Genomic DNA, 57,671 nt, shown 5'->3' with positions numbered 1-57,671 from the left:
GTGAAGCCATGGCTGAAAACCTTGGGATGAAATGCCAAAATGAGCTGTATAATGCTTTGAAAAGTTATGAGCAATCATATAATATTGTGAGTAAGGCATTGATAATGACCGAGATGACAAAACGAAAATGGGATTATAAACTCATTGATGAAAATCAGGCATTTCAAGTGGCTAGTTACACGATGTGTAATTATATCGTCATGGGCAGGGTGAGTAAAAGTGGGACGAAGATTGATTATACGATCAGCCTAAGGGATGTCAAAACCAAAGAAGAGATTGCGACACGTTCCAACAGTGTAAATGATGATGTAAAATTTTCCGAATCACTGAGAAATGATTTAATTGGTTTGATTGAGACTTTAAAAAAGAAAGAATAATCTTTTCGTTTTGTCAATTCAACCAATCCGATTACCGCTTTTTTATCCAGCAAAATTCAGCATTGACGAAGCAGGAAAGTTGAATATAATCTTTAATTAAGTTTGCGCCCGTAGCTCAACTGGATAGAGCGGCGGACTACGAATCCGCAGGCTACGTGTTCAAGTCACGTCGGGCGCGTTTATTTAAGTAAGATGCAGGATAGTGATTCATACTTCATGACCGAGGCATTAAAAGAGGCAGCGAAGGCATTTGCCCTGGATGAAGTACCGGTTGGAGCAGTTGCCGTCTATAAAAATCAAATAATCGGGAGGGGTCATAATCGGACCGAAGCACTTCAGGATCCGACCGCTCATGCCGAGATACTTGCGCTCACTGCCGCTGCTAATGCTTTACATTCCTGGCGGCTTAAGGATGTGATCATTTACTCTACAATTGAACCTTGTATCATGTGTGCCGGTGCCCTGGTGCTGGCACGGGTCAAAAAGATTGTTTTTGGTGCCCGGGATGAGAAATTTGGAGGCTGTGGTTCGGTTTTTAATGTTGTCAATGAAAAGAAGTTGAATCACCAGATTGAGGTTGTAGAAGGAGTTTTAAAAGAAGAAGCGATAAGTTTGATGCAAAGATTTTTTGAGATGAAACGGAGGGATAAGAAAGGATAGGCGGTGATGATTTGACAATGGCTTGGAGAGATGGCCGAGTGGACTAAGGCGCCCCGCTCGAAACGGGGTATCCTGACAAAATCAGGATCGGGGGTTCGAATCCCTCTCTCTCCGTCTACATTTAAAAAACATCGAGGGGGTCCACATCGATTTCCAGCTTGGTGCGGTTTAGTTTGATCTGCTTTAAAAATCTAAGTCGGCGGTGGTCAAATTTCAGGGGAGCTTTGATAAGGATATAAACCCGGTAATCATTCCGGATTTTATAATAAAAAGAAGGATTGGGTCCAAAAATCTTGGGACCTTTTATCTTATTCAACAGATCGTAAATCTTTTTTGCATCTTCCCAGACCAGGGTCTCATTTTTTCCGGAAAGACGGAGTAGGATCAAGCGTGAGAAAGGCGGAAAATTGAGTTCACGGCGTAACTTCATTTCTTCCGCATAAAACTTGGGGTAATTTTGTAATTGGCTAAAGAGGATTGAATATTGTTCGGGATGATAGGTCTGGATTAGGACTGTCCCGGGTTTTTCACCCCGGCCTGCCCGACCCGCCACCTGGGTGAGGATTTGAAAGGTTTTTTCACTGCTCCGGAAATCCGGAAGATTTAAAAGGGTATCAGCATTGACAATCCCTACAAATGTCACATTAGGAAAATCAAAACCTTTGGTAACCAGCTGGGTCCCCAGCAAAATTTTTGCCTTCTCGGCTTCAAAACTTTGCAAAATTTTTTCCGCTTCCCCTCTTTTTTTCGCCACATCCCGGTCAAGTCTAAGAACATAATTGGCTACATCATTTGCTGCACATGTAATTTTTGTCGCCAAGATTTTTTTAATAATTTCCTCAATCCGCTGGGTCCCGGCGCCGCGATAGAGTAAAGTGGTTTGACCGCAATTCGGACAGATTTTGAAAAATTCAGTTTTGTAATCACAGGTATGGCAGATGAGTTTTGAAGAATTATCTGGAGCCAGTGTCCGGTGGTAGACCAGAGGCAATCGGCAAAAGGGGCATTTTATTACATAACCACAGCTCGGACACAGCATACTGGGAGCAAAGCCTCGACGATTCAAAAACAAAATCGCCTGTTCGTTGCGCTGTAAAACTTCTTCAAGCCCACGCTCAAGTTTTGGGGAGATGAATTTTTTTCGCTCTTTTTTCAAATCTACTATTTCTACCTTAGGCAGAGGGCGGGAATCAATTCGCTCTTTTAAAATTAACAGCTCATACTTACCGATTCCCGCATTGTGATAGGATTCAATCTGAGGAGTGGCACTGCCCAATACTACCACAATATTTTCAATCTTACCCCGCATGACCACCACATCCCGGGCATGATACTTTACAGCCTGCTGGTGTTCTTTATAAGAATGGTCATGTTCTTCATCAACAATAATTATCCTTAAATCCGGGATGGGTAGAAACACGGCGCTTCTGGGGCCGATGATGACTTTATAAAGACCCTTTTTTATACTGTACCAGGCGTGTCTACGTTCTTTTTCGGTAAGCCGGGAATGGATGGTAATGACTTCATTCCCAAAGCGTTCCATAAATCGCCTTGATATTAAAGGGGTCATTGAGATCTCCGGAACCAGGATTAAAGCCCGGCCGCCATTTTTTATAACCTCGGCAACGACTCGCAAATAGACTTCGGTCTTGCCGCTGCCGGTAACCCCGAAGAGCAGATATACCTTAAAGGTGTTCCTTTTTACCGAATAAAGTATCCGGTTTATGGCATTATACTGCTGATAGGTTGGGGTAGGCTCCTTAACCTGAATGGGTTCTGCTTCTTCTTTTTTGATATCCTCAAATTTTTTTAAAATCCTGGAAGGGAGTGCCTGCTTGAGAACCTCCCCTAAATAGGCGATGTAATAATTTCCAATCCATTTATAAAGTGTCAATAACCTTGGCGGAATAAAATTCGCCTCTACAAGTCTCTGGACCTCTTTTACCTGTGGCAGGTCTCGCTTTACATTGGTAGCGATGATGATGCCGTGTTTGACTTTTTTTCGCAGGGGAACCAGAACCAGATCTCCGGGATGTAAATTCAATTCAGTCTGGTAAGTGAAATAATCAAACTTGGTATTGGGTATTGCTACATCCACGAGCATGGTTAAAAAGATTCTCCTCTCAATATTTTAATAACTATTAATTTTTTGATTAGAGCATTAAAACTGCCCAGTCGTCTAAGCATATCGATAGATGGGCATATTTAAATATGAACGATTGTAAGACTTCGCACCCCGAAGGGCGCAATCGACAAGACATTTAAAGCGTTCAAGTTTTTAATCTCTTCAGGATATTTTAACCCGGTAGTGACTTCCATTAGGGTTTATTTTTATATCGGACTATTTCTAAGACTTGGGACCGTTTTATTCTTTTGACGATTTTCATCGAAACTCAGCAGGGCTACCTGTAGGAGTCTTCCCGCGATCGGATATTTCGCTAGACCGCCCAATGCCTTCGCAACCTGAAATTCTTCATAAAAAATTTCATTCACGGACCTTAAGGTAATGGCTGTATGCATATACCTCCTTTTGATTAGTACATTATATCTAAATTCCAAAAATTTTCAATGATGGCTGGTGATTCTGCCTGCACTTGTAAAGAGATATCTTTGGAGGGAAGTTATTTTTAGGATGTTTGTTATATTGAGTGTGCTTGGGGAAAAGCCCCTTCGGACCTTGACTTTTGCTTAAAAGTAAGTATTATTATTCAGTTTAAGTTTTTGGAATGGATTGGGAGGTAATATGAGAAATTTTGTTTGGCTATTGATGTTCTTGCCTTTAACCCTCTTTGGAATCGATTCTATCTATGTCTGGGATAATGATCAAGGATACCGGCGTGAGATATATCCATCGGTCGCGGCCAGGGATACCACCGCGTATATTGCTTGGGAAGATTTGAGGTGGGGTAGTGGTCGTAATAGCGTTTATCGTCAGCGGTTGCTATGGAATGGAACTTTACGTGGCTATAATGTGGAAGTTGATACTGATAATGTTTGGGGGGTGAACAATGGTAGTATTCAACTGGCAACGCCTCTTGCCGCTACCCGCCCGGTTATCCAGGTGTGGGAAAGAATCGTAAGTACCGGCACCAGGAAGGTTTACATCTATGCCCGAATTGGTGATGCTACTATTGTTGAAGTAGATTCAATGTATTCGGGCTACCCCAAAACCCCAGCGATGGATTGCCGAGATAACGGCGAATTTGTGGTTTCTTTTACCTACTATTACCCTCCACAAAATGTTTATGCAATATACCACAAAAGATACAATATCGGTGGTAACTTTATCCACGGAAGCTACATTGAACCCAATCTCCGGATGAGAGGCCGCTCGGTCTCTCGTTGTGCATTCTGTGATTCTGGTTATGTAGTAGTTTATGTTGATTCCGCAACCACTGGTGATTCTCTTCGATCCATTTACCTTCAATATCGGGGGATATCTAGTAATATTATTGACACCAAAATAAAAGTGAGTCGTCCGGGAACTGATGGACGAAATGAATTGGCGCCTGATGTTGCCGTTAATCAAAATGGATTTGTTGTGGTTACCTGGACTTATGAGTATAGTGCCACAGACCCTGATGTCTATGCACGGACGTTTCAGATGCGACCCGGTCTTGACACATTGATGCCGGTTAGTCCTTCGGATTTTGCTATCGCTAATTCTACTGCACCAGAGTTTGGTCCCAAAGTTACAGTTTTTCCTAATAATGACTATATGATTGTCTACACAAAAGAAACCAATTATAACAAAGGAGTCTATGCAAAAGTTTCAATTAGCGGCACTCTAAAACCAGAGTGTATCATTAATAACGACCAGAAGCCCCAGGCTTGGGATCAATATGCAGGAGATGTTGCTTGTCGTTGGAACGACACTTGCATTGTTGCTTGGATGAATCTTCCCGACACTAATATATCAAAGAGCTATCTGGCAAGAGAAGTTTTTTGTCGCACTTATTATCGAGCACCTTCTTCAACTTATGGAATTCTGGAAAAAAGCAGCGAAGTAATCGATCCTACACCACGTGGACCGGGATGGCTATGGTACTACGATGATGAAAACTACGACGATCCACTGACCGTTGACTGGAACGAAGATCCCATTGACGAAGAAGATTCTGTTTACCTACCCATTGATTCAGCAATTGTCGATCAATTTGATGAATTTAATCAGGTGCGAGTTAAATATCATCTAACCGTTCGGGACACCCTCCCAAGATCCCAGAAATCCGGGAGAGGACTTTCTTCTTACAAACAGGTGATTGTAAATCTTGGATTCAGACTAAATGATACACCTGCCGGAGTTATAAGCACTGAAGACCAGTATGAATTGATAAACTACATAAATAGTGGTAAACCGATTTTACTCACGGGTAATGACTTTGGCTTCATGTATAATGGGACCACACTTTTTGAAAAGTTTCATGCAAACTATGTGAGTGATGGCCAACCTTTTGACATCGGAAACATAGATACATTATACGGACAACCGGGAACTTTTGCCCAGAATGAAACATTGGCGTATCAATATAGAAAAGAAGCAGATAATTATGTAGATATAATCTCGCCAAGACCGGAGGCGAAACTCATATTGGCAGATTGGGAAACAGAGAAGGAATGGCTTGCGGGCCGATGTGTAGGTTGGGGTAATTATTGGAAAGATTTAAGGGATAATGGGAGCACCATCTATTGTAGTTTTTCGCCTAACGGTATAAAAGATCGCCATCACCCTCATACTGCCCAGGAATTTATCCGCCGCTGTTTAGGCTTTTTAGGAATGGTCTGTCCACCCGAACCAATTACCGCTATCTACTGCTCCACCAATACTGCAACTGAAGGTTCGGTTATTCTCAGATGGCGTGTAGTCTCCGATGATTCGCTTAAAGAATCAGCCGCTGGCCCATACAAACTGAAGTTTTCCCGAAAAAAGATAACTTCCGAAGTTGCTTTCAACGATTCCTGCGAGGAGTATTACCAAAAATGGAATACAAAAGATAGTGTTGTGGGAAGTTGGTATAGGGTTGTTCTTGAAGGACTGCCTCCAATGGATACCCTTATCTTTGCCCTGAAGGTGAGTGACGAAGATACCCTATGGGGTGCCTTAGGTGCAGAACCGAGAGCGATAGTTTCAGGCGATTCTGTCACACCACACTATCTTAAAGTTGGAAGCACAAGCAATCCCTACGGGTATGTAAAAGATTTTTCAGTTAAATATGAATTTTTAGACCGCCGAGCGAAAAATGATACCGGAACCGATTACGATTCTCTATTTGTAACCTGGGATTATCCCATGAATCCACCCTGGTTCTATGTGGGTTTTGCCCGCTGCAATTTGTATACTGAAGGTGATTTATTCATATACGTAGATACTAAACCTGGTGGTGCTGATAGTACCGTGCCTTATAACGGAACATCCGGTCGTTCCGCATTCCAGCCAGTTCCGCCTGATAGTTTTAAACCTGATTACTGTCTTATCGTCGATAATGGCTCAACCGTTGTTTATAAAAAATATGTCAGCACGAAAGATGGTCGTGGGTCCTGGATTGACACTACATTTTATGGACGCGTTTGTGAAGATAGTGTAATTAACAACTATCTCTACACCGAACTTTATATTCCTTATAATAACATGGGATACACCGCTGGAAATCCATTTAAACTTGTGGTGCTTATGACCCAAGAAAATACCAACTATATCATCAATGCCTTCCCCATCTTTAATCCTCTTGGGACTTACAAAACTATCGGACAGTATTACTCATGGGGTTCGGATGGTTTGACTTCCGGGAAAGTTCCTGCGCGCAAGAGTACCATTGGAATAGGAGAAACTACCTTCAATCCTAAAAAGCAAATTAAAAATCTTAAATTAGCCGTCCATCCTAATCCCTTCACCGATAAGATAGAAATCTTCCTTCCCACCATGGAAATACCCGGTTGCCAGGCATCTTTAGAGATTTATGATGTCAGCGGCAGAATCGTCAAAACTTTTAATCTCAAATCCTGTCGTGCATCATTACCCACTTCCGTTTCTTGGGATGGTACTGATGATAAAGGTGAAATTGTTTCTCAAGGGATATACTTCTGTAAGTTTACCGCGTTGGAAAAAAGTGAGGTAGTAAAGATTATATATCTGAAATAACCCTATTCTATAATATTTTCCTTTCGTTCAAATACTTTCCCTTACCCCTAAGAGCGGGCGGTGCTTTAAAAAGGCTCTCTGTAAATGCTTAGTTAGCGAATTGTATCGATATCAGATAATCTAACTTTTTACATAATGTGACCAAGAAATCTCTCCTTGTATTTTTGTCTTTCCACTTCGTTAAGATTACTAATGATCTCTTCGATTAATCTTTTGTATTCTTCGCGATATTCTTCAGCTTCCTTTTTCCTACCAATTTTTTCAAAAATTTTTTCTATCCACCTTAAAGCACAAACAAGCAACTCCTTGGTGCCACATTGTTTCGCCTGCTCCACAGCCTTTGATAAGATATTCAAACTATTTGTGTGATCTCCTTTTTGCATAGCGATCCGCGCTTGGATTATGAAAAGATTCGTTTCAAGAATCTTGTCCCCCATCTCCTTTGCTAGCTTCAAACCTTTCTCCAGATAACTTTCTGCATCGGCCAGGGACCCTGTTGCTAATTGAATTTCACTTAATTTTGCACAAACCCAAGCAAAGAGTCGCTTATTGCCTATCTGTTTTGCTAAATCCAGTAGTTGAGATAAAATTTTTAATGCGTTATGATAATCTTGCCTAGACATAAAAAGTTCGGATTCCGCATCCAGCGTGTAGGCAAGAATTTCTAAATCCTTCATCGCCTGAGCCTTTGTTTTTATATCCTTTAATAAACCTTCAACCTCTTCACCGTAGCCCAGTTTTATCTTTGTTATGGCCGAAGCAATAACTGAAATTGCACTATTTCTTAAATCTTTTATCCTCTGAAAGATATTGTCGCTCTTCTGAAATTCCGCAAGTGCATTTTTGTAATCGGCTAAATAATAGTAATCCCAACCAATGCTCCTTCTTATTACCGCTTCACTATAGGAGTCCTGAATATTTACCGCCTGATTTGCTGCTTTGGTATGCAATTCAATAGCCTGTGCAAGGTTGCCATAGTAAAGATAGATATCTCCGATGTTATTGGTCATATCTATTATTTGTTTTGGCTCTCCAATTATTTGGGCATTTGCTAAGGACTGCGAAAAGTACTCATAAGCCTTATCCAATTGCCACATTTGGGCATAAACAAGGCCGATATTTCCCAAGGCTCGGGTTTGGGTAAGTTTATCTCCAATTTCTGCAGCTAATTTATCCCCCTCGTGTAATTTTTCTAATGCCCTATCGATATTTCCCAAATACAAATGTGCCAATCCCATATTTACTAATACCCGGGCAAGGTTGTCTTTCTCACCTATCTCTTCAAAATATTTGTAGGCAGCACTGTAGTAATCAAGTGCTTTTTGAAAATCACCCTTCCTTTCAATTGTTAAACCGAGGTTAAGATTGGCAAAGCCCAATCCCCTTTTATCGTTTGTACCCTCGCTCAAAATTGCCACCGTTTGAAAGCATTTAAATGCTTTATCTAAATCCCCGATATGGAGATAATAATTTCCCAAGTTATTTTCTGCCAGCGCTTGAATATTCTTATCCCCAATTTTCTTTGCAATTCTCCTTGCCCTTAGCCAGTAATTCAATCCCTTTTTCGGTATCCCCATCTCTTGATAAATAATCCCAATGTTCAAGTTTGCCCCTGCTTCATCTTTTAGCGAAGATATTTTGCGCGCGAGTTTCAAAGACTTCTTTTGATTTTTAACTGCCTCTTCCAGTCTGCCGAGCAGCCGTAAAACCCAGCCCTGCCTTCTTAAAATTTCTAATTTATCCTGTATCTCTGCCGCAGATAACTCCCTTTTCTGTAACAATTGCAGTGCTAATTCAAAGAAGTTCAAAGTCTCCTTTAACGCATAAAGCCGGTAGGATTTATCGGCAGCAGATTTTAAATAAAAGATGCCCTTTCTTTCTTCATTAGAACGTGCATAGTGATAGGCAAGTTTCTCAAGATTTTCATAAATTTTTTCTCCCGGCATTTTTTCTAACTCCGCGCCAATTATAGTGTGCAACTCTTTACGCTTTGTTTTTAAAAGTGAACTGTAAACAACTTCATAAGTAGTAGGCGAGATAAATTCGTAGCCATTAGCTTCAGGAACAGAAATCAAAATCCCTTCAAAATGTTCCAATCGCTCCAGGTCTTCAATTAATCTTTCTTCGGGAACGTGCAAAATCTTACTTAGAAGGGCCGGTTCAAATGTTCTTCCTATTACTGAAGCATACTGGAGTATCCTTCTATCCATTTCCTTCAGCCGGTCAATTTGGTCTAAAATCACCGAGGAAATTGATTCAGCAACTTCTATCTTCTTGAATCGCTCGGTAGCAATATATCCTTCCTTAGTTCTTTTTATACCATTCTTTATCATTAACATTTTTAGGATTTCAATAATAAACAAAGGATTGCCCATTGATTTTTCGAATACCAAATTTTCTATCTCCTGGGCAACTTTTTCTGCACCAAGAATAGTTTTTATTAATTTTGAAGTATCCTCTCTTGCAAAATTCTTTAAAAAAATATGCTTGCAATTTTCAAAACCAAGCCAGGGGAATGCCCAGTCTGGCCGATATTCAAATAAAAAGAGAATGGCAGTTTGTTTTAATTCTTTTAGAAGATAATCGAGAATTTCAATACTGGTCGGATCGGCCCATTGCAGATCCTCAAATCGTATAAAAAGTGAATGCCTTTGGGCTTCGGTTTGTAATATCTCTTTTATTGTATTGAATATGCGTCGCTGTAATTCCTCGGGGGACAAAGTTTGTATCTCAGGAAATACTAATCTCAAGATAGCACCAATATAGGGAAGTGTATTATCAAGTGACAATCCCAGATTTTTCAATTTTAAACTTATTACCAATCTTTTTTCTTGTTCGGAAGCAGTGTTCTTCAACTGAAAGTAATTATTAAAAAACCCGATGAATAAATTATACGGAATATTCATTTCATACGGATTGCAGCGCACAGCAAATGTTAAAAATCCATTTTCTTGAGCAAGCAATTCACTTTCAATACCCAATCTTGTTTTCCCTGAGCCGGGTTCACCAGTTATGCCAATTATCGTCAAAAGATTATTCTTTGCCTGCATCAAACATTCTTTTATCGTATTTAGCTCTACTACCCGGCCAACAAATTTTATCTTTTTGATTTCGGGTAAACGGTAGTGTTCTTGAAATCCTCTAACGAGGTAATTCACCACGGGTTTTCTTTTACCTTTAACTTTGACTGCAGGCCTCTTTACTGCGTCTACAATCTCGGCAATTTTTTCATAGGTAAAATGGCTAATTACGATTTCCTTTGGGCCAGCGACACTCTCTAACCTTGCGGCGAGATTGACTGTATCTCCGATAACAGTGTACTCCATTCTTTCTTCTGAACCAACATTTAAAGCAACGGCCGGTCCGGTGTTAATTCCAATACTCATTGATAATGGAGTTGCCAATTTTTTTTCAGCATTAAATTTTTCCATTTCCTGCTGCATTTCTAAAGCCGCGCGTACTGCCCTTTCCGGATCATCATGGTGGGCGACCGGGGCACCGAATAAAACCATTAAGGCATCACCAAGGAATTTATCAACACTTCCACCATATTTGTGTACAATCCTTACCATCCTGGTGAAAAAGTCATTTATTATGTTTGCAATCTCTTCTGCATCCATTGTCTCAGATAGAGCAGTAAAACCCGATAAATCAGCAAATAAGACTGTTACAACCCTCCGTTCGCCCTCAATCCTGTTAACCTTAGGATTGAGTCTTATTTTTTCTATCACCCGTGCTGGCAGATAACGCTCATAAGCCTGAATTAAAGCCTTAATCCAATCAAGTTTCAGATTAAGAGCATCTATATATTTGTCGGCTTTTAAATAATCTCCCTGATTATCCATTGTCCAAAATTATATATTAGGAAGAGCAAAAGTCAAGCATGCACGACACTGAGTCCTCTCCATATTTTTTATAAAAAGACAAAACTCATAAGCAAGATTTGTAAGGGTAATCAATGATTTAGCGTGGGGATTTTTGTAGGGCAAGACTCTAGCCTTGTATAAATAAAAAATGCCAACCTGAGATGGTCGTCCGGTAATCGATAAAATGGTAGGCGCAGGCTTTAGCCTGCGGATAAATGTTTTTAAATCCCAGGGTATTTCGCACCCTGAAGGGTGCGGCTACCGCTAATAATTCAGCGCATAAAAATGATTTGACAGAAAGATATAATATAAAAGGTTTGTCAATTTAAGAAAAATGGATATGATTTTAACGAAAGGAGTGTTTATGAATTATTGTGGTATTGATTTGCATAAGAACTTTTTGCAAGTTCATCTCTATGACGAGCAGATGAGGGAAAGATCTACGCGACTTGAAAATGATGAGACAGCTATTCGTAGTTTCTTTGAGCCATTCCGAAATAATTGTAAAGTTGCAGTAGAAGCAACCGGCAATTGGTATTGGTTGGTAGATTTGTTAGAAGAACTCAATCTGGATGTATCATTGGTTAACCCACTCCCAACTAAGGCAATTGCTTATGCCCGTGTAAAGACCGATAAAGTAGATGCCTGGGTACTTACTCATCTATTGAGAACTAACTTTTTAGCCACCTGCTGGATACCTGACAAGGAATCGGACGTGAGGCTTTAGAAAGAGTGCCTTTATCTCCACCTTATAGTGAATTTCTCAAACAATTACTTGTCGACTTTGATTTTTTAACACCCCAGATTGATTATTGGGAAAGAAAAATCCGCGCACAGATTCCGTTTTCTGAGAATGCTCAGCGTCTGTTGGAGGTTCCGGGTATAGGTAATATTTGGGCTTTGACGATTCTTTACGAAACTGGACCGATTTGGAAGTGGCTACTGCAGCCTTGCGGGCGCGTGATATTGATCGGAAATTATTATTTTATTATCAGCGGATATTAAAAAGGAAAGGCAAGGGTATCGCAAAAGTAGCTTTGGCGCGAAAGATTGCTACCATTGTTTATTATATGTTGCGTGAGCAGATTGATTATGCTACTTGTCTGGCGAGGAATAGAATGGCTGGGTAAGCCTCTCTTTCCACTTAATCACTGAATGATTAATAGAAAGATTAGGCAGCCCAGCCACTCCGAATATATACCTTGGTCTTATATGACCGTATAGCAGTCTGGTTTAACCGTTAGGTATGATTCGGACCAAGAAATTATAATCTGAAGAAAGGAGGATGTAAAGTAAGAATTTAATTATTGACAAGCCTTTTATAGCAGTGGAGAGAACTCATGGATGGGAGGAGCTTTATTGTAGTTTCTCCAATTAAAACAATCATTCGTTGAAATTAGATATTGAAATTATGATTTGTAAACGAATTTAAAAATTTAGATTCATCCCACTTCATAAGTGCGTTTTTTTGAATTCTATAGTGTAGATATAGTAAATGTAAAATGTTAAAATTCGAACCCTCCCCCCTTCTTTTTACTTGCATAGGCAATGTCCGAAAATTTCTGTTGCAGACTTTAATAGCAAACTGAGTAAACATGGGTTCGGATTTCCAATGGTGATAGTAACAAAAAGGAAAAACATTTTATGTTGCCAATATGGATGATTTAACGGTCGAGGAAGTAAAGGGAATGAATAGTGACATAAATGATATTTTAAAACTGTCTTTTTGTATGTAAAAATTGTGCTTCTCCCCTTTTCCTTAGCTGATTGTTTCCTTCAACAATTCTTGGCACGTAATTCCGACATTAAACTTTGGAAAAAATGTCGTAATTTTTTAATAATTTTCTTAATATCCTTGGAATATATTATATACAATATATAACACCATGGTTGGTGAATATCGACTTGCAGGAAGTTATTTAGCAGTGTCTATGAATAGCTGATTGAAAAAGGAGGTAAAATGAAAAAAATTTTTATAATTGGAATATTCTGTGCCATACTAGCTTGCAAAAAGGAACAGGGTGTTTATGATTATCTTTTAAGTGTTTACGAGGATATCGTCATACCGCCTTCAGGTAATGAAAATGGCTGGATTACAATCATCGGCGGCAACCATACAGGCCAATACTATGTCTCCCCTGATGGAGATGACGATAACCCAGGAACCATAGACCAGCCGTTCAAAACAATCGCCCAAGCAGTTACCCACCTCAATCCCGGTGACACCCTTGTGGTATTTGCTAAAGACAGAAATAAAACGCCAATTATTGCGGGTGAAAATAATCTTGCCACTGCATTTGATATTTCCAATTGCAAGTACATCCGAATTGAAAACCTTGAAATAACAAGCAATAATGGTCGCAAATTCCGTGAGGCAATATCAGGAATCAACGGGCCGGTGGAACATATTATTCTTAAGGATTTGAACATTCATCATCTTGATGAATTCGGTATCGATATCGGTGATGTAAATGACTTGCAGGTAATAAGTTGTCGGATTACCTACTGCGGATTTGGATGCATCGGAGGTCCTACTGGAACACAGGGTGGTTGGCGTAATGTTTTGATAAGAGGGTGTGATCTTTCTTACAGTGGCCATTATTACCAGGGCGGTGACGGTTCAAACAGACCGTATGATCGGCCCGATGGGTTTGGGATAGAAGCTTCCGAGGGACCAATTGAGATCAGTAATACAACTGCCACCCATAATTATGGCGACGGGCTTGATTCCAAAGCCAAGCGGACTTATATCCATGAATGTATTGTTGCCAATAATTCCTGTGATGGGGTAAAATTATGGGGTGATTCCTCGCGAGTTGTGAATACTTTAATCTATGGGCGTGGGGATGGGGACAGAACAATAACTCCCTGGTCACCGATTGTGATCTGTACTGAAAATCATAATGCCTATTTCGAAATAATAAATTGCACGGTTGATGATTCTATTGGGGAAAACTACATAATGCATGTGCAGTATGATTCACCGACGATACCAGTTAATTTAAGGATAGTAAACACGATATTTTGCAGTCGCGGGAATAACGCACCTGTGATATGGCTTGCCGAAGCAGTTAATTATGATATTAAATATAATCTATTTTATGCACCAAAAGATGACAGACTCTTAATTCAGGGGAATACCACATATACTTCAGCAGAAGTAGGACAGATTGGAACGGGAAATATCTATGGCAATCCACAATTCAATTCGTTTGGTTGGGGCACTGAAGGAAATTATCATCTGAAATCAGGTAGCCCGGGTATTAATGCAGGAGATTCCTTATCTGCGCCGGCAATTGACCTTGAGGGTAAATCAAGACCACAGGGTAACGGTGTGGATATTGGCTGTTATGAGCAGTAATATAAAATACCTAAAGGTTCAAAATGCTTAAATACCTAAAAAATATGGTTGATAGGTTTGGGTTGGGATGCTGGATATATTGCACCTTTATTATTATGTCCTCTCCCTTGAGAAGAGAAGATAAAGGTGAGGGTGAAAAAACAATGCCCCCAAATATTTCACTCTCCTATGGTGGGAGAGGGTTAAAATATATGAGGAGGAAAAATGAATAACAAAAAAATCTGTACAATAATTTTTCTGTCGGGATTTTTTGTAACTGCCCGAGCAGAATCAAATGAACCAACAGAATATGACCAACCACATCCTGTTCCGCTTGAGGACCGATGGGGAAATGATGTGCGCATAGGTGATATAGACTCTCTCTGTTGCGTTTCCCTTGACATACATAGACCAACTTCACATATCATGGCTGCGTGTTACTACTACTTCAGTAATCAAACCTCAATCAACATGTATTTTTCAACAAATAGAGGTGCATCGTGGATTTATAAAGCTAACCCATTTGTTGCAAATGGAATTCTGCCGAATCCGAAACTCAGCCTCACTACTACAGGTAATCATTACTATCTTGCCGCGAATAGTTGGACGCCACATGTGGTACGGTTTTTTAGATTTCGTGTATCTGATGGTGCACAGGTTAACTTTAATAACGGTGCTCAATATATAGACTTGGTCGTCACAAATCCCGTTGATACTATTAAAGAAATAGCACTGGTCAGCGACCACGACTTCGATGATCAATACCAGAATCTATTTGCTATAACTAAAAATGGCTCCTTAAAATATTTCTACAGTGACACTGCGGGTGTGAACTGGTATGAAATCTCAACCGGCGTTACAAATGCCAGTCGGGGGCTTGATGCCTGCACCAATGAAGGATATTCCAATTATTATGCCTTCGCCTCTTATATCAAGAACAATGACTATCTGCAAATTGATGGGTTTGACTATTACGGCAACCGAACCGGCCTTTCCACAATTTTTGCGGGTCCGAATTCGCGATTTACTTCGATTGGCGCATATCATGATACAGCAATAACGGTTTACGAAAGGAGTGGCTATGCAGTAGCATATTACATCCAGTATGGAGCATCCTATAATGGTGGCAATACCTGGTTTTATTACAATCTGACTGACACCACTACCGCTGCCTGTTGTCCTGATGTTGCCGCACGAGACAATGGTGGCGAAGGTATCGCATACGCCTATGGAACAAGTGGTAGCCGCAGATTCCGATATACCTGGTGCGATTATTATGGTTCCTGGACAACACCGGTGCAGTTTGGTGACTACCAACCACCAAACAATATAAAGCCCGCGATTGAATATCTTGGCAATGATATCTATGGTTGTATTTATGTGAGTTACTCTCCAATCTATGGTGCGGCATACTTTGACCGTAATGACTGGGCAGGAATTGCAGAGAATGAAATCTATAGTGCAAAATCGGATAAAATCAAGATTTCACCCAATCCTTCAAATGGCATAACAAACATTTCTTTTTCAATTAAGAAAACGGGAAATGTTAAACTTTCACTTTATGATATATCCGGTAGATTAGTAAGAACTATTGTAAACGAAAGAAAACATGCTGGCGCCCACGCAATAACGCTAAATGGAAAAGAACTGGCGGATGGTATCTACCTTGTTAAAATGGAAACACCTGAAGGAACATTAACAAAAACGATTGCTATAATTCAAAAATGAACAATACAACAAATTTTAGGTTTGTTAAATAACCGAGGTGGAATATGATTATCACCAAAATTACAAACTTGAGTTATATTTTCTTGTTAGTTTTCTTCGCCCTGAAAGTGCTGTTTGCTAACGGAGAAAATTGTGTTGAACATATTTATAAAACTCTGGAGCGAATGAATGATGAAGAAAGGAATAATTCCGAGATTAAGTTTCTATTTGAATCTGATGAATCGTATGGAACAAAGCTACTCATAAAAACCATTGAAGAACTCTGGAATAGTGGAAATTATGAATCAGCAATTAACCAATTTTCTAAAATCGAACCATTCATCACTACTAAAGACCTCGGATTAGAAATTCACTGGAAAGAACCAATAAAAACAAAATCGGATAATCGCTGGGCACAGGATGTAAGAATCGGAAACCGCGATTCGGTATATGCGGTAGCATTCGATGTTCATCGTGCTACCGGAAATTTGTTTGTAATCGCACTCTGTCGGGATGGTTCTAATTCAGGCTGGTCTGTTAATTACTCAACCAATGGTGGTTATACCTGGTATGAACGCTACTATTATACATATTCATATCGTATAAAGACATTGAGTGCGGCAATCGTTGCAAATCATTGCTATGTATGTTTCTCAAGACCCGCTGCCCAGAATCAGGCATATCTATACCGTTTCCGGGCAACCGATGCCCAGAGGGATAGTTTTAGTAATGGCTCGTACTATGTAGAGGTTTTTTCCGTAACATCACCGGATTCAATTGATGAAATAGTATTGATCGGTGACCAGGACGACACAAATACCAGACTCTATTGTGGGGCGATCATAAACGACGGAGTTTTGCGCCTGCTCTGGGATGACCCTGAGGCAATATCCTGGAGTTCAATTGCCACCGGTATCGCTGATGCTGACCGTGGTATTGATATCTGCAAGAATGTTGGTTTCTCTCATTACTGGATGCTTATCTCATACATAGATTTTAACCACCGACTCAGAATTTACGGATTAGGCTATGGCTTATTTGAGTCCATCTCTAACAATGAACTGATTATAAATTCGGGAGGTAAAGATGAATAGAATTGCGATAATAATTATGTCAATCATTAGCATTAACTCTGGTGAGGTGATAAAGATTAAAGACAACTGGGGAAGGTATCCACTATTCAACTTAATCAAAGAGACTCCCCAGGGGGTTGAGATAATCTTCAGTATGCATGAAATGGTGATAGAAGAAAAAGAGGTTGATGGTGTAATAACTAAAACATTTAGTGTGCCAGGATTCTTTTTACCAAATAAAGAAGGCGCACCTAATATTCTCGGAACTGGAAGATATATCGCAATACCAGAAGGTTCTACTCCAAAATTGACCATCCTTGAAACACGAACCGACACATTTTATAATATTGAAGTGACACCAGCGCCTAATATCCCTATGGATAGTGATAATAAACCAATGCGTTATGTCAAAGATATGAATATCTATAGCAAAAATGAGTATTACCCGAATAGTCCGGTCTGCCTCTCCCCTATTCGGGAGATCAGAGGGGTTGATGTTGTATTACTTGGTGTTACACCATTTCAGTATAACCCGGTGACAAAAGATTTGATTGTATATAAAGACATCAAAATAAAGATTGATTTTATCGGTGGCACAGGACATTTTGGCGAAGACCGTCTTCGCAGCAGATTCTGGGAGCCCATACTTGAAAATCATATTCTGAATTATAATTCACTGCCAAAGATTGATTTCTATTCACCCGAAAGAATTAATAGCCGTGCTGGTTATGAATATATCATAATTGTTCCCAACGATGCAACATTTGAAGCCTGGGCAGATACAATAAAGAGATGGCGTAAACTCCAGGGCATATCTACTGAAGTGTATACCCTGAGCGAAGTCGGCGGTTCTGATTCGGCAAGCATTAAAAATTTTCTGCGGAATGCCTATAACACCTGGAATCCAGCGCCAGTTGCGGTCTTGTTTTTATCTGATTATCCATCGTCTGGAAGGGTATATGGAATAACATCACCGAGTTTTGCTCTTCCACCCTACCCTGATGGTGTCTCTGATAACTGGTATGTAGATTTCAATAATGATACATTGCCTGAATTGCACATTGGCCGTATCTGTGCCCAGAATAATGCCCAATTGGATACAATAATACATAAATTTCTTAATTATGAACGAAATCCACCAACTTCTACAAATTTCTATAATAACCCCCTTGTCGCCTGTTCCTGGGAAACAGACCGATGGTTCCAACTGTGTTCTGAGGTAATTCGAGGATTTTTTATCCACAATCTTGGCAAATCACCAAATCGCCAATATACAGTTTCGGGTGGTTCGCCGAGTATAGGTTGTGCTTGGTCAACTGCGACAAACACACGTTCAGTTGTTCAATACTGGTATAATGTCGGATGGCTTGATGACACGCTAAATCAGCACGATTCAACCTGGTGGAGCAATGGCAATAATATCGGAATAAGAAATGCAATAAATTCCGGTGCATTTCTGGTTCAACACCGCGACCATGGTTATGAATTCGGGTGGCAACATCCTTCTTTTACAAACAGTGACCTTGATGGTCTTACAAACCAACTTCCCCCTTTTGTTTATTCAACAAATTGTTTGACCGGGCGCTATCAGTGGAGTTATGAGTGCTTTTCTGAAAAATTCCATCGTAGAAAGTGTGGCGCATTGGGTGTTAATTGTGCTTCTACAGTAAGCCCATCATTCTGCAATGACGCATATATCTGGGGAATCTATGATTGTCTCTGGCCACAGTTTGACCCTGGTTATCCAACATTTGGTAGGATAATCGGTTCAAGTGACCTGAGACCTTGTCTGGCAATGACCTCGGGGAAATATTATCTCTCTGCCTCATCCTGGCCTGGAAACCCACAAAGCAAAAGCCTTGTCTGGCGTGAATTTCACCATTTCGGTGATTGTTTTATTACACTCTATTCAAGAACGCCATTACGTCTGACTGTAAACCATCCAATGACAATTGAACCGGGTCAGACATATTTCACAGTTACTGCAACGAGTGGGTCAGTGATTGCACTAACTGCCAATGGAGAGATTATTGGTGCGGCACTTGCTACGGGTGCACCAGTAAACATTCCGATTACCCCACAGTATTCAGGCACGGTCGTAATAACTGTGACCAAGGCGAATTATTACCGTTACAGTGCTAACATAAAAGTATTGAGTTTATCTGCTGGTGCAAATTCACAATTCACTGCAATCGGTGCCTATAAAGATACAATCCTGGTTGTTTTTGAATGCACCGGTGCTGCGGTCCCTTATTACTGCAAATATGAAACTTCTTATGATGGTGGTGCATCCTGGTACTGGGGAATTCCGGGTGGAGAAGATACAACCATTTCTGCTTGCTGCCCTGATATAACTGCGAAGATGAATGGAGGTCAGGCAATAATCTATGCTTATGGAGACGGTTCAAGCTGCAGATTCCGTTATACCTGGCGTGATTATTACGGTTCCTGGTCAACACCCGTGCAATTTGGTGATTATCGTCCAAGAAACGCTGTAAAACCATCAATTGAATACCTAGGCAATGGAGTTTATGGAAGTGTCTATGTGAGTTATTCACCGGTCTATGGCGGAGTTTATTTTGACCGAAATGATTGGCAGATTGGAATAGGTGAAAATGAATCAGAACAATCCAAAAATATTTCGTTCATTATTACACCCAATCCCAGTTCTGAATGGGCATCTCTTACATATACGAATAAAGAAGAAGACAGAATCAAAATTTCGCTTTACGATATAACTGGACGGTTGATAAAGAATGTAATCGATGAGGTTATTCCGGCTGGAAAACATACCATTAAATTAATGAACAATGAATTGCCAAGCGGTATCTATTTTGTGCGATTGGAATCTTCGGAAACGACCATTAGCAAAATAATGACGATTATCAGGTAGTAAATTCGCAAAGCGTGTAGTGGCCGAGTTTACTCGGTTTTTTAGATATCTGCAGACCGAGGTCTGCCACTACAATCAATCATTTTTCCTGTAGTGGTTGAGCTCGCTCAACCTTGATTCTTGCAGAGTAAACTCTGCCCCTACAGAATCCGATGCAGATCAAGTAATGTCATTACGAATCTATTTACCCTAAAGAAAGCACCCAATAAAAATGGAGAAGGCATAGTTTTTATTTTTCTTGACAAATTAATATAAATTTGTATAATAATACAGGCAAAAATGATGTTCTCCAATAAAAGTAAAAATTTTTCAGAACTTCCTTTTATTGGCAGAAACAACGAGTTAAAAATTTTGCAGGAAAATCTGCAATCGGCTTTTAATTACCAGGGAAAATGTGTTGTTATTAGTGGTGAGCCCGGTATTGGCAAAACCAGATTGGTGGTGGAATTTTTAAAAAACATTCAGTATGCCCCGATTACTTTTAATATCGTATTACAACCCCGAACTTCGGCAAATTTATTATTCACGGAAATTATAAATAATTACCTAAATAGAGCAGGACGTCAAATAAGGGAAATCGTCCAGGTTATTGGTCGGGAAATTTATAATAATTATTCGGAGGTGATACCTTCATTAAAAGTTTATTTTCCGTATGAACCTGTGTCTAAAAAAACTGATTTCTCAGAAATGTCTCACCATTTCATCGAATTCATAGAAAAACTTTCCCGATTCTCTTTCATTATTTTTATTTTAGAAGAAATTCAAAATGCTGAAGAAGATGTCTTTATTTTATTGAATCAACTCATAAATCGTTTGGATGGGTTGCCAATTTTAATGATCTTGACTTCAGACAATGCTAAAATTATATATAAATTACAATCAAAAAATCTAATAAAAATTACGCTCGGAAATATTGGTAAAGATGAGATATTACATTTAAATGAAATCATTTTTGCCAACAATTTAGAAGGGAAATTTTTTGATTGGCTGTTTACTCGAACAGACGGTAATCCCCTCTTTCTTAAAGAATATTTGTTGACCCTCTTAGAAAAGGGTGTTATTTATTATAATGAGTTAGAAGAAAGATGGTGCACCATACCAAATTACGAAAAAATACCAGTTTTTAAAGGTATACCCGATATTTTGAAAATAAGATTTGCAGGATTGAGTAAAAAACAGATTGAATTTCTTGAGACTGCTTCTGTTGTTGGCGAACGATTTAATTCGTCCATTTTAAAATTGAAGATTAATCTTTTAAATGACCTAACACGCAGGGGTCTCATAAGAAAAGAGCAAGAAAATTATGTTTTCAGTCATCCTATTATCAGAGAGGTAATTTATGACAATATTCCTGAAAATAGAAAACTCACTTTACATAAAAAAATGGGCGAATTTTTTGCGAAGAAAAATGACAAATATAATGCGCTGTTACATTTTGATAAAGCAGGAATTTACAAAGTTTGGATGGTAGATTATCTGTTGCACAATGCTAAAATTTCTGAAAACTTAAGAGATTTCACACGCGCGGGAAAATTTTTAGGGCAGGGCTTAAATATTGCAGAAAAGATAAAAAAATTTTCAATCAAAAAATTATTGGATATTATCGCACATTACTCTCATATTAAACTAAAAATCGGTATATACAATGATGCCATAGAATTGGCAGAAAAATATTTAAAACTCTACAAGGATGCAAAAATACCAGTAAAAAGACGGTTCTTAGAAGTATATTCAATTCTTATCAATGGATTGGTCCGAGCAGGAAAATATAATGAAGCAATAAGGAGATCCGATGAAATATTAGCCCAAATAAAGAAATTAAAATTGGATGCCTATAGTGATTTAGTTTTTGATATTATGACCAATAAGGCGTTTGCGTTAAAGTATCTTGGTGAGTTAGATAGTGCACTTGACATAGGACTTACATTGAAAAACAAAATAGAGAAAAAAACTCCTCTTATTTCGCAATACTATATCTACAATCTTTTAGGCTCAATCTTTAACACTCGTAGTGAATATAATAAGGCGATTGAATACCGGATGCTGGCCTTACAGATTGCAGAAAAGATAGGTAGTCCTTCTCTCGTCGCATCAGCCCAAGGAAATCTTGGAATTTCTTATATCAATAATTGTGATTTTGAAGAAGGTGTAAAATATCTGCTGCAACATCGGAACTATAGTATTAAGAGTGGAATGATTAGGGAACAGATAATGGCTTGTCTTAATCTTGGTGCCTGCTATCTATTCCAGGGGTATTTTAATCAAGCGGTTGAAGAATTCCAAAAAGGTATTAAATTATGCCAGGAGACAAATAACCAATCAGACCTAATCTGGTTATTAAAATATTACAGTATTGCTTTGTTTTTTATAGGCGAATACGAACGGGCATTAAAGCTATTTAAGGAAGGCATTGAACTTGCTAAAGGAATGCATAATCAGAACCTCCAATTTACCCTGATGGTATACGAAGGTTTAATTCTGTCAGTTCTTAACAAGGTAGATGAAATAAAAACATTATTTGAAGATATTAAAAAGGTATTCGGTAAAAAATATAATGAACATCCACTCTATTATTTAATCGCGGGTATTGCTTGCTTAAATAACAAAAAAGAAACCAGAAATGCATTAATAAAAAAATCATTAATCCTTGCCGAAGAGCAAAAAGATTATTCGGAATTAGTCTTTATGTTATATTTCTGCTCTAAATTGTTAAAAAATAATCCTTATAGAAGGGAGCACTTGAGAAAATTGAAATTTATTGTCCAAAAATTTAAAATGTTGGGCTGGGTGGGAAAATTAGAACCTGATACTAAAAAGATAAACCCACCGATTTTGAGAATATTTACATTCGGCCGGATGGATATTCAAAAATTAAATTCGGAGGATCTCTCTATAAAACTTCTAAACTGGCAGAAATTGAGAGATTTCTTTTCTATTTTATTAATATCAAAAATTGAAGGAAAAAGATTAACCCGGGACGAAATCGGAATATTCTTGTGGCCTGAATTTTCTAAAAAGCAGGTTACAAACAACTTTCATGTATATCTTTCTGAGTTAAAGAAAATAATAGGAAAGGATTACTTTTGTTATGAAGATGGTGTTTATTTCCTTGATAATGTATGGATTGATGCAATTGAGTTTTCTGGCTTGTTAAATGATGCTAAAATTTTATATTCGCAGGGTAAGATTCACATTGCCGAAGAGAAATTAAAGGATGCATTAAAACTTTATAAAGGCACCTTTCTTGAGGATTGTTATGGACGATGGGTTGAAGAACTACGCGAAAAGATAAATCGCCAATATCGCCAGGCGCTCTTTTTATTATCCGAAATCTATCTAAAAAAGCTGAAATTTGAAGAGGTAATTGAAAATCTACAAAAAGTTTTAATTTTAGACCCGCTTGATGAGGAGGCACATAGGTTTTTAATGAAGACATATCTTCTCAACAATGAAAAATCGAAGGCAATAGAGCAATATAAGAAATGCGCGGATCTTTTTAAAAGAGAGTATAACTGTCAACCTTCAGAAGAAACAATAAAACTATATGAAGAGATTAAAGGAAAATGACTAATAGACTTCCTAATAGGTTATAAATATAATATTAAGTGAAGAAAAATGGAATTTATATCTGTCCAAGGTGTGGGTTTTCAACGGTTGATAAGCATGAACGGTTCTGTCCGAGTTGCAAAACCAGGTTGATAGATTCCTGCCCCCATTGTGGTTCTTCTATCCGACATCCGATGGCGCAGTTCTGTCCGGTATGTGGAAAAAAGTATATTGCAAAGAAAAAATGAACAAGTTTTTTAAGAAAGGAGGTGTGATTACAAGGAGAAATAAAATAATATATCTCCATTTGTTTAGGTTGTCTTTCAGCCAAAGGCTGAAAAGTGAATAAGTAGAAATAAAGAAAGGAGAAAAAAATGAAAAGAACAATTAAGGCATTAGTGTTATTTGTAATATTGTTGGCGCCGCTTTTTGCGGTAGAAAAAGATGATAATGTTATCATAGTGCCTACCGGCTGGACAAGCGAAAAGAATGCCCTTGCAAAAGAATGGCAAGGTATGTCAATAAATGAAAAACAGTCTACACTCACGGATCTTCAGCGGAGGTTTAATAACCTGTTACCCAGATTACCCGAAGATGTTTATTCTGCTGAAGAAAATGAATATGTTGGATACAGAATTAGGCTCCAAAAACTGTGGCAAAAACTACAATCGCAACCAACCGATTGGAATTATGCTGAATTCACCTATATCTTGAACGAGGCAGAAAACTATATTAAATATTTAGAAAGAGAAAAAACACTTCCAAAGAACGAATATGAAGAAAGTGGCAGTAATTTTAATAACCCAAAATGGTTTGACCGTGATGATAATAGACAGGGAACAGGCTGGGACATGGGTTATGTTGATCTAAGTCTTGTAGATCACATCACTCCATCAGTCGCCTCTTTCAACAATTATGTATTCGTAACCGCTTCCAACTCAACTTCAGAGATTGGTAATGATACAATGTTTCTTTGGCGTTCAACAGACTACGGAAATACTTGGAGTTTATGGCATTCATATGGTTCGACAACTGCTGATCGTATTGTTTTTGACGTGGTGATCGACCCTGGGAATCAGTATTTGTATGAAGCCTATACATATATTTCATCGATTACTTCAGGTGATATATGGGTCAGACGTTTTAGCAACTTGAATGATTCTTCACAAACTATGATCTCCAATGTAGAAAACACAAGCGATTTTTGTATACAACCACACCTCAGTGTTGAACATATTTGGAGTGAGCATCGTATCTGCTGCATTTACCATAATTATACCACGGGTAATGTGGTAATTGCACAATCTACGGATCAGGGGCAGAATTGGTCAACTGTTTATACTTCCTCATGGACATCAAGCGTGTATGCAATACCCAAAGGTGCCCAAGGTGCTGCTTCCCAATCAACCGATAAATTTGTATTCGTTGCCAGAAAGTCTAATAATTCACTTGTCATCTTGGAAAGCATCTCAGGTGCACCAGGTTCCTGGATAGAGACCGAATATGTGCATTCGCAAAGTATTGACGCTATTGATGTGTCAGCATCTCATAACTATAATCGGCCAAGTGTTGTTGTTGCATTCGGATATCCTTGGACATCAACTGATTATAATGTTAGAATACTGTTCCGGATGGCAAGCGGTGGAAATTTTATATCACAATTAGTTGATGGTGATGTCGTTATGACGAAAACTCCGGTAATATCCTGTGATGGTGAGTATGCGGGTAATAACACCGGACCAGATTATTATCACTTGTCTTACTATAAAGACCATAATGGAGACAACTATTATATTCCTTTTGCTTTACGAACTCTCAATGATTCTACAGCCCTTGCTAACATGTCCAAATATGATCCCAATTACTTTGAAGTTGTCGGTGCAAATGTAATAGATACCTTAGTTTCTTCTTTCGACTTTGGCAGGCCTTATGGTTTTTATCAAATAGATATGACAACGATGTGGAATGCTACACACAATCAATGGTTCCCAGCCATTGTATGGATGCGATATTATACCTACTCCAGCGATGCTGACCCAAGATTATCATTCCCGGATGAGAATTATGGAATCTGGGAGCACAAAGAAAAACCTACTGCGCGGATAGATGTGGCCCTCTCCCCCAATCCCTCAAATGGGTCTGCAAAAGTTTCATATACCACAAAGAATCCGGGCATTGTGAAGGTATCTATTTATAATGCAAGTGGCAGATTGGTTGACAATATTGTGAACGAGTCTAAATCAGCAGGCACATATACACTCAACTTAAACAATCAGGAACTTCCCAATGGTATTTACTTTGTGCGGGTTGAAACACCTGAAGGAACTGCGACCAAGACGATGACGATAGTGCGGTAAATCCAGCAAATGGTAGGAGCGGCTTAAAGCCGCGATAAACAAAAGGGGTGGCAAAAGCCGCCCCTTTTTAAGTTGATAATGCAAACCTGAAGGTTTGCCCTACATTACAAGAAATTCCTTAACAGTTCATCAATAATCCAATCGGATTTTATTCCTTCTGCTTCAGCAGCAAAATTTGTAATTATCCGGTGTCTTAAGACTGGATGGCATACATAACGCACATCTTCAAGGTTGGGTGAAAACCTGCCATCCATTGCTGCCCGTGCCTTCGCCCCAAGTATTAAGTATTGTGATGCCCTTGGTCCTGCTCCCCAGGCAACATATTTTTTTACCATTTCTGGAGCATTATTGTTTTCGGGACGAGTCATCTCAACAAGCTCTACAGTTCTTTCAATCAATTCATCCGATACCGGTATCCGGCGTATAATCTGTTGTAAATCAGTAAAATCAGCCGCATTAATAACTTTTTTCAAGTCGGCTTTATATGCCGAGGTGGTGGTCTTTACAATCTCAATCTCTTCTTTCCGACTGGGATAGGTGATATTTATTGTGAACATAAAACGGTCAAGTTGTGCCTCGGGTAACGGATAAGTTCCTTCTTGTTCAATCGGATTTTGGGTAGCAAGAACAAAGAAAGGTATCGGTAGAGGATAAGTCTGCCCACCATAAGTGACTTTGTACTCCTGCATCGCTTGTAACAGAGCCGACTGGGTCTTGGGAGGAGCGCGATTTATCTCATCAGCCAGAACTACGTTGGCAAATATAGGTCCTTTGACGAAGCGAAAATTCCTTTTTCCCGTGGTCCGGTCTTCTTCAATTACTTCGGTTCCGGTTATATCCGAAGGCATCAAATCCGGTGTAAACTGGATACGATTAAAAGTAAGGTCGACGATCTGAGCAATGGTGTTTACGAGCATTGTCTTAGCTAGACCCGGTACGCCGATTATCAAAGAATGTCCATTACAGAATAAAGAGATTAAAACCTGTTCAATGACCGATTTTTGTCCAATAATAACCTTACTGAGTTCCTGTTCTATTTTTACTACATATTCGTGGATCTTTTGAATAGCCTTGACGCCGTTGGTTGTGGTCATTTTAATCACTCATACCGATCGACGAATTGACACTTACCCTCATAAAAATCTTTGCGCCGGGCTTCCAGCAAGTCTTCAGGATTGCCTCGAAATCGAGCTGCCGATTGAATTTTGGTCTTGTGGTTGATATTTCTAAGATTGACAACAAAGTCCTCCCAGTTGAGATCACGTAAAAGGTGGTGATCAATGACGAAGTCCTTTATTTGGGTACTGCTGATAATCTTTTTTAAATAATTCAATGCACATTCCATGTCCGTTTTTTTGTAATGGGAACCCACCAGATAAGTTGATGGTCCATCCAGAAACAAAATCTCTGGATCATTTTTTATGATGAAATTAACCGGTTCTTCAACCAGCGGTCCCTGGATATCAGAGCTGAAGACAAACCGCGTATTTTCTTCGATTAATACCATCAAAACATAACCCAGACGATTATTCTGGCCGTGATAGACCGGTGGAGAAAATGTGATTTTCGTCTGGCCAAAATTAAACGATCTGCCATCCGCGACTACAATTGAGCGGACTTTACCCTCTATTTGACTTAAGAAAAAAGCTGCCCGGTTTTTCTGGCTTTCATTAATAAATTCATGGGGATTTTTGATAAAGATCTCTTTTTCTTTAAATAATTCCGGTTCATTGGGATTATGGTGATCATAATGGTAATGCGTGATAATAATTATATCTGCCAGACACGCCCATTTTTTGATGTCCTCCCATAATTTTCTATGTCGATCAATTTCAACCTTATGTGGTGGCAAGGAAAAACGGTCCGGTGACAATGAAACTGCGGGATCAATGAATATCTTAACATCTTTTGTCTCAATAAAAGTCGCCATGCTCCGAGCGCCTAAGGAATCAAAGGCAATAGGTAAAACTTTCATATTAGAAGTATTAAATCAATAATACATGGATTCCAATAGCATTTGATTTCATGGCTTTAAATTTGCCGAAGACTCTTTTCATATTCTTTAATTAGATTTAGCCGCCGCTCGTGCCTCCCACCCTCAAACTTAGTGTTGAAAAAAGTTTCAATAATAGGTTGCCATTGTCGTTTATATTTAATTGTCCGGGCCGGCAAGACAAGAATATTCGCATCATTATGAGCCCGAGCATAATAGGCGAGTTCCCGATCGGTACAGATCGCAGCTCTTATTCCGGGGACCTTGTTTGCAGTTATTGCCATTCCTTGGCCACTAAAACAGATGATAATGCCATATTTTATTCTTTTTTTTGCTACGGCACGAGCAACATTGAGCGCGATGGTAGGATAATCTACAGGCTCCACGGAATTAGTACCATAATCGATTACACGGTGGTTTTGGGCAATAAGAAAATCCTTTATTTTGGACTTCAAACGCACACCGCGATGGTCAGCACCCACGCCGATCTTCATAGATATATCTTATTATCAAACAACCTTGGTAAGCCAGTTATGTTTATCTTCTATTCGTCCTTCAATAATATCAAAAAAGTATTTCTGAATTTTTCGGGTAATTGGTCCAGCTTTACCTTCACCAATGGTTATTTTATCAATACTCCGGATGGGAGTAACCTCAGCCGCGGAACCGGTAAAGAATACTTCATCAGCAAGATAGAGAAACTCCCGATTCAACATCTCTTGAACAAGCGGGATGCCGAGGTCTTTACATAATTGAATCACGGTATCCCGAGTTATCCCAGGTAAGATACAAGCATGGAGGGGTGGGGTATAAACGACTCCATTTTTGACAGCAAAGATATTTTCTCCTGATCCTTCACTCACATAGCCGGCATTATCAAGGGCAATACCTTCAACGAAGCCATAGACAAGCGCCTCCATTTTTATCAACTGGGAATTCATATAATTGGCGCTGCATTTTGCCATTGCCGGAAATGTATTGGGTGCCATTCTATTCCAGGAGGAAATCATTACATCAATGCCATTTTCCAGCGCATCCGCACCTAAATATTTTCCCCATTGAAGTGTAGCAATTGCTACACAGACCGGGCAGGGAAAAGGATTAACTCCGAGTTCGTTATAACCACGATAGACGATAGGTCTGACATATGCGGATTTCAACCCATTCTTTTTTATCAACTCAATGATTGCATTATTTATCTGTTCTTTGGTAAAAGGTATTTCCATACGATATATTTTTGCCGAATTGAACAATCGCTCAGTATGTTCTTTTAAGCGAAATAATACAGAACCATTAGGCGTATCATAGCAACGCAATCCTTCAAAAACCCCGGTACCATAATGAATTACATGGGACAAAATATGAATTTTAGCATCGTCCCACTTAACAAAATTTCCATCCATCCAAATATATTCGGATTTAGGCATTGCCATGGTTAAACCTCCTGTTTTGCATAACTTTATTAACTATAGTCAATTTTTCTCAAAAGTCAATATTCCCACAGCTTTTGATATAAATTTTTATATTCCTTAGCTGAATTATTCCAAGAAAAATCATATTTCATACAGTTCTCTGAAAGTTGCGCAAAAATTGTCTCCTGGCAGTATATGGTGTGCGCATACTTTAACGTATCCAACATACTCTCCGGCGAGTAAGTGTCAAAAACAAAACCGTTGCCGGCAAGGGTTACCGGATCAAATGCAAAAACTGTATCCGCAAGTCCTCCGGTTTTATGCACAATCGGTACTGTGCCGTATCTTAAACTAATCATCTGCCCGAGGCCGCATGGTTCATATTTTGAAGGCATCAAAAAGAAATCGCTGCCCGCATATATTCGATGGGCTAATTTTTCATCAAATTTAATATTTACTGAAATTTGACCCGGATAGGAATTGGCAAATTTCTTAAGTTTTTCACAATAGAACTCCTCTCCGAATCCTAGCAAAACAAAGCAGTAATTGAGTGTTAAGATATCATCAAGAACTTTTATCAGGATATCAAAGCCCTTCTGTCCAGCGATCCTTGATACCATCCCCAATAAAGGCCTTCGCGCATCAAGCAATAGTTCGCTGGTCAATGCTGATTTGTTTTTCTTCTTGCCCGCATAATTGGTGTAGGGTTCATATATCAACGGATCGTTTTCCGGATTCCATATTCGATAATCAATACCATTAAGGATACCATAAAGCTTGTCGCGGTATTTAGTTAAAACCCCTTCCAACCCGAATCCATATTCTGGAGTCTGAATTTGTCGAGCATAGGTGGGTGAAACCGTGGTGACTGCGTCAGCATAAATAATTCCTGCTTTGAGAAAATTGATGTCCCCGTAAAATTCAATACCCTCTGGGGTGAAATAATCCCATTCAATATTCAGTGCGGGAAACTTTTCGACAGGAAAGCGGCCCTGATATCCAAGATTGTGAATTGTAAAAACCGTTTTGATATTCAATCCATATTTTTTGATATATAAAGGTATCAACCCTGTCTGCCAATCATGGCAGTGGACAACATCAAATTTTACTTCTTTTAACAGGCATACCACCGCTTGGGCAAAAAGAGTGAAACGCTCAAAATTGTCTGGATAATCCCCGGCAGATGTGCCGTAAAGACCTTCGCGCTGGAAATACGCTGGATAATCAACAAAATATGCTTTCCCATCGCTGAATATGGCAATTTTTTTTCTACCTCCAAAATCAACCTCCACATCCATAATTTTTTCTCCCATAATTCCTTGGTATCGAGGTAAAATGAGAGAAACTTGGAGACCTAAATTAGTTAAGTATACCGGAAGTGCCCCACAAACATCCGCCAGGCCTCCGGTTTTAGCATATGGTACTGCCTCAGGAGTGACAAAAGCAATTTTCATCTATCTCCGTTCTTTCATTGTTTAATCACATGATATTTTTCAAATACGCCGCGGATTCTTCAGGAGCCGTAGGATTTATGTAAAAACCAGTCCCCCATTCAAAACCTGCAATCCGGGTGAGTACTGGTATGATTTCTATATGGTAATGATAGAATTCAATACCTTTAAGAGTGATAGGAGTAGTATGGATAATGAAGTTATAAGGTGGGGTATTCAGTGCCTTTTTCAGTCGAATCAAGCAATCTTTTAATATCTTTGCGAGGTCATATAACCCATTACCATCAGTGTCTTCAAAATTAGAAATATGCTGACGCGGAATTATCCAGATTTCAAATGGAAAACGCGGAGCAAAAGGGCAGATGGCAATAAAATTATTATTTTCAGAGACCATTCTTTTGCTGACTTTAGTTTCCTGGGCTATGATATCACAGAAAATACAACGATCCCGATACTCAAAATATCTTTTCGCTCCATCCATCTCTTCAATTACCCTCTTGGGAATGATTGGAGTGGCAATCAGTTGAGAATGACTATGTTCAAGCGAGGCTCCTGCTACTGCCCCAAAGTTTTTAAAGATCATGACATAACGAAGCCGAGAATCCTTTTTTAGATCGATTATTCGTTTCTGATAAGTATCCACAAGATTATAGACCGCTTCTTCTGGCAAATCAGCGAGGTCGTATTGATGGTCATTCGTTTCGATTATCACCTCATGGGCACCGATGCCATTCATCTTATCATATATTCCCTCACCTTTTCGATTAAGCTCGCCTTCGATGCGGAGGGCGGGGAACTTGTTAGGAATAACTCTAAGACTCCAACCCGGTGTGTTGGGCAAAGTGCCGTTATTCCGTATCGCATATATCTCAGGGGGTGTGGCTGATTCGTTGCCAGGGCAGAATGGACATTCTTGAGGACTGATTTTTTTTTCTTCGGGCTCAAACTTAAAATCTTTGGGTCTTTTTGCCCGTTCCGTGGAGATGATAACCCAGCGCCCTAAAACCGGGTCTTTTCTTAATTCGGGCATTTATTCTTTAGGTTGTGTTTCGGTATTTTCGGGTTTCGCTTCTTCGGGTACCGGTTCGGGCAGCATAATCTTGATATCCGCTTCATTCTTGATTTTAGCAAGATAATCGTCAGCAATCTTACGCTGTTTTTCGCGCAATAGATTCATTTCAATCGAGGCTTTTACCTCTTCGAATGTCCGATAACGAGCTGGGTTATGTTCAATTTTGGTGAGAATTGTCCAGTTTGAATCACCTACTAAAAATACCTTGCTCAGCTCTCCAATTTTTAATTTCCATGCAACTTCTTCAAACTCCTTAGGTCTTGAGCCTCGCTTTAAGGGACCGGTATCCCCGCCTCGGGACTTATTGTAGGCGGTAGAGTAAGTTTTAGCCAAAGAATCAAACATGGTGAAATCTTTAATTTTTGCTCTCTTACTTAGAAATGGAATAAATGATTTCTTTTCTCCGTAGTATTTTGCAAGTTCACTGCGAATCCTTTCAGCTTCTTCTTTTTTGTGGACGACAATCTCTTTACACCTTATCGTCTCAAGTATTTTCATCTCTTCTTTATGTTGTTGATAATAATCTGCCACCTCCTGAGAATCAACTTTAGCATTTTCGATAACCATCTTGGTATAAAGCGCTTGTTCCAAAGCGCGTTTCATACCCTCCTGGTATTTGGTGATAAAACCATCGTTAAGATAGTACTTATTCCGCTCGGCAAGTTCCAATTTCAGTTCCTCTTCAATCAATGACTCCAAAACTTTTTCAAACTCCTCTGGTTGGGAGATATCAAGCCGGGCAAACATTGGTTGTGAGGAGTTTTTGGTTTCCACATCTTGGAATTTGATAGGCCGATTGTTAACCAGTGCAACAATTCTCGTAGATGATTTCTGGGTGGAATCGGTGATAATACTATCTTTGAATATTTCAATCTTTGCTTTGGCCTTAAGATCTTTTAAAAATTTTTCTTCTTGTTTTTGGATTTTTTCCGCCCGCACCGCGGCTTCCACCTGGGTTTTTACCTCATCATAAGCACGCCACCTCTCGGGTTTGCGTTCGTATACCAAATAGATCCCGAATTTATTCTCGAACTTAACTATATCCGAGATGGTATTTAATTTAATACTAAACAGCACATCTTCCACCTCTTTAGGTTTGGTTCCCGGAATCACAATACCCATCTCGCCTCCCCCCCCTTTGGTGGGTGCAGTTGAATAAAGTTTTGCGAGGGTGTCAAAACTTTGTTGGTCCTTCAAAAGCGAATCTCGAATAAGAACGGCAAGACTTTCGGATTCTACAACAATTTCTTTTCCTCTTACTTCTTTGGAGAGTTTATAAAAATGTTTATTCTTCTTGTAATAATTACGCATTTCTTTTTCCGTAGGAATCGCTTTGGCTAATACATTTATCGCTCTCACTTCGTCAAGCAGGGCACTGACCCTTGTTTGTTTTAGCGCGTTTTTGTATTCCTTAGTTGCTTTTACATTATTCTTGATTGCTTGAACATAAAGAAGACGTTCCAGTATCATCTGGTCAAGCGTCCCTTTTTCATCTTTTTTGGCAAAAGGCGATTGTTTTGCCATTCTTTCATCAAGTTCCAGACGCGTAATCCGGTAGCCATCAACGACTGCCACGGTATCCTGATAATTCTTTTTAAAGCAACGTTCTACACCGGAAAGCGCAAATGAATCAAGGGGTGGATTCCGATAACGAGTCGCTACTATTTCATAGGTACGGGCTGCATTTAGATAATCTTCAAGGGTCTCCAATACCAAACCCAATCGATAATATACCCACCCGTCTTTCTGGGGATATTTGTCAATAATATTTTGATAGACCTGTTTGGCTTTTATTGGTTCGTCAAGTTTGTCAAAATAAAGGTCTCCTAATTCTAAATACCACTTAAAATCAGAGCTTTTTTCCATCATCTTTTTGCAATATTCTTCTGCCGCTTCATATTCTTCTCTCATTACCAAATTAATATATTCCTGCGGCAGAAAACTAATAACCCAAATAGTTAATATTGTAACCATTTAACCTCCTTTCAAACATAGAGTATAATCAAAATTCCAAATTCGTCAAGGTTTAGGTATTAGGATAGATGATTGCCATATCTTTAAAATGAGCCTCAATCCTATCAAGGGTATATTCAAGATCCGATTTTGAATGCTCAATGGAAAGGATAAACCGTAATCTTTCTCTATTGACACTGGCAATTATCCCGTCGGCAAAGAGTCGTTGCCTCAATAATTCTGCTTCTTGGTTATTGTTTAAAATAAGGACCACCACCGGAGTTTCGCTAAGTGTCCTTAAACCAATCTGTTTCAAACGGTTTATGAAAAACCGGCTATTTGCCCACATCCTGGAAAAATCGTTCCGGTTTTTGGATTCATTTTTTAACATCTCAATACTTGCGATATTCACTGCGAGCATAAATTTCGGAACTGGCATGAACATGTCGTTTGTATGTTCAATTATTTTGTTAATCAAATATTTTTTAGCTCCGATATATGCGCCATAACCTCCTAGATGCCGACTGAAGCTACCAAGCTCGATATTTACTTCATCATAAAGATTATAAAGGTCCATTATGCCCCGACCATCCCGCCCAAGAAGACCAAAAGAATTTATTTCGTTAGCAATCACCGTAGCCTGATTTTCCTTGGCAACCTTCAAAATATCACTAACAGGAGCAGCATAACCTAACCATTCATAAAGACCGTCTATGATCACCACTTTTTCCGAATGTACAGCTAAAAGTTTAGCAAAACTCTCCATATCTTTATGGTTATAATACTCTACATTTCGATATTTGAGAAGCGCATTCAGCTGAGGAGAAGTTTCGGCATCAAGAAAAAATGTAACTTTTGAACTAAAAATTGAGCTGATTGCATAAACTGCCGATATTTCATCAGAAAAAATACATATTGAATCCAGTTTTTTAAAATCAATCATCACCTTTTTCAAGGCATCAAGATAACCGTCAGGATCTCGAATGTCTACAATATTTCGATTGTTAAAATTAAGTTTTGCATTTTCGATTAAGTATTCATTATTACGGCGATTAAAACAATCTGCTAAAGAAAAATTTAAATATTTTTTATTGTTATAAACAAATACAGGTTCGGATGGTAAAAAGATTATTGGTTTTTCTTCTTCTGCAAAGAGATTTACTTGATAGGGTTTCATCCAATGTTCCTACCGCAACATTTTTTATATTTCTTTCCGCTTCCGCATGGACATGGATCGTTCCTTCCTACTTTTTGCATTCGAACCTGAGTTTGGGGTTTAATCATTTCAACCTTTGCATCATTTTCGCTATCAAGAGTGGGTTTGTACTCAACAGTTACGAGAGGTTTCCGCGTTACCGGTTTGGGAGTTGCACGGAAAACAATCCCAGAAACATCGCGAGCGATTTCATTTAAAAGTTCATCAAACATCTTAAATGATTCTTGTTTATATTCTACCAATGGATCTTTTTGAGCATAACTCCGCCAGCTGATCCCTTCGCGTAAGGCATCAAGTGCATAGAGATGTTCGCGCCAGCGATTATCTATGGTAAGGAGCAGAATTGATTTCAACATCTCCTTAAACATTACCGGTTCATAGTACTGGCGCCGCTGGTAATACGCCTCTTTTGCTTTTTCCAAAAGTCTATCAAATAATTCGGTTTGTTTTATTTTTGCCTGCTCGTCTTTACTCAAAAAGAAATTTGTAGCAAATAATTGATTGAATTCACCAATTAAAGCATCCCAATTCCATTCTTCTGATTCTTTTTTTTCATCGGTATATTTCAGAATAATGTTTTCAATTGTCGTTTCAAAATTTCTAAAAATAAGTTCCTCATAATTCTCACCCTTAAGAATTTCATCGCGCATTTTATAAATAATTTCGCGCTGCCGGTTCATCACATCATCATATTCCAGAAGATGTTTTCTTACTTCAAAATGATTTTCTTCTACTCTTTTTTGGGCATTAGCAATCGCCTTAGTAACCAATGGATGGGTAAGTGGTTTCTGGTCCCCCCCTCCGAAGCGATCCATGATATCTGCAACCCTATCAGAACCAAAGATGCGCATTAAATCATCTTCAAGAGATAGAAAGAAACGTGAAGAACCGGGGTCACCTTGTCGGCCGCTCCGACCACGTAGCTGATTGTCAATTCTTCTTGATTCATGTCGTTCGGTGCCAATGATATAAAGTCCACAAGGAACTTCTTTAAAGCATTCTTTTTTAAATTCATGAGAACACTGAGCACAATTCTGATCCGGACATTTTATACAACATTTATCACATTTTACCACGCCAGGCCCAAGTTTGATATCCGTACCTCGACCTGCCATATTGGTGGCAATTGTAACCGCTCCGGGTTGTCCTGCTTGCGCTACAATTACTGCCTCACGCTGATGATGTTTGGCATTCAAAACATTGTGAGGAATCCCTTTACGCTGCAAAAGTCGAGAAAGCACCTCTGAAACTTCTACCGAGGTAGTTCCCACCAGCACGGGTCTTTTTTCCTTATGCCATTTAACAATTTCCTCAATGACTGCATTGTATTTTTCCCTTTTGGAACGATAGACAATGTCTTCATAATCAATCCGGCGTACCGGTTCTTTGGTGGGTATCTCCACAACATCCAGTTTATAAATTTCCCAAAATTCATTCGCCTCAGTAGCAGCAGTCCCGGTCATCCCTGCCAGTTTCTCATACATCCGGAAATAATTCTGTATTGTTATTGTTGCAAAAGTTTGAGTTTCTTCTTGAACGCGCACCCCTTCTTTTGCTTCAAGCGCTTGATGTAAACCATCAGAAAATCTCCTTCCTGGCATCAATCTGCCTGTAAACTCATCAACAATTATTACCTTTCCCTCCTGAACAACATACTCAACATCTTTCTCAAAAAGCGAATAAGCCCTTAAAAGGGCACGTAAATTTGCTAAAATCTCGCTTTTTTTAGCATACTCTTCAAAAGCCTTTTCTTTAGCAATGAATTTCTCCTTGGGCGATAATTTTTCATCCCGTTCAATTCTGCCGATCTTTTCGCTCAAATCTGGTAAAACAAACATTTCTGGGTTATTGGGTGAAATGAAAAGTCGGCCTTTTTCGGTTAGATCGACTATGTGCATTCTTTCGTCGATAACAAAATATAATTCCTCATCAATTTTGCTAAAACTTTTTTCTCTTATGAAATTCAATTCAGTTTCTTCTATCAACCGTTTGATTCCAGTTTCCTGTTCTAATTTCAGAAGTTGTTTGTTTTTTGGTGCCCCCCGTCTTGCCTGGAGTAATTTAATTCCTGCTTCTTTTTCTTTTCCTTCTTCGAGCAATTTTTTTGCCTCCTCAACTATCTGGTTTACTAGCACGGTTTGAGCAGAATAGAGCCTACGGACAATGGGATTTAATTCGTCAAAGCTTTTTGTTTCTCTCTCTACTGGACCTGAAATAATTAATGGAGTCCTTGCTTCGTCAATCAGAATACTATCTACCTCATCGACAATAGCATAATAATGTCCCCGTTGGACTTTATCTTCCCAGTTCCAAACCATATTGTCTCGAAGATAATCAAAACCGAATTCGTTGTTTGTGCCGTAGGTAATATCACAATTATACGCTTCTTTCCGCGGTTGGGTCTCCATCCCCTGCTGGAGAACACCGACGGTCAGTCCTAAGGATTCATAGACTGGGCCCATCCATTCTCTATCCCGCCTTGCCAGGTAGTCATTGACCGTAACAAGATGAACACCCCGGCCGGTCAATGCGTTTAGATATAATGGCATCGTCGCCACCAAAGTTTTCCCTTCCCCTGTTTTCATCTCCGCAATTTTACCTTCGTGAAGAACTATCCCGCCTATCAGCTGGACATCGAAGGGAATCATATTCCATTCGGTTTCAATCTCCACCACCGGCCATTTCTTACCCACCAATCTCCGGCAAGCCTCTTTAACCAGAGCAAAGGCTTCAGGCAAAAGGTCATCAAGGGATTCGCCCTGGGCGATTCTTTTTTTAAAATCCTCAGTAGTTTTGACTAAATCCACTCCTTGAAGTTTGGGATAGATGGAATTGATTTTTTCGACAATAGGCCATAGTCGTTTTAATTCGCGTTCCGTTTTGGTGCCAAAAATTTTAGTCAGTATTTTAGCGAACATATACTTAATTATATTGAACAATTACCCAGTGTCAACAGTAATCTTGCTTTTCCGGACCATAATTAAATATCCCAAAAAAAAGAATTTTTTCATTAAGAGAATGCTAATATGTTGAAATAAGGAGGAGTTTTGATTATTTGCGGCAGATAATTCGGCAAAACTATTTGATGCTCAGTGCCTTCTTTACTAGTATGGGTATCTCACTCAAGGTTTCGGCAATCAATGCTCCATTGTTTTTCAATGCCTCAATTTTACTCTGGGCAGTACCCATATTTCCTTCAATTATTGCACCGGCATGACCCAATCTTTTACCCTGGGGTGCGGATTTCCCGGTAATATAAGCGATGACCGGCTTTTTCATTTGTTTGATATATGGTGCTGCGAGTTCTTCATAAACACCACCGATTTCCCCTGCCAAAACAATTGCATCGGTCTCGGGATCTTCTTCAAAAAGTTTTAAAATATCTTCAAAATTAGAACCAAGAATCGGATCGCCACCCAATCCAACGGATGTTGATTCACCGAGTCCCGCAAGATTCAAAGAGTTTGCAATATAGTAGGTCACTGCCCCACTTCGTGCTACCGTGCCGATCCTACCGGGTTGAAAAGCAATCTTGGGAAGCATACCAACAAGGCACTTTCCTGGCGATATCAATCCTGGGGTATTACCTCCGATTACCACAACCCCCTTTTCTTTTGCCTTTTCACGGACATAAAGCATATCATGGATTGGAATCCGCTCGGTAATTACCACCACTGTTTTTATTCCTGCATCAATCGCCTCAAGAATTGCCTCTTTTGCGAATCTTGCTGGAACCCAGATGCTGGAAACCGTGGCGTCAGGGTGTTCTTTCAAACACTGCGCAACTGTATCATATACCGGAACCCCTTCAACCTTTTGTCCTCCTTTACCTGGCGTCACACCACCGACAATCTTTGTGCCGTATTCCAGCATCAATTTCGTATGAAGGGCAGCATTGGCACCAGTGATGCCCTGCACTATGGTTTTGGTGTGTTCGTCAATCAATATTGCCATATTTAAGGTATCTCCCTCGCCACCCGAATTGCCTCTTTAATTACTTCTTCAATAGGTGTATCATAGGCATAAACCTTTATATTTTTGAACAATTCTGGATTTTCGCGTTTTGCCATCTCAAAGATCCTTCTTCCTTCTTCTTCCATATTCCCTGCCATTCTCATTATCATCGGTTTTTGTGGTTTATTTTCAATTACATATTGGACAACTGCTTTTGCCCAGTCATCGCAGCGGGAAATGCCACCAAAGCGTGCCCCAAAAATCACCTTCACTTTAGGATTATCCATCAATAAACCCAGCATCGCCTTCAATTTCTCTTGGGTTGGAGCACCGCCCGAGTCCATAAAATTGGCAGGTCTGCCTCCATAATGGGTTATTAAATCCAGCGCCGCAATGCCAAAACCTGCTCCACCCGGGAATACACCAATATCACCCTCTGGGTCCACATCCGCATACGGAATTCCGGCAGCCTTTGCTAATTTTTCTCTTTCAGTCAATTCGCCTATTTCATTTCTTGCCACTATTCCCATCTCTTTCAAATCGGGATGCCTGAACATCGCATCTTCATCCAAGTCAATTTTCGCATCCAGAGCAAAAATCCTTTGATCTTGGGTTATTGCCAGGGGGTTAATCTCAACGAGTTTGCAATCATAATCAAGAAAGAGATTATAGAGATTAAAAATCACGTTTGCTATTCCGGTCAATAAATTACCTTTGAATTCCAATTCACCTGCAATTTTTCGTGCCTGATGCTCTAATATCTTTTCTCCTGCGTCAAAATAATATTTTTTAATCTCCCCGGGGGTGCTTTGGGCAATTTCTTCGATATCAACACCCCCACGTTTACACACCATCAAAAGTGGTTTATGGACAATCCGATCAATGAGGGCAGCAACATACAATTCCTGAGCGATGTCTAGTTTTCTTTCAACCAGGGCTTTTTCTATAACAAATGGTCCGTGTTTTTTACCCAACAACGCATTTATCTTTTCCTCGGCTTCGGTCCGGTCATTTGCGAATTGAATGACCCCGGCTTTTCCCCGTCCACCTAAGAAAACCTGGGCTTTAATGACCACTGGATACACCACTTTATCAAGTTCAAAGAATGAATTCCTATCCACGACCACGCCCTCCGGTACCGGAATTTTTTTTCGCCGGAGTAACATTTTACCTTCAAACTCATATAAACGCATATGCGATTATACGCGGATTATTAAAAATTTCAAGAGTGAATTTGCTTGAGAGAAAATCGTTAAATTTTGGTGCACAGCAAAATATTATTCTGGACTTCAAATTTGACCGGCAAAAAATTTTCCACCACCCAGATATTTGTCTTGGCATGGAGGGTTAGTTGTGAAAATTTTACTGCCGTCTGCTGTTCCGTGGTGTAGGTGGAAAGTCCCATATACGGAATAATCTGGTCTACCATATGATCATCAACACAGGGTGCATTTTTTAAAATTTCTTTTAAACTTTTTGCGGTCTGGATACCTACTTCCTCGGCAGGTTTACCTCTTTCGCCTAAACCGTCAACTCCAATCACACAATTTTCAAAGATGGCGTGCGAATGGATGAAACAACCAGCTGAGTCCGTATCAACATATTGATATCTGGATTCAACTTTTGGGTATATCCTTTGAAATCCCATGATAAGTCTTTCCGCTACCCTGGTGCTCCTAAGGTGTTCAGACGAGATCGCGAAAATTTCTATCTTTCTAAATTCCCCTGGGTCAATTAAGTAAATTGGCTTTAAAGTTCCAGGGTAAATAACGACCGACACCTCTCCCCCACCTCGGGGATAAAATCCGTGCCTCTTTATTTCTACAGAAACCTCCACGCCCATTTTCATTAAATAAAAACAGAAAACTTCTTTGAAATAAAAAATTGTGGGGCTGAAAGGAACAGCCGTGCCTCCTCGGATATTTAAACGCAAAACATCCGAGGCAAAAATACCCAAGGGAGTAAGCGTCTGGAGGATAAGTGTTATTGCACCGGCAGTTTTTACATCCAGGTAGTAAAATCCACCCTTTATTAGCTCCGGAACAAAGGTAACCTCCATCGAATTCAATTCAGCGCCGGTGACCTGAGCATGACAAATCTTCGCTGCCGCCTTAATCCCTTCAAGGTGCTGAGCTTTTAAACCTGGTTTTTCCCGGCCTTTTCGAATGTTGTAAATCTGGACGCTTTTTTTAGTGATGGCGGAAAGTGCCACCGCCGTGCGTAAAATCTGACCACCGCCTTCCAGATAAGAGCCGTCTATTTTCACCATTTTATTCCCCTTTTTCTCTCACACCATTCAAATGAGTTCCCGGGGGACCCCATCAGGCGTATAAGCAATGAGAGGCCTTATACCGTTTTCTTTCAAACGCTTTACAACATGGGGATAGAGAAAAACATATTCTTCTTCAAAATCGGCTATTATGCGTCGAGATATCCTTCCCAATCTTTCTTTCAACAAGAGAACATTTTTGTCCGGACTAAATGAAAGCATTACAGCAAGATTGAAACTTAGGTTAGCATTTACCAGATTATTTAAATTATCTAAAATTAAATTAAAACTCTCGGGTATTGCACCGGTGAGCATGGCAAATTCCTCCGGTGTCGTCCCCTTTAAAGAAATGCGGATATGGAGATTAGAGAATGGGGTAAGCTCTCTAATAAAATCTTTATCGATAAGTGTTCCATTGGTTTCAAGAATAAAGATGAGTTTCGTTCTGCTAATAATTGATAATACCGAAAGCAGATGTTCTTTACAAATCGTTGGTTCATTACCGCTTATGCGGACATAACGGTAATTATATTTTTGGGCACAACGGATAAGACTGGCAGCAACTTCTTCTGCGGAATAGAAATTGCCAATCTTATCCGGATTGTCCCGGGGTTTATTGCTCCAGCAGAAAACGCAATTCAAATTACAACCGCAACAATCGGCGGTGGCGATACCTCCGTACCATTTGCCCGGGCGCGTGACTCGATAATATTTCCGTTGCCTATCCCGCACCACGACCGACCGAATTTCATCTGCCTTCTTTAAGGGGTCGAATCGATTCATTGAGTAAATATAACAAAAGATTGATTTTTGTCAACATAATCTTAATGATACAAATCGCCCTATTGACTTTTTTATTTGCCTGAGTAGAATTTAACCATGAATAGAAATATCGCCGTTCTTGCTTCTGGACGCGGGTCAAATTTAGAAGCCATCATACGAAATATTGAGAATGGTACCTGCATTGCTAATCTTGTTTTAGTCTTGAGCGATAATCCTAATGCCCGAGCATTAGAGATTGCACGCGCCCATAACATAAAGGCGCTCTATCTTGATCCTGGTCCCAAAAAGACCTGGTTATTGCCTGAATATGAAGAAAATTATGTGCGGGTTTTAAAAGAGCATGATGTTTATCTGGTCTGCCTGGCAGGGTTTATGCGGATTATAAAAAAACCATTGCTGAGTGCCTTTCCTAATAGAATTTTGAATATTCATCCTTCTCTGCTTCCAGCCTTCCCCGGTTTAGAAGCACAAAAAAAAGCCTTTGAATATGGCGTCAAATATTCGGGTTGCACTGTCCATTTTGTGGATGAAACCGTGGATGGAGGACCGATTATTACCCAGGCCGTAGTTCCGGTCCTTGATGATGATACTCCCGAAACCCTTGCTGAAAGGATTCTTAAGGAAGAACATAGGATTTATACCGAAGCGATAAACCTGGTCCTTTCCGGTGAATTTCGTATTGTGGGACGAAGAGTCATCCGTAACGTATTTTGAATATTTCATGATGATGAATGAAATTAAAAGTGTTATCAAAAAATGTAAACGATAATTTAAATGGAAGAAACATTTGATTATTTTCTGCGCAGCTTTTTCTAAAATTAATTAAAAATATATAAATCGTCTTTGGGCGGTTAGCTCAGTTGGTTAGAGCGTCGGTCTCACATACCGAAGGTCGAGTGTTCAAATCACTCACCGCCCATTTTTTTTTAATTTAGGTCTTTTAAGACCCAGAAAGCTGATTTTCAAGTTCTTGAAATTTCCGATAAATCCTTTTACCCAAAAACTTTTTCTGGGGTTCCCCTTCAGGAATTTTCGAAATGATTTTTTTCAATAATTCTTTTGCAGCGTTAAAGAATCTTTTTGCATCATCTATTTTGGTGAGATAATAGTTTACTTGCGCCAGGTAAAAATCGACTGTAAATTTTATCTCTAAGTCGATATCATCTTTAAGGATTGCTTGAACATTATTCAGATATTCAAGTGCCGAATAGAGATGGCTAACCATAAGTTTTTTTTCTTTCAAAGCCTGTTTGATCTTCACATCTGCTTTTCCAATAATACATGTTAATTTCCCTTCAATATCACAGAGGTCATCAAATTTTTTTTCTAACTCATCAAAGAGTGCGATCGCCTGGAGAAAATTCTCTTTTTCTGTCTCTAATTCTGCAATAGTAGCCATCACATTTGTGGCAAGGTAAACACTACCTAACTTTTGAAAAATTTCATAAGCCCGGTTGAGATGCTCTTCTGCCTTCTTCAAATCTTCTTTTTCCAAGTAAACCCTCCCCAGCCCATAATTTCCATAGCCATTACCTAATTGATTATTTATTTGAGCATTTATTGTTAAATACTCATTAAATCTTTCAATCGCTTGTTCCAAATCACCTAATTGATAGTAGATATCGCCAATGTTATAAGTAGCGATTGCTTGGGCAAGGAGATTTCCGGTTTTGATATCGATTTGCAGGGAATTGTTGAGGTATTCCAAGGCCTTATAAAAGTCACCCTGTCGGGCATAATATCCACTGATATTATTATATATAACTGCCATACCCGCCATATCATCAAGCATCTCATAGATCTTCAATGCGCGTTTATAGGCTTCAAATGATTTCTCGTATTCTCCGGTGCGTGAATAAATCGAACCCAATTGGTTATAAACTCGTGCAAGTTTTTTTCGAGCTTCAATACTTGAGGTTTCTTTGATATTTTTCAAAATCTGTTCCAGTAATTCCCGTGCTCCCTTCATTTCCCCTTTTAAATAATAAATCCAAGCTATTCCCAACCAGGTATCCAGTTTTTCTTCCTCGGGGGAATCGATCAGCAATTTTAATCCTTCGTTATAGAATTCCAGTGCCTTTCCATAATCGCTGATCCGCTGGTAGGCATCGGCAATTGCATTAAGAATTTTTACATTCTCTCGCACATTGGATGCAAGTTTTAAACCCTGTTGAAAAATCCCGATAGCATCGTCGGAATTACCAATAATGCTATAGATTTTCCCCAATCGGTATATCGTGTTAAAAAGGATCTGACGTGCTTCTTCATTTTCCGGCTTCAGTTCTTTTAGGATGTACAAATAATAAGTGATTGCCTCCATATTCGCATATTGTTTCTCAGCCTTAACACCAGCCTTCTCGGCATAGTAGATAGCCTTCTCCTTTTCACCAGCCTGAGCGTAATGTTCAAAGAGGATGTCATAAAATTCCACCAGTCTTTCTGCAAATAGTGATTCAATGGTCCGAGCAATTGAAAGATGGAGCTCTTTTAGTCTTTTTTGGGGAATGCTCTTATAGATCGATTCACGCACCAGAGCATGATTAAATGCAAAATCTTGAAAATTATTGGTAGAGATGTAACCGAGTTCAAGGAGGCGATTAAGAAGCTCATCAATCTTGTCCCAATGTCTAGTGAAGCCTAAAAGAACTTTTTTGTTAAAAGTCCGACCCAAAACTGCCATTTCCGAAAGTAAGTCGCGCAATTCACTACTCAAGGTATCATAAGATGCCTGAATAATACCCTCGATCGAATAAGGAATTTCAAATTGGATATCCGTCTTATTCGCATACCATTCTGTCCCACTGCGGTATATTATTCCTTTAGAAATTAATAGTTTGATCAACTCCTCAAGAAAAAATGGATTACCGCCAGCATCGTTGACGATTCTTTCAACCAACTCTTCTGGTAAGCGGGGAATTTTTAATAACTGTTTTGATAATTCAAATGTTTCCTCACGGGTAAGCGGATTGAGATAAATTTCAGTAAATTTTATCTCGGATTTAAGTTTTTCTTTCATTTCCCAGAAGGGCTTATTTTTTTCAGGACGCGAAATCAGGATAAATAATGATTTAATCACCGAATGGGCTTGCAAAAGGAATTTAACTGCCTCCAGCGTGGATTCATCAGCAAGATAAAGGTCATCGATACAATAAACGGTTGGATTCTGTTCCGCGTAACTCTTGAGCACTTCCCGTATGGCATAGAAAATCTGCAACTTCACTTCTTCAGGTTTTAAGTACTTTATCTTTTCTTCATATTTGGCGACAAGTTTAATATTAAAAAGTTCAGCGATGTATGGGAAAATTGTTTCTGCATCTGCACCGAGTAATTTCTCGATAGAAGAGAGGAGTTTTGCTACTAAAGCCATCTCACTGTCCTCAAGATGAATATCACAGATTTGCTTTATTATTTCAATAAAAGGATGATAAAGTGTCTCACGATAGGGCGAGCATCGACCGATACACCAATTGATGTTCTTAACCTGTTCAAGCGCCATACTTAATGATTGGGTAAAAAGCTCCTCAATCAAACGCGATTTTCCTACTCCTGCCTCCCCGAGGATTAAAACAACATTGCCTTTACCCGCAAATAATTCTTCAACGAGATTTAAAAGCATCAGCAATTCCTGCTTACGGTCAATTAACGGAGCACTTAAACCTTCGATACCCCGACGCTTAACAAAACCAGTTTTCTGACGGAAAACATTGTATACCGTAATTTCCTGTTTGCCCCCCTGAGGCAGAAATCTGATCGGTTCGGAAAATTCAAAGACCGGTTTGGTGATTTGGTAAATTTCATCGCTTACCAATAATTGATTTTCCTGAGCAAATTCCATAATTCGGGCAGCAAAGTTAACGGCGTCACCCATGACTGTATATTCGGATTTGATGTGCGAACCAACGACTGTTGCATATACCCTTCCCAGGTTTATCCCAATTCTTATTCCGAGCGGGCGGGCAAATTTTGCTTTAAGCTTTGCAATCTGTGTAAGCATCAATAAACCGGCCTTGACTGCTCGCTCTGGATCTTGCTCATGGGCAACCGGCACTCCAAATGTCGCCATCAAAATCCGCCCTTCATGTTTATCAATATGGCCATCATATAATTTAATTGCCTCATCAAGTTTCTCAAAGATGCTTTTTAATATTTCAACATATTCTTCGGTCTCAATCTCATCCTTCCATTTATCAATTTGAGTTATTTCAGCAAATAATATTGCACAGGGTTTTACCCTTTCTTCATACTTGTTTGCCATATATCAATAATCTCCTTGTTTTGTGGTAAGTTCAAAAATTTTTTTTGCATTTCTGTATCTTTTATTTTTTGTGCACGCGTGATAAGTGTTTCGTATGCCAGTTTCAGGAAACGATGTGCCTCGCTGAATTGCTTCATCTCCCAGAGGATACGATAATGACTATAAAAAACTTTCTCTCTATCGCCTTCTAATTCATGAATTCTCAGCAAATTCTCCACTGCCCATGAGGAATGGGCATAAGCTTTTTTTAGTTCACCTTTTAGGAGATAAAGTAATCCCAGATTTGATTGGATCAAGATTTCGTAGGAAGGGTTGCGGGCTTTGCGGGCAAAGGTGAGAGCTTCATTCAAACAATCCAATGCCTTTTTAAGATCATCAATCTGCAGATAAGCATAGCCCAAAAGATTTAGATAATAAGCCAGATATTCATATGAACCCATTTGTCGTGAAATTGCTACAGCAGAAACCAGATAGTTTATCGCTTCGTGATATTCTTTTTTTAGCATCAGGCAGGTTGCAAGATTTCCGTAACGAATAGCCATTCCGGCTTTATTTTTTATCATCTCATCGATGATTAATGCTTGCTGAAAATAATTTTGGGCCTTCTCCAGTTCTCCTAGAACTCCATAAATATGGCCAATATTTGAAAGTCGAATTGCTTCGCCCTTTTTATTTAATTTTCTCCGGTCAATTTCAAGTGCTTCTTCAAATTTCTTCAAGGCCTCTTCATATTCGTCGAACTGTACATAAACGCTTCCGATATTGGAGAGAATTTGAGCCACGAACAAAGCATCATTAATTTTTTGCGCGATGTTCAGGGCATCGCGATAAAAACTCATTGCCTGGTCAAATTTGTTGAGATAATAATAAACATTAGCGATATTGACATTCAAACGGCTCAAAGCAACTTGGTCACCTGCCTTTTCATAGTATCCCCGAGCTTTCAGATAATACATCAATGCCTGGTCTTTTTCACCCAGCTTCCAATAACATAGGCCCATATCTTTTAGAATATTCCCTGCCTGTAAATAATCGACATTCTCGTCTATCAAGTCCCATGCTCGAGTGAACATCTTTAAGGCTTCTGAAAATTCGTTTCTATTATAGTAAATAATACCAATTCTTTCAAGAATTAATGCCTCTTCCTTTTGCTGATTAAGTGCAGTGAGTATATTTAAAGCTTCATCATAGTCAGCAATCGCCTCCAGATATTCCGCCCGCGCCAAAAGAGCCGAACGGTACCATAGAGAGCCTTCAGGGGCATATTTTAATAACTCATTTATTTCTTTTGACTCATCCCCCCGTTCTCCCATCAGATGAAGGAGTTTTATTTTGCGTGATAAAATCGCACACCTCTTTTCCCATTCGCTTTCGTTTAAAAATGATAATATTTTATCATAAACACTTATCGCATCCTGATAATAATATCTCATTTCCAATTCCTGAGCAAATTCTTTATAGTAATGATACGCACCAGTTAAATCACCTCCTTCTTTTAGATGAAAAGCAATAAACCCATAATGTGCGGGTTGAGAAAAATTCTCTATTAATTTCTGGGCGATAAGTCGGTGATATTGTTGTCGAACTTTTTTGGTCAGACGCGCTTGCAAAGCTTTCTTCAGGAACTCGGATTTAAAATAAATTTTTGCTTCGTTAACCACCAATATTCCTTTAGCCTGACAGTAACTCAAAAATTTTTCGGGCTCAGATATCAAATGAACAAATAACTTATAATCAATTAAATCCAATAAGCTTAAAAGTAACAATCCACTCCGAATGTCTTCCGGAATGGTATCAACAATGGCTTCGGTGATTTCCTTTAAGCGCTGAAAATTGGGGATTTCTTTTATCTCGACGCCCGGCGGAAAAAAATTTTTTAGCAAGGTGCTAATTTCTATAGCATAAGCAATATTGCCATGCGATAAATTGGCTAACTCCTCACAACAATGGTCTGTCAGCTGATAACCCTTCAGCAATTGTGAGAGGAGTCCAGTAATTGTTTCCATCTTTAGCGGTTTTAATTCAATATGTTCCGAGACAATTTTTTTTTCAGCCAATAATTTTTTTATGAACGGGTTACCGATATCCTCTGTTTCGATTACCATCACAATTCTTTTGTCCTTATCCAAGGAAGAGAAATACTCAAAAAAATTAATCGTCAGTTCGTCAGCGGATTCGATATTCTTCAGAACAATAATGATCGGTTTTGTTTTCGCCTTTTCAAGAAGGGCACTCGCCATCTCTCGGAAGAGTTTATTCCGATACACTTCCTCACCAGAAGGGGGTGTGAAATTCGGCACAAGTTGAGTGAAGAATTCAGTAAAAACAGAACCTGAAGTGATGTAAGCAGTGTCGGTGAAGGTGATTTCATAAATAGTAAAAGCACCTTCGTGATTGACTTTCTTTAACGCCTCGGCGATAAAAGAGGATTTACCAGCACCAAATTCTCCCGAAATGATGATGTATGGTGATAATTTATTGACTGCATTTTCGAACCGTTGCTGTTCTTCCTCGCGACAAGGATAATAGAATTCGGTTTTAGGTTCCACAGGAACAATACCTTTTAATTCATAACCAGCAGCTTTTTTATTGAAGAGAAACAAATGCTCGTTAATGTGATAGCATTGCTCATTGACCAGTATCTCCCCTTTTTCGGCAATTTCCTCAAGATGTGAGACTTCATCGATGAGAGGTCCGTAAATATCTTCTCTCGAAACCACCGCTTCTCCGGTCCCAACCCCAATATGAATATCAAGATTATAACCGATGCTTTTTATTGCTTGTTTTATTTTCAGGGCACAGCCTAAGGCATTTTGGGAATCATTCCCATAAGAACGAGGAAAACCAAAGACTGCTAGCACTCGATCGCCTTCGTGCCTTATTACGGTACCATAGCAATTATGAATAATCGTATCAATCCTTTCAAAACACTGATTGATCAATTCCGTAGTACGTTCGGCACCCAAAGTATTTGTTAGGGCTGTAAAACCAGCAATGTCAGCAAATAGGATAGTAATGAACCTTTTTTCCTGCATTTTTTTGATTATATAAAAATAGATATAAAATTCAAGTCCCTAATGTTCTCCGCATTCTTTTACGTCTTTAATGATATAAGCAGAAATAATTCGAACAAAATTTCAGCCTAAGCCTCCTTGACTTTTTAGCAAATATTGATATAATATAACGAGATGGAAGCAAAAGTCCTTAAAAAAATTCCCACTTTAGAAAATTACCCAACTCCGGAAGAAATTGTGGCGCGGCTTGACCGTTATATCATCGGGCAGACAGCCGCCAAAAAAGCCGTTGCCATCGCTCTCCGCAACCGCTGGCGCCGTCAACAGGTCCAAGGCAAAATAAAGGACGAAATCTATCCCAACAACATCATCTTGATTGGCCCCACTGGTGTGGGTAAAACGGAGATTGCCCGGCGTCTTGCTGACCTTGCCAAGGCGCCCTTTGTTAAGGTTGAGGCGTCAAGATATACCGAAGTAGGTTATGTTGGTCGAGATGTGGAATCAATGGTTCGGGATCTAATGGAGATTGCGGTAAATATGGTGCGGCAGGAAAAATATAAAGAAGTAGAAGAAAAGGCACGCCAGTACGCTGAAGAAAAAATTTTGGATATAATTTTACCCGGTCCCCCTCGTGGTGATAGGAGTGAAACCAGTGCTCAAACTCGTGAAAAAATGCGGATGCTTTTAAGGGAGAATAAACTTGATGACCGTATCGTGGAAATTGAAGTGACGCGAAGAACCACTCCGTTTATTGAGATTTTCAGTCAGGCAGGTATCGAAGATTTCAGCATCGCTATTGAGGAAGCATTAGGAAACAAATTGCCAAAAAAGAAAAAAAAGAAAAAGATGACCGTGAAAGAAGCCTTGAAGTATCTCCAGATGGAGGAAACCGATAAATTAATTGATATGGATGAAGTGATAAATGAAGCAAAGATCCGCGCTGAACAGACCGGCATTATCTTCATTGACGAGATTGATAAAATTGCAGGTAGCGGCATAACGAGTGGACCAGATGTATCCCGTGAAGGGGTACAGCGTGATTTATTACCAATCGTTGAAGGTTCTAGTGTGATGACTAAATACGGTATGATTCGAACCGACCACATACTTTTTATTGCTGCGGGCGCTTTTCATAATAAAAAGCCATCGGACTTAATCCCAGAACTTCAAGGAAGATTTCCCATACGGGTTGAACTCGCACCACTAACAAAGGAAGATTTCTGTCGAATTCTTGTTGAACCAGAAAATTCTTTGATCAAACAATATGTAGCTATCTTCAAAACCGAAGGCATCGACTTAGAATTCACAGATGGAGCAATCAAGGCAATCGCTGAAATTGCGGCACGGGTAAATGAAGCCACCGAAAATATCGGGGCACGGCGTTTGCATACGGTAATGAGCAAGCTCCTTGAAGATCTCTTGTATACCGCTCCCAACATTAGCATGAAAAATATTGTGATCACTGAAGAATATGTTCAGAAAAAGCTTGCTGATATCGTCAAAAATGTTGATGTCTCACGGTACATACTTTAATCTCAAACATGGAAACAAAAGAAATTTACCCGTTAGAATTTAATCGGGCTTTGCTTTATATTGTTGATAATACGGACCGGGTAATCTTCACTCCGGCGATCCAATTGTGCAAATTTTTTCACAGTCATCTCTTCGTGCTCTTTGTTCTCGAAGAACATCGAGTAGCAAAATTGGCATCACTCACCCGGGAGCACATTGAAACCACCAGACAGCGGTTTGAAGAAGAAGGTTGGGAAATGCTTTATCTGGTGGAAGATGAAGCAGTAGAAAATGGGGTTAGGACTTCATTACACATGGAGAATGGACAGGTCACCCGGGTGATTAAGAAGTATGTGGAAAACTATAAGATTAATACAATCATGGTTCGCAAACGCGAAGAGACAAAAAAGATTTTTGTCTCCGCGAATGTTCCCGTTATTGGTTTATAAAAGAAAAAGGGGGTGTAATGGAATTAAAAATATCAAACTTTCTTAAGCCCGATGCGGTTATTATGGAAATGCATGCTACCGAAAAGTTGGATGCGATAAGAGAACTGGTTGAGTTTATGGTCAACAAGAATATTGCGCGGAATAAGGAACAATTATTTGAGGCCTTGGCAAAAAGGGAAAATCTTGAATCTACCGGCATCGGCGATGGTATCGCTATACCTCATGCGCGAACCGATGCAGTTGACGACTTAGTTTTTGTCTTTGCCCGCTCGTCTGCCGGCATTGATTTTTCCTCTATCGATGGCAAACCTTCCCATATCATTTTTTTGATTGCTTCTCCCGAGAATAAAAAATCCGAGTACATCATCGCCTTGGCAAAACTCTCTCGGCTGTTAAGGAAAATTTCGGTTCGAGAACAACTGAGGAAAGCAAATGACCCTCAGGAGGTTATAAACATAATCAAAAGCAACGAAGAATAATATTGAGTCAATGTTTTTCAAATCTTACTTAACTTCGAAGAGCAAAATTATTCTTTTAATGATCACTTTCTTATTAATTTCCCAAATTGATGCCCGAAAAATTTTGATTCCCATGGACCTTACCCAAACCGATCATTTAAAAGCCTATGGCATTGCCTATCACGCTTTACAATATGGTATGAATGTTGAATGGTTGCTCAACTATCGTGGTGGTTCTTTCCTTATGGATTACAGTCCAAAGATTGAAAAGGAGTGTGCCTTTGAAGGTGTGAGTATGGAAGTTCTCTCTCCTGCAGTGGTACTGGATATTTACAAAACGATAGAAGAGAATAATATGGAGTCAATTCTTTTGGAAAAGGCCCCAAAGATAGCCGTCTACATTCCGGAAAATTTCGAACCATGGGATGATGCGGTGACACTCGCTCTGGAATATGCTAAAATCCCTTACGACCAGATCTGGGATGAAGATGTGTTAAAAGGTAAATTGATGAAATATGATTGGTTACATTTACACCATGAAGATTTCACTGGACAATATGGAAAATTTTATGCCTCCTATCGGAATGCAGAATGGTATCAGGAAGAAGTTAGAAAAAATGAGGCGATGGCGAAGAAACTTGGTTTTAAAAAGGTTTCAAAACTCAAATTAGCAGTAGCCCAGGCAATAAAAGATTATGTAAATCAGGGAGGTTTTGTTTTCGCAATGTGCTCAGCCTGTGATACCTGGGAAATTGCCCTCGCTGCCCAATCTACCGACATATGCCACAATGTTTTTGACGACGATCCTTTTGATCCCGATGCCAACCGAAAACTTGATTATTCCCAGTGTTTAGCTTTTGAAAATTTCCAAGTTATACTTGATCCACTCGTATATGAACATTCAACAATCGATGTCACTCAGGAAGCGGCTCAGCGGGGTCCTCATGTCTATTTTTCATTATTTGACTTCAGCGCCAAGTTTGACCCGGTGCCTTGCATGTTAGTCCAGAATCACACAGCACTGGTGAAAGAATTCCTCGGGCAATGCTCCGGCTTTCGTCGGAGCAATATAAAATCCACTGTTTTAATTCTCGGGGAAATTACCGGAACCGAAGAAGTGAAATACCTTCATGGTAACTACGGTAGAGGAACATTTACTTATCTCGGCGGACACGACCCAGAAGATTATCAGCACTTTGTTGGCGATCCTCCGACCGATTTACGAAATTATAAAAATTCACCAGGTTATCGGCTGATTTTAAATAATGTTCTCTTCCCAGCCGCCCGAAAGAAGGAGTTGAAAACATAAATAAGTCAAGATTATTAATTCCGATTTTAGAAATAAAGGAAAAGGAAATTTTTGAATTTGATGACCTCGGAGAAAAGGAATTGAAATTCACCGAAAAGAGATACTTTACAAATCTGAAAATAAAAAAAGCTAAAATAATCCTTATCCGTAAAACCCTCGGTATTAGTGCTGATTTTATCGTTCAATTTAGTGTGGACCTAACCTGTGCTCGGTGTCTCATCAATTTCACTCGAGATTTTGATGAACAACTTCATCTTGATTATGTCGCCGGCAAGGACCCTTTAATGGCTTCCGAAAAGGTGGAATTGAAATCGGGCGACATTGATAAAGTATATTATGGGGGTAACGACATTGATCTCAGTATCGGAATAAGAGAAAGCATCGTTTTGGCAATTCCATCAGCCCCCCTTTGTAGTCAAGATTGCAAAGGGCTCTGTCCGATATGTGGGACAAACCTAAACAACGAAAAATGCAACTGTAAGATTCCTAAGATTGGTTTATTTACACCACGCGAAAAATGATTCTTACATTAATCTTTGGTTTTCTTTCTTTTGATACCCTCCTGAATATCCCAGAATTGCAAAACGCCCATTATGGGTTATGTTTTTATGATCTGACTGCCGACAGCATGATTTATGAGTATAATGGAGCACGCGTCTTTGTACCAGCATCTAATATGAAACTTATTACCACGGCAGCAGCATTATATTTTTTGGGCGATGATTTCAGGTATAAAACCTTTCTCTATCTACGAGGCAGGATTAATGAAAAAAGATTATATGGTGACATTGTGCTACAGGGAGGTGGGGATCCAAACTTCAGTATTGAAAATATGGAAAAATTCGTGCGTAAAATTCAAGAATTAGGTATAAACGAGATAACCGGTGCAATTCTGGTTATTGATGACTATTTCACCAATGAACGTCTGCCAATAGGCTGGGCCTGGCACTATCTTGATGCCAAATATGCCCCGGAAATAAGTGCCCTCTCGTTTAATAAAAATGTTGTATCCGTGCGCATTAGACCCCAATCAATAGGCGAAACAGCACTTGTATATATCCATCCCCCTACCAAATATGTGAAATTAATAAACAATATTGTATCAACCGCAAATTCCGAAAATTTGATTATTTATCGTAAACCTGAAGAAAATCTCATTGTTGTGGAAGGAATGATAAAAAATGCTCGTGATATTGATGTTGCTGTAAAAGACCCCGCATTATTCGCAGGTGAATATCTAAAAGAAAGACTGAGTGCCCAAGGAGTAAAAATCAATAAACCTGTAGCGCGGATAAGAAGTTACGAAATCTTTATTGGCAAAGAATCACCCATTCTTGCCGATTCTATTCTTTCATCACCGTTAATTGAAATAATAAAAGAAACCAACACCGAAAGCGAAAATCTATACGCCGAAATACTCCTTAAAACCCTTGGTGCGCAACTGTACAAAGAAGGAAGTTTTAATGCCGGCCTTACTGTGGTAAAGAATTTTCTTACCAAATGTGGTGTTGATACAGGTTGGGTCTCTATTTGGGATGGTTCGGGTCTTTCCAAACACAATCTGCTGTCTCCGCGCGCCTTGATCGCCGTTTTAAAATTTATGTACCAGAGCAATTTATTTTATGATTTTTATAACTCCCTGCCGGACCCGGGCAAGGGCACTTTGAAGGCAAGATTTAATGGTTTTTCGGATACTCTCAAAGCAAAAACCGGTGCCATTCAAGCGGCCTCCTGTTTGAGTGGCTATCTTAAGGTAAACGGCACCGATTACGCTTTTTCCCTGCTCTTCAATAATTTTACCTGTCCCACTAAAAAAATTACGCAGATACAGGAAAAAATTATCAGAACTTTTGCGGAAGCACAGCGGAAGAAAAATTTGGAAAACATAAGGACAGTCAACCCAGCCGAGGTTATTCAGCAATGATTGATTTTAAAAAGCGACACCGTCTTATCCCCCCACGGAAACATTACCAACCGATGCGATTTGTAGGTTGGGGTCTACTTTTGATGCTTTTGATAATATTCCTTCTCTATAAGCTGATTGTTAAATAACCAGCTTAACGGTTTAGCGACGTCGTTTTAAAATTCGTAAAAGGGCAAAAAAACCGATAATAACAAAAAGAACTGGCCAATCCCGGTAAAAAGAAAAACGAAAACCATAATTTGAAGCCCAAATCCAAACCCCGATGACTATTAGAAATAACGCCCCCCAAAGACCACATCCCATCATGCCTCCTGTTAGTTTTTTATAAAATTGCTTTTAACTTAATATCACCGTGACGATTATTGATATAAATCTTTGCCTTGGCCGTGTTCAATATTCCTTTTAGATAATTCGGTTTTTTTATCAAATCCTTTAAAGGTAATTCGCAATTTATATCTCCCTCATCAGTCATTACTTCAATTTCTGCTTCTTGGGTGGGGTTAATATGCAAGATGATATCCCCATAGCGGGAATTTATCTCTATATCTTCAATCTCCTCAAATTCCAGATCTACATCACCGGATACAAATTCGCCTTTAAAAACACCTTTTAATCTTCTCCCTACAATGTCTCCTGAGACTGAAACCATTTCAATTCGACCCGTTAAATTATTCAAATGTATGTCACCCGATAATCCTTTGATTTCCAAATCAATTTTTGCCGGGGTATTAATCTTCACATTACCGCTTATTGCTTTAATGATCAAGCTGTCACTGGTTTCAATTATTTTTGCGAACCCATCTTTTTCAACAACGATTTCATCGGTCTCCAAACCATTTATTTCAATATCCCCGCTAATTCCTTTAAATTCTATCTTCTTTTTACCGGAAGTTCTAAATTTCTCCAAGGTGGGATGGTTTTTAAAAGCGGTGCTAAAAACCATGCCCATCATATCAGACATCATATCCGAAAGCGACTCCATCCCCTGCCAAAAAAAGCCGCGTCGTTTTCTACCTTCAGATTCACCGATGGCCTCAAGAAGTCTTGCTGCTTCTTCCGCATTTATTTTACCTTCTTCGAGCAATTTCAAAATTTTCATTCGCTCATTCAATATACACCTCCACTTTTTCGTCTTTTTCGTCATTATTAAACTCAACGAGTGTAAAACAACCTTCCTCATCAATCTCGGCCAAAATCTTATCAAACAACTCCGGAGTAAACTCATCAAGAAGTATCTCTTGCCCTTTGATATTTATCTTAAAACCTTCCGGAGCAAAAGTCTGTAATGCGGCACCAAGTTTTAAAAACAACTTCAAGGCGGTCATCGGGATATCAATACGCGTTTTGCACTTTTCCCCATGTTTTTCGTAAATGCGTATTTTTAAAAACCTTATTTTTTTCGGATTATCTTTTAATGCCCCAATCAGCCGTTCCGCTTCTTCAGGTTTTAATTTTCCATCCGCAACCATACCTAAAATTTTTTTTAATTCTTCGGACATTAAAACCTCCTGTGGGATTTGTTTAAAAAATACTTTATCAACTGAAAAATGCCAATGATGATGATAATTAACGGCCAATCTCGTCGCCAAACAATGGGGATCAAACCCAAATTAGAGAACCAGATAAATACTCCCAAAGCCACCATGAATATGGCATCAATGCTCGGTGATCTAAAAAGTTTTATTTTCCACCTCCTTTTTTTCGGCTTTTTAAAATGGCGATCGCCTCTTCAACTGTTAATTTCCCTTCGGCAATTCCATCAATAGGATCAATCGGCTCTTTATAAACCACAAGATTCAATCTTTTAAGAAGAGTTTCGATTTTAGCTTTTATCGTTGGGTAGGAAATTCCTAAGATTTTTTCGATATCGGTTAGTTTCCCCTCAGTTTTTAGGAAGATTTTCAAAAATTCATAATCCTCTTCGGGCAGTTGGCAGAATTCACAGAGAGCGAAATCCTTTCTCATTTTTAAGTCACAATTTACGCATTTCAATTCACTTATCACCAACCCCCCTCCACATATCGGACATTTTTGAATTTTTTTAATCATCGTAGATATTATAATAAAAATTTTTAAAATGTCAATGGATAAAATTAAAAAAATTTAATTTGGTTATCAAAGTATTATAAAAATGGTGGAGGCGGCGGGAATCGAACCCGCGTCCAGAGTGTTTCAGTGAAGAGGACTACATACTTAGTCCCTTTATGGATCTCCCCTGATCTTTACCAAGGGACAGGTTGATCAGGGCAAGCCTTTTTAGAAGACCCTCGTCAAACCCAAAGGCTAAGGTTTGACAGGGCTTTGCCCTTTATGACGCCTGTCCCGGGCCGGGCAAAACCCGGGCAGACGTGGCTGCGTTAATTTATGCAGCCAGTGCGTATCCTGTGTAAGCAGGATGTTTTTTTCTCATGGTCGGATTAACGAGGTGACCAGGACCCTCGGTATGCCCTCTTTCACCTCATTCACCCTGTCAAGACCGTTCGCCCCCAATCTTTTTAGACAACCAACATACTTAACTTATTATATCTGATATTTTTCCTCTGTCAAGCGGGAAAACTGCTGAGTCCTCTCCACTGCTATAAAAGGTTTGTCAATAATTAAATTCTTACTTTACATCCCCCTTTCTTCAGATTATAATTTCCTGGTCCGAATCATACCTAACGGTTAAACCAGACTGCTATACGGTCAT

41 protein-coding genes, 3 tRNA genes and 1 other RNA gene (1 of these 45 running past the window's edge) are annotated in these 57,671 nt (G+C 39.3%); 22 read left to right on the top strand and 23 right to left on the bottom strand.

The window, feature by feature from the left end; all coding sequences use genetic code 11:
• The 4 genes from ABIL39_00225 to ABIL39_00210 all read left to right on the top strand — a co-directional run.
• Positions 1-377 carry the final stretch of an OmpH family outer membrane protein gene (locus tag ABIL39_00225; GenBank protein ID MEO0164550.1) on the top strand. 577 nt of this gene lie to the left of the window's left edge, so only the last 377 of its 954 coding nucleotides appear in the window; its start codon lies beyond the left edge, outside the window; it ends in the stop codon at positions 375-377.
• Between the two features lie 104 nt (positions 378-481).
• A tRNA-Arg gene (locus ABIL39_00220) sits at positions 482-555 on the top strand.
• A 14-nt stretch (positions 556-569) separates the two neighbouring features.
• On the top strand, positions 570-1,037 hold the full coding sequence (gene tadA / locus ABIL39_00215) for a tRNA adenosine(34) deaminase TadA (protein MEO0164549.1): 468 nt from the start codon (positions 570-572) through the stop codon (positions 1,035-1,037).
• Positions 1,038-1,061: 24 nt separating this feature from the next.
• Positions 1,062-1,151, top strand: a tRNA-Ser gene (locus tag ABIL39_00210).
• Positions 1,152-1,158: 7 nt separating this feature from the next.
• On the opposite strand, the gene priA is transcribed toward ABIL39_00210, so the two are convergent.
• Positions 1,159-3,141 (bottom strand): primosomal protein N', encoded by a 1,983-nt coding sequence (priA, locus tag ABIL39_00205; GenBank protein ID MEO0164548.1) that lies wholly within the window; start codon positions 3,139-3,141, stop codon positions 1,159-1,161.
• Positions 3,142-3,368: 227 nt separating this feature from the next.
• Positions 3,369-3,557, bottom strand: a complete 189-nt coding sequence (locus ABIL39_00200; protein MEO0164547.1) for a hypothetical protein — start codon at positions 3,555-3,557, stop codon at positions 3,369-3,371.
• A gap of 223 nt (positions 3,558-3,780) precedes the next feature.
• Between ABIL39_00200 and ABIL39_00195 the strand changes: the two genes are divergently transcribed.
• A complete protein-coding gene (locus ABIL39_00195) occupies positions 3,781-7,176 on the top strand; it encodes a hypothetical protein (GenBank protein ID MEO0164546.1) in 3,396 nt (1,131 codons plus the stop codon).
• 128 nt (positions 7,177-7,304) lie between these two features.
• Here the strand turns inward: ABIL39_00195 and ABIL39_00190 are convergent, their stop codons facing one another.
• Positions 7,305-11,021: a tetratricopeptide repeat protein gene (locus ABIL39_00190; protein ID MEO0164545.1), complete on the bottom strand. Its 3,717-nt coding sequence runs from the start codon at positions 11,019-11,021 to the stop codon at positions 7,305-7,307.
• Positions 11,022-11,376: 355 nt separating this feature from the next.
• Between ABIL39_00190 and ABIL39_00185 the strand changes: the two genes are divergently transcribed.
• The 9 genes from ABIL39_00185 (at position 11,377) to ABIL39_00145 (ending at position 25,958) form a co-directional block, all read left to right on the top strand.
• A complete protein-coding gene (locus ABIL39_00185) occupies positions 11,377-11,769 on the top strand; it encodes a transposase (protein MEO0164544.1) in 393 nt (130 codons plus the stop codon).
• Between the two features lie 166 nt (positions 11,770-11,935).
• Positions 11,936-12,172: a hypothetical protein gene (locus ABIL39_00180; protein MEO0164543.1), complete on the top strand. Its 237-nt coding sequence runs from the start codon at positions 11,936-11,938 to the stop codon at positions 12,170-12,172.
• Between the two features lie 830 nt (positions 12,173-13,002).
• Complete coding sequence (locus ABIL39_00175) at positions 13,003-14,403, top strand: right-handed parallel beta-helix repeat-containing protein (protein MEO0164542.1); 1,401 nt, start codon at positions 13,003-13,005, stop codon at positions 14,401-14,403.
• Positions 14,404-14,607: 204 nt separating this feature from the next.
• Positions 14,608-16,110, top strand: a complete 1,503-nt coding sequence (locus tag ABIL39_00170) for a T9SS type A sorting domain-containing protein (GenBank protein MEO0164541.1) — start codon at positions 14,608-14,610, stop codon at positions 16,108-16,110.
• 44 nt (positions 16,111-16,154) lie between these two features.
• Positions 16,155-17,183, top strand: a complete 1,029-nt coding sequence (locus ABIL39_00165) for a hypothetical protein (protein ID MEO0164540.1) — start codon at positions 16,155-16,157, stop codon at positions 17,181-17,183.
• The gene (locus tag ABIL39_00160) at positions 17,176-20,055 is read left to right on the top strand and encodes a C25 family cysteine peptidase (protein MEO0164539.1); all 2,880 of its coding nucleotides are present in this window, start codon (positions 17,176-17,178) and stop codon (positions 20,053-20,055) included. The genes ABIL39_00165 and ABIL39_00160 overlap by 8 nt, the downstream gene beginning before the upstream one ends.
• 279 nt (positions 20,056-20,334) lie before the next feature.
• Positions 20,335-23,622, top strand: coding sequence for a BTAD domain-containing putative transcriptional regulator (locus tag ABIL39_00155; GenBank protein ID MEO0164538.1), 3,288 nt, complete (start codon positions 20,335-20,337; stop codon positions 23,620-23,622).
• A gap of 38 nt (positions 23,623-23,660) precedes the next feature.
• Complete coding sequence (locus ABIL39_00150; GenBank protein MEO0164537.1) at positions 23,661-23,849, top strand: zinc ribbon domain-containing protein; 189 nt, start codon at positions 23,661-23,663, stop codon at positions 23,847-23,849.
• 126 nt (positions 23,850-23,975) lie between these two features.
• Entirely contained in the window at positions 23,976-25,958 is a 1,983-nt protein-coding gene (locus ABIL39_00145; GenBank protein ID MEO0164536.1) for a T9SS type A sorting domain-containing protein, read from the top strand.
• Between the two features lie 104 nt (positions 25,959-26,062).
• Here the strand turns inward: ABIL39_00145 and ABIL39_00140 are convergent, their stop codons facing one another.
• The 13 genes from ABIL39_00140 to ABIL39_00080 form a co-directional block, all read right to left on the bottom strand.
• Complete coding sequence (locus tag ABIL39_00140) at positions 26,063-27,052, bottom strand: MoxR family ATPase (GenBank protein ID MEO0164535.1); 990 nt, start codon at positions 27,050-27,052, stop codon at positions 26,063-26,065.
• 5 nt (positions 27,053-27,057) lie between these two features.
• On the bottom strand, positions 27,058-27,933 hold the full coding sequence (locus tag ABIL39_00135; GenBank protein ID MEO0164534.1) for a hypothetical protein: 876 nt from the start codon (positions 27,931-27,933) through the stop codon (positions 27,058-27,060).
• Positions 27,934-27,989: 56 nt separating this feature from the next.
• Positions 27,990-28,445 carry a ribose 5-phosphate isomerase B gene (gene rpiB / locus ABIL39_00130; protein ID MEO0164533.1) on the bottom strand — a complete coding sequence of 152 codons (456 nt, stop codon included), beginning with the start codon at positions 28,443-28,445 and terminating at the stop codon, positions 27,990-27,992.
• Between the two features lie 15 nt (positions 28,446-28,460).
• A complete protein-coding gene (locus ABIL39_00125) occupies positions 28,461-29,384 on the bottom strand; it encodes a branched-chain amino acid transaminase (protein ID MEO0164532.1) in 924 nt (307 codons plus the stop codon).
• Positions 29,385-29,440: 56 nt separating this feature from the next.
• The gene (gene glgA, locus ABIL39_00120; protein MEO0164531.1) at positions 29,441-30,817 is read right to left on the bottom strand and encodes a glycogen synthase GlgA; all 1,377 of its coding nucleotides are present in this window, start codon (positions 30,815-30,817) and stop codon (positions 29,441-29,443) included.
• 25 nt (positions 30,818-30,842) lie between these two features.
• Complete coding sequence (gene galT / locus ABIL39_00115; GenBank protein ID MEO0164530.1) at positions 30,843-31,844, bottom strand: galactose-1-phosphate uridylyltransferase; 1,002 nt, start codon at positions 31,842-31,844, stop codon at positions 30,843-30,845.
• On the bottom strand, positions 31,845-33,860 hold the full coding sequence (locus ABIL39_00110; GenBank protein MEO0164529.1) for a peptidylprolyl isomerase: 2,016 nt from the start codon (positions 33,858-33,860) through the stop codon (positions 31,845-31,847).
• A gap of 52 nt (positions 33,861-33,912) precedes the next feature.
• Positions 33,913-35,016, bottom strand: a complete 1,104-nt coding sequence (locus ABIL39_00105; GenBank protein ID MEO0164528.1) for a hypothetical protein — start codon at positions 35,014-35,016, stop codon at positions 33,913-33,915.
• Positions 35,013-37,973, bottom strand: a complete 2,961-nt coding sequence (gene secA, locus ABIL39_00100; GenBank protein ID MEO0164527.1) for a preprotein translocase subunit SecA — start codon at positions 37,971-37,973, stop codon at positions 35,013-35,015. Before secA ends, ABIL39_00105 begins: the two co-directional genes overlap by 4 nt.
• Positions 37,974-38,133: 160 nt before the next feature.
• The gene (gene sucD / locus ABIL39_00095; GenBank protein MEO0164526.1) at positions 38,134-39,009 is read right to left on the bottom strand and encodes a succinate--CoA ligase subunit alpha; all 876 of its coding nucleotides are present in this window, start codon (positions 39,007-39,009) and stop codon (positions 38,134-38,136) included.
• Between the two features lie 2 nt (positions 39,010-39,011).
• Entirely contained in the window at positions 39,012-40,202 is a 1,191-nt protein-coding gene (locus ABIL39_00090; protein ID MEO0164525.1) for a succinate--CoA ligase subunit beta, read from the bottom strand.
• 59 nt (positions 40,203-40,261) lie between these two features.
• A complete protein-coding gene (gene rtcA, locus ABIL39_00085; protein ID MEO0164524.1) occupies positions 40,262-41,278 on the bottom strand; it encodes an RNA 3'-terminal phosphate cyclase in 1,017 nt (338 codons plus the stop codon).
• Between the two features lie 27 nt (positions 41,279-41,305).
• Entirely contained in the window at positions 41,306-42,061 is a 756-nt protein-coding gene (locus ABIL39_00080) for a radical SAM protein (protein MEO0164523.1), read from the bottom strand.
• Positions 42,062-42,157: 96 nt separating this feature from the next.
• On the opposite strand from ABIL39_00080, the gene purN reads away from it, so the two are divergent.
• Positions 42,158-42,775: a phosphoribosylglycinamide formyltransferase gene (purN, locus tag ABIL39_00075; GenBank protein ID MEO0164522.1), complete on the top strand. Its 618-nt coding sequence runs from the start codon at positions 42,158-42,160 to the stop codon at positions 42,773-42,775.
• 131 nt (positions 42,776-42,906) lie between these two features.
• Positions 42,907-42,980, top strand: a tRNA-Val gene (locus ABIL39_00070).
• 21 nt (positions 42,981-43,001) lie between these two features.
• Here ABIL39_00070 and ABIL39_00065 read toward each other — a convergent pair.
• Positions 43,002-46,316, bottom strand: coding sequence for a tetratricopeptide repeat protein (locus ABIL39_00065; GenBank protein MEO0164521.1), 3,315 nt, complete (start codon positions 46,314-46,316; stop codon positions 43,002-43,004).
• Positions 46,289-49,351, bottom strand: a complete 3,063-nt coding sequence (locus tag ABIL39_00060; GenBank protein MEO0164520.1) for a tetratricopeptide repeat protein — start codon at positions 49,349-49,351, stop codon at positions 46,289-46,291. The genes ABIL39_00065 and ABIL39_00060 overlap by 28 nt, the downstream gene beginning before the upstream one ends.
• Before the next feature lie 153 nt (positions 49,352-49,504).
• Between ABIL39_00060 and hslU the strand changes: the two genes are divergently transcribed.
• From hslU to dacB, 6 genes are all read left to right on the top strand, one after another.
• Positions 49,505-50,863: an ATP-dependent protease ATPase subunit HslU gene (gene hslU / locus ABIL39_00055; protein ID MEO0164519.1), complete on the top strand. Its 1,359-nt coding sequence runs from the start codon at positions 49,505-49,507 to the stop codon at positions 50,861-50,863.
• Between the two features lie 8 nt (positions 50,864-50,871).
• Complete coding sequence (locus ABIL39_00050; GenBank protein ID MEO0164518.1) at positions 50,872-51,291, top strand: hypothetical protein; 420 nt, start codon at positions 50,872-50,874, stop codon at positions 51,289-51,291.
• Between the two features lie 17 nt (positions 51,292-51,308).
• Complete coding sequence (locus ABIL39_00045) at positions 51,309-51,770, top strand: PTS sugar transporter subunit IIA (protein ID MEO0164517.1); 462 nt, start codon at positions 51,309-51,311, stop codon at positions 51,768-51,770.
• 58 nt (positions 51,771-51,828) lie between these two features.
• A complete protein-coding gene (locus ABIL39_00040; protein MEO0164516.1) occupies positions 51,829-53,058 on the top strand; it encodes an asparagine synthetase B in 1,230 nt (409 codons plus the stop codon).
• An 80-nt stretch (positions 53,059-53,138) separates the two neighbouring features.
• Positions 53,139-53,579 (top strand): DUF177 domain-containing protein, encoded by a 441-nt coding sequence (locus ABIL39_00035; protein ID MEO0164515.1) that lies wholly within the window; start codon positions 53,139-53,141, stop codon positions 53,577-53,579.
• Entirely contained in the window at positions 53,576-54,982 is a 1,407-nt protein-coding gene (gene dacB / locus ABIL39_00030; protein ID MEO0164514.1) for a D-alanyl-D-alanine carboxypeptidase/D-alanyl-D-alanine-endopeptidase, read from the top strand. Before ABIL39_00035 ends, dacB begins: the two co-directional genes overlap by 4 nt.
• 141 nt (positions 54,983-55,123) lie before the next feature.
• Here the strand turns inward: dacB and ABIL39_00025 are convergent, their stop codons facing one another.
• The 5 genes from ABIL39_00025 to ssrA form a co-directional block, all read right to left on the bottom strand.
• Entirely contained in the window at positions 55,124-55,285 is a 162-nt protein-coding gene (locus tag ABIL39_00025; protein MEO0164513.1) for a DUF5668 domain-containing protein, read from the bottom strand.
• 19 nt (positions 55,286-55,304) lie between these two features.
• On the bottom strand, positions 55,305-56,081 hold the full coding sequence (locus ABIL39_00020) for a DUF4097 family beta strand repeat-containing protein (GenBank protein ID MEO0164512.1): 777 nt from the start codon (positions 56,079-56,081) through the stop codon (positions 55,305-55,307).
• A 4-nt stretch (positions 56,082-56,085) separates the two neighbouring features.
• Positions 56,086-56,481 (bottom strand): hypothetical protein, encoded by a 396-nt coding sequence (locus tag ABIL39_00015; GenBank protein ID MEO0164511.1) that lies wholly within the window; start codon positions 56,479-56,481, stop codon positions 56,086-56,088.
• 181 nt (positions 56,482-56,662) lie between these two features.
• Positions 56,663-57,031, bottom strand: a complete 369-nt coding sequence (locus ABIL39_00010; GenBank protein ID MEO0164510.1) for a DUF2089 family protein — start codon at positions 57,029-57,031, stop codon at positions 56,663-56,665.
• An 83-nt stretch (positions 57,032-57,114) separates the two neighbouring features.
• Positions 57,115-57,470, bottom strand: a transfer-messenger RNA (tmRNA) gene (ssrA, locus tag ABIL39_00005).
• Positions 57,471-57,671 lie beyond the last annotated feature (201 nt).

This window comes from candidate division WOR-3 bacterium, from assembly GCA_039802205.1.
In the GTDB taxonomy this organism is placed as follows: Bacteria; Hydrothermota; Tepidihabitantia; order SM23-42; family JAOAFX01; genus JAOAFX01.
This window is presented reverse-complemented; position numbering and strand designations above follow the sequence as displayed.

What these genes read in the sequence shown, in the direction of transcription:
- tadA (MEO0164549.1), top strand. Translation starts at nt 570, where the DNA reads ATGCAGGATAGTGATTCATACTTCATGACCGAGGCATTAAAAGAGGCA.
- priA (MEO0164548.1), bottom strand. Translation starts at nt 3,141, where the DNA reads ATGCTCGTGGATGTAGCAATACCCAATACCAAGTTTGATTATTTCACT.
- ABIL39_00200 (MEO0164547.1), bottom strand. Translation starts at nt 3,557, where the DNA reads ATGCATACAGCCATTACCTTAAGGTCCGTGAATGAAATTTTTTATGAA.
- ABIL39_00195 (MEO0164546.1), top strand. Translation starts at nt 3,781, where the DNA reads ATGAGAAATTTTGTTTGGCTATTGATGTTCTTGCCTTTAACCCTCTTT.
- ABIL39_00190 (MEO0164545.1), bottom strand. Translation starts at nt 11,021, where the DNA reads ATGGATAATCAGGGAGATTATTTAAAAGCCGACAAATATATAGATGCT.
- ABIL39_00185 (MEO0164544.1), top strand. Translation starts at nt 11,377, where the DNA reads ATGGATATGATTTTAACGAAAGGAGTGTTTATGAATTATTGTGGTATT.
- ABIL39_00175 (MEO0164542.1), top strand. Translation starts at nt 13,003, where the DNA reads ATGAAAAAAATTTTTATAATTGGAATATTCTGTGCCATACTAGCTTGC.
- ABIL39_00170 (MEO0164541.1), top strand. Translation starts at nt 14,608, where the DNA reads ATGAATAACAAAAAAATCTGTACAATAATTTTTCTGTCGGGATTTTTT.
- ABIL39_00165 (MEO0164540.1), top strand. Translation starts at nt 16,155, where the DNA reads ATGATTATCACCAAAATTACAAACTTGAGTTATATTTTCTTGTTAGTT.
- ABIL39_00160 (MEO0164539.1), top strand. Translation starts at nt 17,176, where the DNA reads ATGAATAGAATTGCGATAATAATTATGTCAATCATTAGCATTAACTCT.
- ABIL39_00155 (MEO0164538.1), top strand. Translation starts at nt 20,335, where the DNA reads ATGATGTTCTCCAATAAAAGTAAAAATTTTTCAGAACTTCCTTTTATT.
- ABIL39_00145 (MEO0164536.1), top strand. Translation starts at nt 23,976, where the DNA reads ATGAAAAGAACAATTAAGGCATTAGTGTTATTTGTAATATTGTTGGCG.
- ABIL39_00140 (MEO0164535.1), bottom strand. Translation starts at nt 27,052, where the DNA reads ATGACCACAACCAACGGCGTCAAGGCTATTCAAAAGATCCACGAATAT.
- ABIL39_00135 (MEO0164534.1), bottom strand. Translation starts at nt 27,933, where the DNA reads ATGAAAGTTTTACCTATTGCCTTTGATTCCTTAGGCGCTCGGAGCATG.
- rpiB (MEO0164533.1), bottom strand. Translation starts at nt 28,445, where the DNA reads ATGAAGATCGGCGTGGGTGCTGACCATCGCGGTGTGCGTTTGAAGTCC.
- ABIL39_00125 (MEO0164532.1), bottom strand. Translation starts at nt 29,384, where the DNA reads ATGGCAATGCCTAAATCCGAATATATTTGGATGGATGGAAATTTTGTT.
- glgA (MEO0164531.1), bottom strand. Translation starts at nt 30,817, where the DNA reads ATGAAAATTGCTTTTGTCACTCCTGAGGCAGTACCATATGCTAAAACC.
- galT (MEO0164530.1), bottom strand. Translation starts at nt 31,844, where the DNA reads ATGCCCGAATTAAGAAAAGACCCGGTTTTAGGGCGCTGGGTTATCATC.
- ABIL39_00110 (MEO0164529.1), bottom strand. Translation starts at nt 33,860, where the DNA reads ATGGTTACAATATTAACTATTTGGGTTATTAGTTTTCTGCCGCAGGAA.
- ABIL39_00105 (MEO0164528.1), bottom strand. Translation starts at nt 35,016, where the DNA reads ATGAAACCCTATCAAGTAAATCTCTTTGCAGAAGAAGAAAAACCAATA.
- secA (MEO0164527.1), bottom strand. Translation starts at nt 37,973, where the DNA reads ATGTTCGCTAAAATACTGACTAAAATTTTTGGCACCAAAACGGAACGC.
- sucD (MEO0164526.1), bottom strand. Translation starts at nt 39,009, where the DNA reads ATGGCAATATTGATTGACGAACACACCAAAACCATAGTGCAGGGCATC.
- ABIL39_00090 (MEO0164525.1), bottom strand. Translation starts at nt 40,202, where the DNA reads ATGCGTTTATATGAGTTTGAAGGTAAAATGTTACTCCGGCGAAAAAAA.
- rtcA (MEO0164524.1), bottom strand. Translation starts at nt 41,278, where the DNA reads ATGGTGAAAATAGACGGCTCTTATCTGGAAGGCGGTGGTCAGATTTTA.
- ABIL39_00080 (MEO0164523.1), bottom strand. Translation starts at nt 42,061, where the DNA reads ATGAATCGATTCGACCCCTTAAAGAAGGCAGATGAAATTCGGTCGGTC.
- purN (MEO0164522.1), top strand. Translation starts at nt 42,158, where the DNA reads ATGAATAGAAATATCGCCGTTCTTGCTTCTGGACGCGGGTCAAATTTA.
- ABIL39_00065 (MEO0164521.1), bottom strand. Translation starts at nt 46,316, where the DNA reads ATGGCAAACAAGTATGAAGAAAGGGTAAAACCCTGTGCAATATTATTT.
- ABIL39_00060 (MEO0164520.1), bottom strand. Translation starts at nt 49,351, where the DNA reads ATGCAGGAAAAAAGGTTCATTACTATCCTATTTGCTGACATTGCTGGT.
- hslU (MEO0164519.1), top strand. Translation starts at nt 49,505, where the DNA reads ATGGAAGCAAAAGTCCTTAAAAAAATTCCCACTTTAGAAAATTACCCA.
- ABIL39_00050 (MEO0164518.1), top strand. Translation starts at nt 50,872, where the DNA reads ATGGAAACAAAAGAAATTTACCCGTTAGAATTTAATCGGGCTTTGCTT.
- ABIL39_00045 (MEO0164517.1), top strand. Translation starts at nt 51,309, where the DNA reads ATGGAATTAAAAATATCAAACTTTCTTAAGCCCGATGCGGTTATTATG.
- ABIL39_00040 (MEO0164516.1), top strand. Translation starts at nt 51,829, where the DNA reads ATGATCACTTTCTTATTAATTTCCCAAATTGATGCCCGAAAAATTTTG.
- dacB (MEO0164514.1), top strand. Translation starts at nt 53,576, where the DNA reads ATGATTCTTACATTAATCTTTGGTTTTCTTTCTTTTGATACCCTCCTG.
- ABIL39_00025 (MEO0164513.1), bottom strand. Translation starts at nt 55,285, where the DNA reads ATGGGATGTGGTCTTTGGGGGGCGTTATTTCTAATAGTCATCGGGGTT.
- ABIL39_00020 (MEO0164512.1), bottom strand. Translation starts at nt 56,081, where the DNA reads ATGAAAATTTTGAAATTGCTCGAAGAAGGTAAAATAAATGCGGAAGAA.
- ABIL39_00015 (MEO0164511.1), bottom strand. Translation starts at nt 56,481, where the DNA reads ATGTCCGAAGAATTAAAAAAAATTTTAGGTATGGTTGCGGATGGAAAA.
- ABIL39_00010 (MEO0164510.1), bottom strand. Translation starts at nt 57,031, where the DNA reads ATGATTAAAAAAATTCAAAAATGTCCGATATGTGGAGGGGGGTTGGTG.